44 protein-coding genes and 2 tRNA genes are annotated in these 48,152 nt (G+C 61.1%); 17 read left to right on the top strand and 29 right to left on the bottom strand.

Going from position 1 to position 48,152, the window contains the following annotated elements; translation table 11 throughout:
• Positions 1-1,484: 1,484 nt before the first annotated feature.
• Both HY556_08575 and HY556_08570 read left to right on the top strand, forming a co-directional pair.
• Positions 1,485-1,670, top strand: coding sequence for a hypothetical protein (locus HY556_08575; GenBank protein MBI4393831.1), 186 nt, complete (start codon positions 1,485-1,487; stop codon positions 1,668-1,670).
• Positions 1,667-2,008: a hypothetical protein gene (locus HY556_08570; protein MBI4393830.1), complete on the top strand. Its 342-nt coding sequence runs from the start codon at positions 1,667-1,669 to the stop codon at positions 2,006-2,008. The genes HY556_08575 and HY556_08570 overlap by 4 nt, the downstream gene beginning before the upstream one ends.
• Positions 2,009-2,045: 37 nt before the next feature.
• On the opposite strand, the gene HY556_08565 is transcribed toward HY556_08570, so the two are convergent.
• From HY556_08565 to HY556_08555, 3 genes are all read right to left on the bottom strand, one after another.
• Positions 2,046-2,816 (bottom strand): TraB/GumN family protein, encoded by a 771-nt coding sequence (locus HY556_08565; protein MBI4393829.1) that lies wholly within the window; start codon positions 2,814-2,816, stop codon positions 2,046-2,048.
• Positions 2,817-2,823: 7 nt separating this feature from the next.
• The gene (locus tag HY556_08560) at positions 2,824-4,482 is read right to left on the bottom strand and encodes a radical SAM protein (GenBank protein ID MBI4393828.1); all 1,659 of its coding nucleotides are present in this window, start codon (positions 4,480-4,482) and stop codon (positions 2,824-2,826) included.
• Positions 4,483-4,578: 96 nt separating this feature from the next.
• Positions 4,579-5,598 (bottom strand): sodium:calcium antiporter, encoded by a 1,020-nt coding sequence (locus HY556_08555; protein ID MBI4393827.1) that lies wholly within the window; start codon positions 5,596-5,598, stop codon positions 4,579-4,581.
• Positions 5,599-5,708: 110 nt separating this feature from the next.
• Here HY556_08555 and HY556_08550 point away from each other — a divergent pair, with 110 nt between their 5' ends.
• Together HY556_08550 and HY556_08545 are read left to right on the top strand one after the other, a co-directional pair.
• Positions 5,709-6,440: an FHA domain-containing protein gene (locus HY556_08550; GenBank protein ID MBI4393826.1), complete on the top strand. Its 732-nt coding sequence runs from the start codon at positions 5,709-5,711 to the stop codon at positions 6,438-6,440.
• 2 nt (positions 6,441-6,442) lie between these two features.
• The gene (locus HY556_08545) at positions 6,443-8,446 is read left to right on the top strand and encodes a serine/threonine protein kinase (protein ID MBI4393825.1); all 2,004 of its coding nucleotides are present in this window, start codon (positions 6,443-6,445) and stop codon (positions 8,444-8,446) included.
• 20 nt (positions 8,447-8,466) lie between these two features.
• Here the strand turns inward: HY556_08545 and HY556_08540 are convergent, their stop codons facing one another.
• The 3 genes from HY556_08540 to xseA all read right to left on the bottom strand — a co-directional run bounded on the left by HY556_08540 (position 8,467) and on the right by xseA (position 10,732).
• Positions 8,467-8,853, bottom strand: a complete 387-nt coding sequence (locus tag HY556_08540; GenBank protein MBI4393824.1) for a VOC family protein — start codon at positions 8,851-8,853, stop codon at positions 8,467-8,469.
• Positions 8,854-9,176: 323 nt separating this feature from the next.
• Entirely contained in the window at positions 9,177-9,401 is a 225-nt protein-coding gene (locus HY556_08535) for an exodeoxyribonuclease VII small subunit (protein ID MBI4393823.1), read from the bottom strand.
• Complete coding sequence (gene xseA / locus HY556_08530) at positions 9,398-10,732, bottom strand: exodeoxyribonuclease VII large subunit (GenBank protein ID MBI4393822.1); 1,335 nt, start codon at positions 10,730-10,732, stop codon at positions 9,398-9,400. The genes HY556_08535 and xseA overlap by 4 nt, the downstream gene beginning before the upstream one ends.
• A 124-nt stretch (positions 10,733-10,856) precedes the next feature.
• On the opposite strand from xseA, the gene HY556_08525 reads away from it, so the two are divergent.
• Entirely contained in the window at positions 10,857-11,426 is a 570-nt protein-coding gene (locus HY556_08525; GenBank protein MBI4393821.1) for a hypothetical protein, read from the top strand.
• Between the two features lie 83 nt (positions 11,427-11,509).
• On the opposite strand, the gene HY556_08520 is transcribed toward HY556_08525, so the two are convergent.
• From HY556_08520 to HY556_08500, 5 genes are all read right to left on the bottom strand, one after another.
• Entirely contained in the window at positions 11,510-12,244 is a 735-nt protein-coding gene (locus HY556_08520; GenBank protein ID MBI4393820.1) for a hypothetical protein, read from the bottom strand.
• 171 nt (positions 12,245-12,415) lie between these two features.
• A complete protein-coding gene (locus tag HY556_08515) occupies positions 12,416-12,856 on the bottom strand; it encodes a HEPN domain-containing protein (GenBank protein MBI4393819.1) in 441 nt (146 codons plus the stop codon).
• On the bottom strand, positions 12,853-13,446 hold the full coding sequence (locus HY556_08510; protein MBI4393818.1) for a nucleotidyltransferase domain-containing protein: 594 nt from the start codon (positions 13,444-13,446) through the stop codon (positions 12,853-12,855). The genes HY556_08515 and HY556_08510 overlap by 4 nt, the downstream gene beginning before the upstream one ends.
• 100 nt (positions 13,447-13,546) lie before the next feature.
• Positions 13,547-14,611 carry an mRNA surveillance protein pelota gene (locus HY556_08505; GenBank protein ID MBI4393817.1) on the bottom strand — a complete coding sequence of 355 codons (1,065 nt, stop codon included), beginning with the start codon at positions 14,609-14,611 and terminating at the stop codon, positions 13,547-13,549.
• Entirely contained in the window at positions 14,608-16,731 is a 2,124-nt protein-coding gene (locus HY556_08500) for an NFACT family protein (protein ID MBI4393816.1), read from the bottom strand. The genes HY556_08505 and HY556_08500 overlap by 4 nt, the downstream gene beginning before the upstream one ends.
• Positions 16,732-17,118: 387 nt before the next feature.
• On the opposite strand from HY556_08500, the gene HY556_08495 reads away from it, so the two are divergent.
• From HY556_08495 to HY556_08485, 3 genes are all read left to right on the top strand, one after another.
• Positions 17,119-18,060 (top strand): hypothetical protein, encoded by a 942-nt coding sequence (locus tag HY556_08495; protein ID MBI4393815.1) that lies wholly within the window; start codon positions 17,119-17,121, stop codon positions 18,058-18,060.
• Between the two features lie 184 nt (positions 18,061-18,244).
• On the top strand, positions 18,245-18,454 hold the full coding sequence (locus HY556_08490) for a hypothetical protein (GenBank protein MBI4393814.1): 210 nt from the start codon (positions 18,245-18,247) through the stop codon (positions 18,452-18,454).
• A 59-nt stretch (positions 18,455-18,513) separates the two neighbouring features.
• The gene (locus HY556_08485) at positions 18,514-18,720 is read left to right on the top strand and encodes a type II toxin-antitoxin system RelE/ParE family toxin (GenBank protein MBI4393813.1); all 207 of its coding nucleotides are present in this window, start codon (positions 18,514-18,516) and stop codon (positions 18,718-18,720) included.
• Positions 18,721-18,723: 3 nt separating this feature from the next.
• On the opposite strand, the gene HY556_08480 is transcribed toward HY556_08485, so the two are convergent.
• Positions 18,724-19,161: a hypothetical protein gene (locus HY556_08480; GenBank protein ID MBI4393812.1), complete on the bottom strand. Its 438-nt coding sequence runs from the start codon at positions 19,159-19,161 to the stop codon at positions 18,724-18,726.
• 83 nt (positions 19,162-19,244) lie between these two features.
• Positions 19,245-20,942, bottom strand: a complete 1,698-nt coding sequence (locus tag HY556_08475) for a protein kinase (protein MBI4393811.1) — start codon at positions 20,940-20,942, stop codon at positions 19,245-19,247.
• Positions 20,943-21,163: 221 nt separating this feature from the next.
• On the opposite strand from HY556_08475, the gene HY556_08470 reads away from it, so the two are divergent.
• Both HY556_08470 and HY556_08465 read left to right on the top strand, forming a co-directional pair.
• Positions 21,164-22,390 carry a hypothetical protein gene (locus HY556_08470; protein ID MBI4393810.1) on the top strand — a complete coding sequence of 409 codons (1,227 nt, stop codon included), beginning with the start codon at positions 21,164-21,166 and terminating at the stop codon, positions 22,388-22,390.
• Between the two features lie 15 nt (positions 22,391-22,405).
• Entirely contained in the window at positions 22,406-23,299 is an 894-nt protein-coding gene (locus HY556_08465; GenBank protein MBI4393809.1) for a hypothetical protein, read from the top strand.
• Positions 23,300-23,321: 22 nt separating this feature from the next.
• Here the strand turns inward: HY556_08465 and HY556_08460 are convergent, their stop codons facing one another.
• The 3 genes from HY556_08460 to HY556_08450 are packed head-to-tail and all read right to left on the bottom strand — an operon-like array spanning position 23,322 to position 25,692.
• The gene (locus HY556_08460) at positions 23,322-24,578 is read right to left on the bottom strand and encodes a hypothetical protein (protein ID MBI4393808.1); all 1,257 of its coding nucleotides are present in this window, start codon (positions 24,576-24,578) and stop codon (positions 23,322-23,324) included.
• A gap of 53 nt (positions 24,579-24,631) precedes the next feature.
• Complete coding sequence (locus tag HY556_08455) at positions 24,632-25,060, bottom strand: hypothetical protein (protein MBI4393807.1); 429 nt, start codon at positions 25,058-25,060, stop codon at positions 24,632-24,634.
• 44 nt (positions 25,061-25,104) lie between these two features.
• A complete protein-coding gene (locus HY556_08450; GenBank protein MBI4393806.1) occupies positions 25,105-25,692 on the bottom strand; it encodes a 50S ribosomal protein L15e in 588 nt (195 codons plus the stop codon).
• A gap of 612 nt (positions 25,693-26,304) precedes the next feature.
• On the opposite strand from HY556_08450, the gene HY556_08445 reads away from it, so the two are divergent.
• Entirely contained in the window at positions 26,305-26,931 is a 627-nt protein-coding gene (locus HY556_08445) for a hypothetical protein (GenBank protein ID MBI4393805.1), read from the top strand.
• Between the two features lie 5 nt (positions 26,932-26,936).
• Here HY556_08445 and HY556_08440 read toward each other — a convergent pair whose 3' ends face one another.
• The 5 genes from HY556_08440 to HY556_08420 form a co-directional block, all read right to left on the bottom strand.
• Positions 26,937-27,797 (bottom strand): CBS domain-containing protein, encoded by an 861-nt coding sequence (locus HY556_08440; protein MBI4393804.1) that lies wholly within the window; start codon positions 27,795-27,797, stop codon positions 26,937-26,939.
• Positions 27,798-27,914: 117 nt separating this feature from the next.
• Positions 27,915-28,175, bottom strand: coding sequence for a DUF504 domain-containing protein (locus HY556_08435; GenBank protein MBI4393803.1), 261 nt, complete (start codon positions 28,173-28,175; stop codon positions 27,915-27,917).
• 12 nt (positions 28,176-28,187) lie between these two features.
• Positions 28,188-28,835, bottom strand: coding sequence for an HAD family phosphatase (locus tag HY556_08430; protein MBI4393802.1), 648 nt, complete (start codon positions 28,833-28,835; stop codon positions 28,188-28,190).
• A 2-nt stretch (positions 28,836-28,837) separates the two neighbouring features.
• Positions 28,838-29,974 carry an aminotransferase class V-fold PLP-dependent enzyme gene (locus HY556_08425; GenBank protein MBI4393801.1) on the bottom strand — a complete coding sequence of 379 codons (1,137 nt, stop codon included), beginning with the start codon at positions 29,972-29,974 and terminating at the stop codon, positions 28,838-28,840.
• On the bottom strand, positions 29,964-30,893 hold the full coding sequence (locus HY556_08420) for a transcriptional regulator (GenBank protein ID MBI4393800.1): 930 nt from the start codon (positions 30,891-30,893) through the stop codon (positions 29,964-29,966). The genes HY556_08425 and HY556_08420 overlap by 11 nt, the downstream gene beginning before the upstream one ends.
• A 114-nt stretch (positions 30,894-31,007) precedes the next feature.
• Between HY556_08420 and HY556_08415 the strand changes: the two genes are divergently transcribed.
• A complete protein-coding gene (locus HY556_08415) occupies positions 31,008-32,168 on the top strand; it encodes a radical SAM protein (protein MBI4393799.1) in 1,161 nt (386 codons plus the stop codon).
• A 298-nt stretch (positions 32,169-32,466) separates the two neighbouring features.
• On the opposite strand, the gene HY556_08410 is transcribed toward HY556_08415, so the two are convergent.
• The 5 genes from HY556_08410 to HY556_08390 form a co-directional block, all read right to left on the bottom strand.
• Positions 32,467-35,622 (bottom strand): type I restriction endonuclease subunit R, encoded by a 3,156-nt coding sequence (locus tag HY556_08410; GenBank protein ID MBI4393798.1) that lies wholly within the window; start codon positions 35,620-35,622, stop codon positions 32,467-32,469.
• A gap of 11 nt (positions 35,623-35,633) precedes the next feature.
• Complete coding sequence (locus HY556_08405) at positions 35,634-36,677, bottom strand: hypothetical protein (protein MBI4393797.1); 1,044 nt, start codon at positions 36,675-36,677, stop codon at positions 35,634-35,636.
• Positions 36,674-37,906: a restriction endonuclease subunit S gene (locus HY556_08400; protein MBI4393796.1), complete on the bottom strand. Its 1,233-nt coding sequence runs from the start codon at positions 37,904-37,906 to the stop codon at positions 36,674-36,676. The genes HY556_08405 and HY556_08400 overlap by 4 nt, the downstream gene beginning before the upstream one ends.
• The gene (locus HY556_08395; GenBank protein MBI4393795.1) at positions 37,896-39,440 is read right to left on the bottom strand and encodes an SAM-dependent DNA methyltransferase; all 1,545 of its coding nucleotides are present in this window, start codon (positions 39,438-39,440) and stop codon (positions 37,896-37,898) included. The genes HY556_08400 and HY556_08395 overlap by 11 nt, the downstream gene beginning before the upstream one ends.
• A gap of 321 nt (positions 39,441-39,761) precedes the next feature.
• Positions 39,762-40,151 (bottom strand): hypothetical protein, encoded by a 390-nt coding sequence (locus HY556_08390; protein ID MBI4393794.1) that lies wholly within the window; start codon positions 40,149-40,151, stop codon positions 39,762-39,764.
• Between the two features lie 775 nt (positions 40,152-40,926).
• Between HY556_08390 and HY556_08385 the strand changes: the two genes are divergently transcribed.
• Complete coding sequence (locus HY556_08385; GenBank protein ID MBI4393793.1) at positions 40,927-41,553, top strand: hypothetical protein; 627 nt, start codon at positions 40,927-40,929, stop codon at positions 41,551-41,553.
• Positions 41,554-41,557: 4 nt separating this feature from the next.
• A complete protein-coding gene (locus HY556_08380) occupies positions 41,558-41,914 on the top strand; it encodes a transcriptional regulator (GenBank protein MBI4393792.1) in 357 nt (118 codons plus the stop codon).
• Here HY556_08380 and HY556_08375 read toward each other — a convergent pair.
• A complete protein-coding gene (locus HY556_08375; GenBank protein MBI4393791.1) occupies positions 41,907-43,106 on the bottom strand; it encodes an NAD(P)/FAD-dependent oxidoreductase in 1,200 nt (399 codons plus the stop codon). The two genes, HY556_08380 and HY556_08375, sit on opposite strands and share 8 nt — an antisense overlap.
• Positions 43,107-43,220: 114 nt before the next feature.
• On the opposite strand from HY556_08375, the gene HY556_08370 reads away from it, so the two are divergent.
• Positions 43,221-43,305, top strand: a tRNA-Leu gene (locus HY556_08370).
• Between the two features lie 264 nt (positions 43,306-43,569).
• Here HY556_08370 and HY556_08365 read toward each other — a convergent pair.
• Positions 43,570-44,415 carry a hypothetical protein gene (locus tag HY556_08365; GenBank protein ID MBI4393790.1) on the bottom strand — a complete coding sequence of 282 codons (846 nt, stop codon included), beginning with the start codon at positions 44,413-44,415 and terminating at the stop codon, positions 43,570-43,572.
• A 126-nt stretch (positions 44,416-44,541) separates the two neighbouring features.
• Here HY556_08365 and HY556_08360 point away from each other — a divergent pair.
• A tRNA-Gly gene (locus tag HY556_08360) sits at positions 44,542-44,616 on the top strand.
• A gap of 16 nt (positions 44,617-44,632) precedes the next feature.
• Here HY556_08360 and HY556_08355 read toward each other — a convergent pair.
• Complete coding sequence (locus HY556_08355; protein MBI4393789.1) at positions 44,633-45,814, bottom strand: FtsX-like permease family protein; 1,182 nt, start codon at positions 45,812-45,814, stop codon at positions 44,633-44,635.
• Between the two features lie 203 nt (positions 45,815-46,017).
• Here HY556_08355 and HY556_08350 point away from each other — a divergent pair, with 203 nt between their 5' ends.
• The gene (locus HY556_08350) at positions 46,018-48,078 is read left to right on the top strand and encodes a hypothetical protein (protein ID MBI4393788.1); all 2,061 of its coding nucleotides are present in this window, start codon (positions 46,018-46,020) and stop codon (positions 48,076-48,078) included.
• The last annotated feature ends 74 nt before the right edge of the window (positions 48,079-48,152 follow it).

Here is a 48,152-nt window from a genome sequence, read left to right as displayed (position 1 = left end):
CAAGGGAGACAGCTACCGATTGAAGCAGAAGAGGCGGGCCGGAATCATGATTCCCGGCGCGCCGGGTGACAGGAAAACGTAATATGGGACTGGGCACTTTTCAAATGGCGATTCTGGGCACTTTTGGGCCGGCGCTTACACTCCAACACATCGTAGTTCTACACGACGCTTTCCGCACCGCCAATTGCGGAATTTTGCGACCTCCACATTCCCCCGATTGAGTCTTCATTGTTACCCAAGGGCATTGCAGATCTTTCCACCTTGATCTCTTTTCTTGCCCCTTCGTCGATCAATTGCTCCATGCCTACCGGTGTCTCCGAGGGCAGAAAGAAATGCCATGTCGGGCGAGCAAACAAGGCGAAATGCGTCTATTCCGCCAATTATTCAAGACCCGCAGGTCAATCGGCACGTGCATTTGGTGTTGCATGGCTTCAGTTACTCGATGCCCGCGCGTCGTCGGAATACGACAACTGGCCGACAAACTTTCTTCCGTGAGTCGTTTTCCGGCATTTAGCGGCACGGCCCTCTCCGAGGCCCTGTCCGGCCTTTGCCCCAAACCTCTTTCCGGAAGGACGCGAAGAAGGGTCCAACCGCCCCCCACGAACACTTGATGCGCCCAAATCCGCACATGCCTCAGCTTGAGCTTTGGTATGCTGAGGCCGTGGTTGTAAAGGTCAGCTTACGAAATTCCTTATCCGGATTCTCACCAAGGGTCCGGCATGAAAACAGTACATTCCTCGTTGAACCACACCAGGCACAGCCTGCTTCCGCACACGCCCACCGGACAGTTTTCCCCGACACTACATGCGGCATCCACCAAACCCGAGCACCAACCAAAGGGTCCCGCTTGTACCTGACCTTCCGCGGCGGCGGTTGGCAACGACCCCATCACGAGTGCCAGCATAATCAGTCCAATCCAGGTGTTATTCATAGTTTCAAAATCCTGCCCATGGCTATTCAGGGCGGTGGGGCATGCGTTCGCGGCCATATAGGCTTTGGTACCTAAAGGCTCGACCATTGTACGGAATCAGTGCGCGATTCGAAGAGTGAATGGTGGCGTTGAGCGTTATGAGGAGAGCCGTCCGCGCCGTACCCGTTGCGACGTGATTGATCATCATACTGGCCCGCGCGTCATGACTCTTTAGGGACGCCACAAGGCCAGTCGGTACGCGATTTTAGGGGGAATCCCAAATCACCGGGCACTTCGTAATAGAACTGGACGCCCACGATATGATTTCGAAAAGCTCAATTGGAGGAAACGCTGAGACCGCTCATGTGCAAATTTCTTCGAGCATGAAAGGCATTTGTAACCACCGATTGTGAGACGGCCTATGAACACGAAAAACAATCATCCGCGGTTTCGGATTTGTTGTGAATCACGTCTTACTCAGCCTAGGTCCCCGCCCACTTTCACGCAAGCCCCCGAGGACCGCCTTCTCAAACGTGCCTTCACCAAACACCGTGCCCGAGGCGTTCCGGGCCTTATGAACATCGCGACGTCGATTCTGGTCGTCCATGAGGACGCATCGCAAAAGGGGCACAGCGCGAACAAGGACAGCGTCATGTACTGGGCAGTCGACTCGACGAACGTCCTCGCGGCGTTCGGTCTCGACGACATCCCGGACGATTTCGACCTTGAGGACAAGAACGACCTGAGGGCGATACGATGATCGAGACCCCCAAGAAGATCGCGGCAAGGTTGAAAAGTCAAGAGGCCGCGGCAAACGAAGCCGATGAGCCGGCATTCGAGGTCGTCAAGGACGCTCAGACACTTGATATCAAGCAGCCGCCCCGCGGCGATGCGCCGCCCCCTAGGACCCTCCCTTCGCCCCACGAGAAGCTGTTCGACGACGCGCTTTCGATGACCGTGAACAGGAACCTCGACGACGTCGCGACGCTACTCCAATGGGCAAGGGAAGCGGCGACGCCGGTGGAGAAGTTGAAGCACGTGAAGAGGGCGAATGAACTGCTTACGGATGTGAAGGATAGTCTGGAAGAACTGCGGTGAGTGCCCTATATTGTACGTCGCTTCGCATGATTCGGCGTCATTTCTCCCAATTCTTCGCGCCAACGGAATAGCTCACCGTCACCGTCCCTCCCGCGGGCCGTCTCAACTGCTTAAGCCTCACCACGTCCGCCGTCAATCCCTCGCGTTCGAGTTCCGCCTTGAGGCCCGCGACGTGGCCGTCGCCCACCACGGCGACTATGCGTTCGTACTCCATCGAGAGCTTCCGTAGCGCGTGGGCCATGTGACGGTTCCTGTCGTCGATGAGGACGCGCTTCACCGTCGGGAACTCCTTCCCCACCTCTTCGATGACACCCTCGGCATCGTCTTCCAGTTGTTCTACTTGCGATTCCACCTGTTTTCGCGTCGTGAATATCCCGGCGAAGATAGAGAAGAAGAGGCGCATGCGTTCCATGAAACCCATCGACTTCCACAAGCGTTGGAACACGACCTGCGCATCGGCGTCGATGAGCGCGACGGCCGCGCCGATCGTTTTCGCGGTCTCGGCGGCGGCGACCATCTCGCCCCCGACGGTCGTTCCGAACCCCTTCGCGAGCCTCTCCTGGAAGTCCGCCAGCAGGCGGTACGTGAGGGGTGCGTCGCGCTTCGATACCTCGTCCTTCTTCGAGGTGAGCGCTTCGAAACGACGCTGGTCGAGTTCGAGAGCCACGAGGTGCGGCTGTCGGATGCTGATCTCGTAGGTGAGCCGGTCCTTGAGATCGAAGACGTGGCCCGTGCCGATTATCGTGATTGACGGTCGTCGGGCGTCGTCACCGGTCCTTGAAAGCGCTTGCTCGTCTATCGTTCCCATTCTGCACCTAATCGAGGCTCAAGTATCTCTCCACGGGTCGAAGCGCTTCCGGTTCGTCGAGCGCCGAGTACATCTCCTGGAGCGAGCCGAACGGGCGCTTCACCACGAGACGCGTCGCGCGTTTCTTACCGACCCCGGGAAGCGCCGACAATTCGCGTATGGACGCCTTGTTCACGGCGACGGGGATCGAGATGCCCGTTATGGACCGCTGTCCGTGGTCGGTCACCAATATGTCCGTGAACCGGTTCAACTCGACGGGGTATTCGAGACCGACGAGGAGTGGATAGGTGCCGATCTGCCGGCCGAACGTGTACCCGCCGTCGCGCACCTCCATGAAGACGTCCTTGAGCACGGTCCCGACCGGGACGACGCGCTTCAACATCTCGTGGTCGATCTCATCGCGGACACGGGCCTTGAAGGCATGGTACTCGCGGTCGTGCGTGTCCGCTTCGCCGGTGAACGTCAAGACCTTGCGGATGTTGATGCGGCGCACGACGAGTCCGTCTTTCATGAGGGACTTCAGGAAACCAAGGTTCAATTCGAAGGTCTTCGGCGTCTCGCCGGCAAGCCCGGCAAGGAAATTGATGCCGGGGAGGAACTTCGGCATACCGTTGGCACCACGCTCTCCCGAGGCCTCGTTGAGGATACGGATGGCGGTCATCACTTCCTCGACGCTGGCGTTCAGATTGTTCGCTTCCTTCACGGCCGGGTCCGCGGTCTCAAGGCCGAAGGCCGCGATGTTCCCGGCGGTGCAATACTCGCCTACGACCTTCGCTATCTCGAACGCCTCCTTCGGATGCGCGGCCATGATGGCGGGGTCCACGTTGTCGATGCAGAGGACTTGGAGACGTGGGCAACGCTCACGGATGCCAGCGAGGAGTTCCCTGATTGCGCCGGGGTTCAACTTCGGCGTCTGCGTCTTTCCGACGCCTTCGGAGTGATACGAGAAGAAACATGCTTGGCCGCCGATGCGCAGGTTCACGACACCGGCATCATGGAGCGCCCCGCATTCGTCGATGACGTCGATTATCGGGCGAAAGAGGGGCTTGCCTTCCTTCGGTTCCATGCAAAAAGAGCAGCCGCCGCTGATGTAACGGACGCAACCCTTGTAGGTGTCTATCTCGGCGATGAGCGGGTTCGGATAGTCGGGCGCCTGCCTTGCGATGGGAGCGCCGAGTATCGACCATCGCCGCCATTCTTCGTGCGTCCGGCGTCGTTGCGTCGCGTGGCCGGAGTCCAAAAGATCGTAGAGTAGCGCGTCCGCGTCCAACCGGGCGACGTGGGTGAAGACGCTCTTCAACACCTCCTTGCCGACGGTCTCTTTCCCGCCCCCGCGGCCGAAACCGTAAAGCGCCGACGCGCCGGCGAGGATGACGTCGCCCCGGAAGTGCGAAGCAACGTCGGTCGCTTCCCGGTACGACATCGGCGTCGCGCGAAGGTACTTCCCCGGCACCATGGCGCCAGAGACCATCACCATGAGGTCGGCCTTGTCGATGAGTTCCCGGCGTGGGCTACGCTGCCGCCATTCGTCGATGGTGATGTAATCGCAATCGTGGCCGAGCTCCTTGGCGACGCCGTTCACGTAACGGGCGTGTGGAGAGAGGTACGGCGGGACCCCTAGGCAGGCGGGTTCATCGACATAACCGTCAAACACCAGGATCCGCATCGGAGGTTCACGAGTTTCACCGCCACCATCTTGGCGGAGCCGTCGCGAGTAGACGCCCTTCGCCTTTAACCTTTGGTCAAGTTCCGGCCCGTCCACTTAAAAGAAGTGGGGAAAATAGGTTGAATACACGTAATCGACGACGAGGTAGACGAAGAAGAGGGAAACGAGCACAGTACCCTCCCGCCTCGACACCTTCGCGCCCGTTATCATGAACCAGACGAGAAGGATCGTCGAAAGCACCATGAATGCCAGCGCCGGCACGAGCCGCGTGAGGTCGTAACTCGACGGATACACCACTCCCATGAGGCCGAGGTTGAGGATGATGCTGAAGATGTTCGCCCCGATTCCGAGACCCAGCGCCATGTCAGCGTGGCCGCGCGTGGTCGAATGGTACACGGCGGCCATGTCGGGAAGGCTCGTACCGATCGCGAAGAGGGTCGCGCCGATGAACCATGGCGAAATCCCGAGGAGGGTCGCGGTCGTGACTCCTCCACGGATCACGACCTCCGCGCCTATGAACGCGAGTGCCAGGCCAACGACGAACCACTGGGGCCCGACCCGTAGCGTTATGCGGCGGTCAAAGAGCCTGCCCATCACCTTCAACTCCACTTCGATATCGCGAAGCGTCAACCGCAGTTCCTCCGCTGGCACCGTCTGCCTGGCGGTGAGCAGGTTGACCACGTATGGAACGAACATCACAAGGAGAACTATGCCGTCGAACCTGGTCAGATCGCCGTCTAGTAGCAACGCCGTCGCGATGAAGGTGAATGTGAGAAGGAAAACGGCGTCGCGCAAGATCACCTCGCGACTCACACGCAAGGGCGACAACACCGCCGAAACGCCCACGAGGAAACTGATGGTCACTATGTTGCTCACCAAGGCGTTTGCCATCGCCAAATCGTTGTTTCCGTCCCGCAGGGCCAAGAGGGAGACAAGGATCTCTGGAAGAACGGACAAGCCAGAGACTAGGAACATCCCGACGATGAACATGGATTGCCCGGTCTTCTTCGAGAAGAGCGTCGCGTAATCCGTGATGAATTTGGCGCCCTCATTGAGAAGCAAGAGGCCCACGGCCGAAATGCCGAGCCAGAAGACGACGTCCGTGAAGACGGCCACGCTTGGCGCAGCTTGCCGGGCACCATTACCTTTTCGCATTTAAGGCGCGGCTTTGTTGTAACCAGGGTTCAAGCGCAACCATTTTCAGATAGAGGAGGAATCCGAACCCGATGCAAGGGGAAGAGGCGGGGCGGGCACAGGACTTTCCACAGGGGCAGGAGGCCGATGCACGACCCGCGCGACCGACCGGCTACGAGGACCTTGCGCGAGCCCTCGAAGCGCTCTCCAACCCTGTCCGGATAGGGCTCCTTCACAAGCTCGGCACGCCGTCGTTCATGCCGGACCTTGCGACCGAATTCGGGATGACGAGACAGGCCTTGAAAAAGCACCTCGACGAGCTCGAGGAGATGGGACTCGTGCTCGCGAGGCAATCGCGGCGAGGCGTCTTACGCGCCACCGAATACTGTGCCAATCCTGCCGGCCTTTTCGCCTTGAAAGAGAGCATCCTTTCCTTGGCCGTCACGACCGACCCCGCAAGCCTTCCGCCCGCGGCGACGCTGCCTAGTGTTGCCCGCAAACCGTCGACACTCGCCTCCGGGCCCGGGCTCCTCCTTATCCACGGTGACACACCGGGCCGATGGTTCGGCCTCGGCGGGAAAGTGAGCTTCATCCTCGGCCGCGACGCGAAGGCCGACGTCTCGCTCGCCTACGACGCGTTCGCAAGCGCTCGGCATGCGATGCTGCGGAAGGGGTCGAACGGGTGGACGCTCACGGACCTACGCTCGACGAATGGCACACGAGTCAACTTCCAGCCCGTCCCCACGGGCGAGACGGTTGGCATTGCGCACGGCGACCTTTTGACCGTGGGCAAGAGCCACCTCTTGATCCGGGACGGGATCTGAGTTTGGCAATCCCCGGGCTGGGTTTCGCTGCGAACGTCGCGCTCGGCGGCTTCCTGGTGATCCTCGGTGCAATGGTGTTGAGAAAGAGCCCGGATCGCGCGGGCCGCACACCTCTCGGTCTCTACTTGGGATTGGTTGGGGTGAACTACCTTCTCGACGGCGCGGCCCATACGCCGTTCTTCGACAAGCCGACGGCAGACCTCATCCGCTTCGCAGGCTTGGTCCCGGTCTTCATCGACCCGCCGATGCTGCTTCTGTTCGCTCTGGCGCTACGCCCCGGCGGCTACAAGACGAAGGAGGCGGCGGCGATATTCGCGTTCCCCGTGGCGATGCTCGGCCTTTTCGCGCTTCTTCCGCCGTCCTCCGCCTACATGGCGGCGTGGGATTGGCGTTGGCTCTACACCATGGAACTCGGTGCGTATTATATCGGGGCCTTCGTCCTCCTCGTCTCATCCTACCTCTGGGAGCGTCGTACCTTGCAGCGCGACCGTCTTGGCGCTCTCGTCGTCGCGTTCGGTGTGGTCGTCCTCCCCCGCATCCCGCTCTTGACCGTGGATTTCTCGGGAACGCCTGCCACCACCGCCCGCCTCCCGGAAGCGAATTCCATCCCGTTCCTCATCGGCGGACTCGTGGTCGTCGCGCTGGTTGCTTGGGGCTTCGCGAGATCGCGCGTATTGCCGGCCAACCGGCTGCACTTCGAGGAGACGACGCGCTCGCTCGGCGAGTTGCTCGTGGTCGTGATGGGTGCCTGGGCATTGTTCCTCGTGCCCCCGTTCCAGGAAGCCGCATTCACGCTCCTCTACTCGGGCCGCTGGTTCCTCTTCGTGCCAGTGCTCGCTTCCGCGATACGGCGATACGATCTTCTCGACATGCCGGAAGGGGCGGCAAGGAATCTTGGCGGCGCGTTCCAGTTGGCCATCCTCGCGCTCGCGGTAGCGCTCATCGCCGTCCTCCTCTCCGACATCCAGGGTGCCACATTGGAGACGTCGCTTCTTGGCAGCGTCGCGGTGGTCGCCGTCTGTGGTGCCGTGTATTCGGCGCTCCACCGGAGCTCCCCTTCCGGCGCTTCGGAAGTCGGGTGGAGAAAACAGACCATCTACAGGGCGCATGTGGAACTCGGGAAGGACGACGCGGAGCTAGAGGACCTTCGTTTACGGCTCGGCGTCTCCGAGAGACAAGCGAAGAATATCCGGGCATTGGTCGAGATGGAGCGGGCCGCGGCGGACCGCGGCCAGTCGAGCACCATCATCGAGGGGGCGACTTTCCTCGGCAGGTTCGAGATCCAACAGTTCCTCGGAGCCGGTGCCTTCGGTCGGACGTTCACCGCCTTCGACCGCGTCTCCGGCGAGCACGTCGTCGTGAAGGAGCTACTCGCCGAATGGCGTAGCGACCCGGAGGCGCTCGAACGGTTCCGTCGCGAGGCCGAGACGCTTCTCACGGTGGAACACCCGAACCTCGTCGCCTTCAAGGGGCTTGAGAGGACGCCGTCAGGCCATATCCTCGTCCTTGGATACGTGAAGGGGGAGACGCTGCGGACGCGGTTCAAACGAGGGCGGCTCACGTCGGCGGAGACGACGCGACTGGGAACGGATCTTCTCGCCGGACTCGACGCCCTCCACAGGCACGGGATCTTCCACCGCGACGTCAAACCCGACAACGTGATGCTGACGCCCGAGGGTAATGCGGTGTTGCTCGACTTCGGGACGGTCACCCGCCGCTCCGAGGGGACCCGCCTCGCCGGCGATACCCAACCGGGAACACTCAAGTACATGAGCCCGGAGCAGGCCGCGGGGGAGAACGTCGATGCACGTAGCGACGTCTATTCCGCGGCCGTCACCCTTTGGGAAGCCTTATCCGGCGCCGTGCCCCCGAACGGGAACGTTCCAGAAGAATGGCAGGCGACACTTAAGCGCGCCTTGGAACCCGACCCCCAAGGCCGCTACGCGAGCGCAGAAGATTTCGCGAGGGCTATCATCCTGACCACGCGGCCGCGTAGCGCCAAGTGACGACGCCGTCGGATGCGGTCTCATTCCTGGAGAAACGTGATGGTGTACCCGTCGGGATCGTTCATGGTGAACGCCGTCCCGTACGACCGTTTCTCCAGCGGCGCCTCGATGGTCGCCCCGATCTTCTTCGCGAGGTGGTGATGCTTCTCGGCGTCCGGGACGGAGAAGTAAACGACGACGCCGGCCCCGAGCGGGGTCGCCACCCACTCGCGGAAGGACCTCTCGTCGTTTGACGGTATGTGGCCGAGGGAGAGTTCCGCGCCGTCGAGCTCGAGATCCGCATAGGCCGTGTACTTCCCATTGCGGCTCGGATGCTTCTTCACCGTCGTGAACCCGAGGCCTTCATAGAAACGGATGGATCGATCTATGTCAATGACGTTCAGGAAGACGCTGGTCTTCGAAGACATGCGTTCGGCAGGCTCATCCTTGAGCTTAAAGGTGTCCGCCGTCAAGACGCCGCATCCCCAACGATGAGAGCCGGGTCGACGCGTGAGACCAGCACAATGAAACCGTTCCGACACCGTGACGGCGCCTCGCAACCACCACGTTGCAACCCGGATTGGGTCGCTGACATACCGATAAACATCATGCCGGCCACTCGTGTACCATCTTGCGACGGGGGCTTCCACCTAACGCTTCAAGCCTCCAAGACTACGTAGTGGGAGACGGACCCACAACCGTCTTTCTGCAGCCTTCCGGGAGGCGGCCCCCGCGCAAGTCATCTTGGGCCCTATCGCTCGACGCCTTCCGCGTCCACGACATCGCCGTTGTCCAAGAGTTCCTTCAACCTCGTCTCCGCCTCGTCGAGGCGCAGACGGCAGGCCTTCGCCATCGAGACGCCCTCCTCGTACTTGGACAACGACTGTTCGAGCGTGAGTTCACCGGCCTCCAACTCGTCCACAATCGCCTCCAAGCGCTTGATCGCTTCCTCGAACGTCACTTCGCTTTTCTTCATGCCAAACGCCTCTTCTTCGTCACCTTCGTCGCGATCTCCCCATCCTTCACGCGGACGGTGAGCGGTTCCCCTTCCGCCACACCCGCGATGCTAGCTACGGCCGCGCCGCGTCCGTCGAACGCAAGAGCGTAACCGCGCGCCAGGGTCTTCAACGGCGAGAGCGATTCAAGCACACCGCTCGCCTTCGCGAGACGACCCGCTGCGACCTCGTGACGCACACGTCCCGAATACGAGAGCCGCCCCCAGAACTCGTCCACGCGTTGCCTGGCCTCCATGATGATGCGTTCGGGATTGCGAAGCACCGGACGCATGAGAAGCCCGTCGAGCCGCTCCCGGGAGACGCCGATCGCCTTCGAGAGTGCCCGTGAAAGATGGAGCTCGGCGCCCCGTGTCCGACGGAGGAGCTCGACGTTGTCCGGAACGGCCAATTGCGCCGCACCCGTAGGCGTCGGCGCCCGCACGTCCGCGACGAAATCCGCGATCGTGAAATCGCTCTCGTGACCGACGGCCGAGATCACGGGGATACTGGAGGCCGCGATCGCCCTCGCGACGATCTCCTCGTTGAACGCCCAAAGGTCCTCGATGGATCCACCGCCACGGCCCACGATGAGCACGTCCACGGGTCGCTTTTCATTGAATAACCGGATCGCGTCCGCGACTTCCCTCGCGGCGCCCTCGCCCTGTACGCGCACGGATTTGAGGATCACCTGCGTCTGCGGCCGCCGCTTCGAGATGGTCTTCAACATGTCCTGTATGGCGGCGCCCTTCTTCGCCGTGACGATGCCGACCGTCGCGGGAATCTCCGGCAACGGTTTTTTCCTCTCCTGGGCGAAGAGCCCCTCCGCCTCCAACTTCGCGTGCAACTGCTTGAATCGGAGGAAAAGCTCACCGAGCCCCTCGGGCCGCATCTCGATGACGTTCACCTGGTACTTGCCGCCGCTCTCGTACACGACCACGGCGCCCCGAACGAGCACGGATTGGCCGTCCTTGGGGTCGAACTTCAAGGAACGGACCTGGCCGCGCCACATCACGGCCGGCACCTGCGAAGACGTGTCTTTCAACGTGAAGTACGCGTGACCGCTCGGGTAGAGTCTGAAGTTCGATATCTCGCCCTTGACCCAGATGTCGCGTAGATGCGGTGCCTTCTCCACGAGTTCCTTCAGGCGTTGGTTGAGGCCGGTGACGGTGAAGAACTCTGGTGAGCGCTCTTCCTTGGCGCCGAAGCTTGAGAGGCGTCGTTGCGATGCGTCGCGCCAACCGGGGCCCGGCCCATTCTCGGCGTCGTCGCCATTCGCGGGCGATCTGGGATCCCCGGATTCCTCGTCTCTCACGTCTCGCTAGAATGCTTATAGGCTATTTGGGGTTTCTTCGGGGACGGGTGGGCGAATCAAGCCTCCCATCGCGCCCGATCCGGGACGTACATGTGGGCGCATCGGTCGATCGGAGAAGGGACCCTTGGAGACGACGGCGGACCATCTTGGGGAAAAAACGGTCGCTCGGGAGTCTACGCGCGCGTGGACCTACATCGTCTGGGGCATGGCACTTTCACTCATCCACCTCTCATACGCGCTGTCGACTGTGACCGGCCCCGACCCCTTTCCACTTCCCTTCCTTTGGGCACCGGCCTTCATCGTCGCGACACTTCTCTCTTTCGGCCTCGAGCTCGGCCGCCAAGGACGGCCCCAAATGAGACGCCCCTCCTCCGTCAAGATGGGGCTCATTGCGGGAACGACCGCCGGCCTCGCCTTCATCCTCCTCGGATACGCCGTGGGCTTCCAGACATTCGGTGCCATCCCCACCGCGATCGTCGCGGGGTTCCTCATCGGTGTCGACAGAAGCGCTCCCGACGCGGGGCGGAGTTGGTATGCGAAAGGGAACCTGGCCACCGCAGCGTCGTTGCTCGCTTTGCGCGTGGATCCCCTCTACGCGGGCGCCGTGATGGCGCTCACGAGCGGAATAGGACTCTTGATGCTCGGAGCGTACAAGTTGAACCTCAATGTAGCGGCCGAAGGGGAGCCCCCATGAATCGGTGCTGACACGTGGCAACGCCGATACCTAAGAAGATGACTCCCAACGTGGCAGTAAATCCTACGCCGGCGATCCTCAAGTCATTTTCTCGAACGGAGCCTGCTCACGGTCCCCACGGAAAGGAACGTGACCAGCAACCCCATCGACGCTAGAGGCCACGGGAAACCTGGATCCACCGCCCCCGCCGGGCCCGAGAGATGGACGCTACGCATGACGGACGCCCTGTAATGGTGGACCGTCACCGTGAGGCTCCAATCGTTCCCCTTGTCGACCGTGTTGTCGGAGCTTCCGGTGGCAACGAGCGTCAATCGGGCCTTCCACGTGCCTGACCCCACCGTCGACGAACGAGCCTTGAGCTCCGCTTCAAATGCCGCGCCTTCTGAATCAGTCTCGAAGTCGTCAGGGACGCGAGACATCGTGGGACTGTTCCTGAAGATCAACCCGTCGTGGGATTCACGCGCCTCCATCATGCGGCCATCGGCCATCACCGGCTGGAGACGGAAAGTGTCGAGCGCAGTGACGCCTAGCTCGTCGTCCGTCTCGCCCCAAGTGAGGAGGAAGTCCACGCGAGTGACGTTGTTCTCGTCGATCCGGAACGGGACATCGCGGGACTCGCCCCCATTGAGGTGACCATTGAGCTTGATGACACGAGTCTCCTTCACGAAACTGACGACATAAGACTCCTGCGACAGGATCGAGATCGGGTCGCCGGCCCTGCTGTCTTCCGGTTGTGCGGCGGCGACAAACGTGGAAAACAGCAGGGCCAGGACCGAAAACATCGGGAACCACAGGACGAAGAACCGCCGCGAGACCACGCACCAACCTTGGAGCGGCGACTACATGACCTCTCGCGGGGGGAAACAGGGAGATGGGGGTGAAGGGGACATGGGGACCTCTCAGACCAAGTTTTATGGGAAAACGGGAGCACTCTATTCGACCCGTGGCTCACCTCAGCGAACCCCCTCGGCCGGCCCCTGAGTCCGTCGTCAATCCACGACGGCCCATCCGAGTCTTTCCGCGAGTCCTTTGATCGCCGCGCTCGCCCTTTCCATCTGCTCCACGGCCCGCTCAGCCTCGGTTCTTGTGAGGAGTCTCGCCTCGTATTGTGAGAGGCTTTTCATCCCGAGGAGATTCTCAAGATGGCGGGCGATTCCGTCCCGCGCTTTCACGTCCATCTCGGTGACGGTCGCGAGGAGCGTCAATGCTTCGTGATGGCTCTCGCTGGCGCTACGGACGCCGAGGTAGTGCACACATACGGCATCGGTCATGTTCACGACGGCATTGATGGCGTTCGATGCCGCTGGGTCGTACTCGCCCGATTCGAGGCATTGTCGCGCGCCACGGGCGAAGCGAGCGCCCTTTTTCCAGTACGTGATGGCGTGGTGGCGGCCTTCGGAGCGGGTGCGGCCGCCCGCTCTCGGGTTCAGAAGAGGTCCTCCAGATCGGCGTGAGAGAGCCTTCGTCCTTCGCGACGCACGTTCTCAAGGAGCGATGAACGGCTCTTTTCCTTTGCCTCCCTGGCACCGAGGGCTATGATATCGATCTTGGAGGGAATGATCTTCGAAACCGCCTCGCGCACACGGTGCATCGCCTCGTCCGCTTCACCTTGCGTCTGGGCCACGATCAGGAGGTCGATGTCACTCTGGCGTTTGGCGTCTGATCGCGCGGTGCTCCCGAAGAGATAGCAGACCACGCCTTTGGGCAGGGCCTCGGCAACGCAGCGCGAAACTGAGCGCAGGGTCTCGCGCTCACCGTCGAAGAATGCGACAAGCGTTTTAGTCACGGTGAGGTCGGAGCGCATGCGGATCGCGTTGGCGCCTCCAAGCCGCCGGAACTCCAAGATGCCTTCATCGCGCAACGCCTTCAGCGCCAGATTCACCGTGTTCGGGCTCATGTCCAAAGCGCGCGCTATCTCACCGCCGGTCCTCGCGGTCGCGATATCGCTTGCAAGGAGCCGAAGTATCCGCACTTTGGCTCGGGTGCCGAGAAGCGCCTCAGACCATGTAATAGGATGCATGTCCTACTATTAGGATGAACATCCTACTATTTATGGTGGTCGATGGTGGCCAACGAGCCAGCCATGGGAACTGCGCTCTCACCGGTCTCGATGCAAACGATCACGATTCTGCGCGTCCCTGCAACCTGTACCTCAAGAAAGCCCCGCATCCTCCCAAGCTCCCGAACTTCCTCCCGCTCTCGTGTTCGCTGCTGATGATCTTCACGTCCGCTCCCGACTGTTTCGCGAGTAGCATGAGTCCTTCGCCTTGGTGCTCTCTCACGAACTTGTCCGATATGAGGAGTGTTTCAACCGCTCCCGCTTGAAGCGCGATACGCGTCTCGGCCTCCCCGTAGGCGGCGGGTCCTGCGACGGCGATCGCTTCGAGGAGCTTTTCCACAAGTTGCGTTTCAAACGCGACGCGATTGTCCTTCTGGACACGAGCGACCACGCCGCGCTTTATCGACTCCTGTACACCGGTCATGCCGGCGTGGCCGGTGTTCTCGATGATCGCGCCGGAGAAGAGGGCGGGCTCTTTTTCCTTGCCGAACTTCATGAATTCCTCTTTCGCGAAACCGGGCCCGATGAGGATGAGCGGTGTCTCCGGCGATTTGAGGTCTCGCACCCATTGGAGGACTTCGAGGAAGAACTTCTCCTTCTCAGCCTCGCGCCCGGGGTGCTGCTTGCCGCCGACGCGGCCCGAGAGGCTGTTCACTTCGCGGACCCCGTACTGGCGCATGACGGCGAGCGTCGCCTCCCCATCCTCCATCGCGAGGAACACGACGGACGGGCGTTTCGCGCTTGTCACCGCCTCTTTCACGCGCATGAGCTGATGCTCCTTCCAGCCCGCGGGCTTCACGATGGTGATTTCGTCGTTCTCCTCCACGTTGAACGTGTGGAAGGCGCCGTGATCCTGCGGGCCTTCGACGATGGCCCCAGTGACACGTAGGCGGTTGGCGAATTCGTGGAACTCCACGGTCTCGGCCGTGAGGGTCAAGAGCATGCGCTTCTTCTCCGCCCTCTCGGCGCGAGCACTCTCATCCGCCGTGAGCTCGATACGCCTGAAGGTGAGCATCTTCACATGGTCGCCTTTCTCGATTATCTGGAATAGGTGCCAAAGGTCGTCGAGGCTGTCGACCTTGACCTTGAGTTCTTCATTCCTAGCGTCCTGATGGATGACCTTCATTCATCCGCCCCAGGATCGATGCCCACGTGGCCGTCGCCACCCTTCCTCTTCCCGTCGTCGCCGCGCCGTGCCGCACGTTCGTCCTCGCCATCCTCGTGGCCTTCATCGTCGGCCTCGCCGCGCTTATCGTTCTCGTCGTCTGCGCCGCGCTCCAACCCCACACGTTCCACGATGCGCACGGGACCGGGTGGAAGCGCCGCTTGGACCTCCTCGACGGGGACATTGAAGACGTCGCCGAGTTCCGACGCAAGCTTTCCGAGGTTCTCCTCGCCCGGTTCCATTACGACGTACTTCGTCGACCGGAAAGCGACGGCGGAGACGGGACCGCCCATGACTTTGCGGGTCCCCTCCACTTCCACTTCACCGATCGCGCACTTCATCGGGCATTGGACGTAATTCCGTTTTCCACGGATGATGAACGCACCGCGTCCCACGTATTCCCCAGGGGCCGGCGTCTTCGACACCTGCTCGGGCGTCACCCAATAAGCATCCGTCGAACCGACGCGCTGTGCCCATGCCTTTGAATTGATGGCGGCGAATCGGCATGCCTCGGCGAGCGTCGGTTCCGGGACCGAATCCTCGCCATCCTTCCTCTTGACGACGACGGACGAAGCGCCTTGAACGTCCGCATGCGCGTACCGATCCCCCTCGACGAGGTGCTTCTTGACGAGCTTCTCGTTCGAACCAGCGTCGCGCCCCGCCAACACGAGGTTCCCGTCGCTTGAGACGAACCACTTGTACGTGTCGAACCAGAGTTTCTTCGTGGGCTTCGGTCTTCCTTTTTTTCGTGCGATGGAGTCGGCGAGTTTGATGCCCTGTTTCTCCAGCTTCGAAAGAGCCGCCTTCGCCTCGGAAAGCGGCACCTGTGCGCCCGCTTCCTTCTCCTTCATCGTCTTTGCCTTGGCGTAATAGTCCTGCGAATTCTCCGCCAACGTCTTCGAGACGTCGACTTTCACCTTGACGGATCTACCAGACGGATCCGGGAGAAGGAGGAAGGCACTCCCGGTCGAGCCGTCGAGTGCCCCGATTTGGGTCGCGAGGGCATCCCCGTCCTCGCGCTGTTTGGCGAGCACCGCCTCATACTCCCGCCAGCCCACGTCGCGCGTCCCTTGCTTGAGTCTTTTCAAAAGCGCCTCGACAAGCTCATAGTTCGCGAAGAAAAGGTCTCCAGACTCTCTCGCCTCGACACCCTCGCGTTTGAACCCGAGGACCGACTCCTCCGTGATCCTGATCTGTCGTTCTAACCGCTCCTTTTCCGCCTTCAGCTCAAGCTCTCGTGGGTCGAGCTCCGGTTTCGGCTCAAATATCTTCTCAAGCGCCGCCGAGAGCGACGTCACGGGTTCTTTCTCGAATTGTGCGTGGACCATGAGGTCCAATGGGGCGACTTCCACGATGCGGCCGTCCTTGTGGTAGGTGTGTGGGCTCAAGTCTGAGGTCTTTAGTCGACTAAGGATCTCTAACAGGGCGTCGACGAAACGCGACCGCTCTTCGGGGGAGAGTTCCGACACTGCCATCCCCTTCGTAATACCCGCCCGCTTGCAGATCTCTTCACCGTACAGTCCGCCGAGATTGAGATCGAGCGCGGCGGCGCGCACGACGTCATGTTTCGACGCGTCCAAACGGATCATGATCTCCTCGCGCTTCGCAGTGAGGAGGTTGAACCGTGGGGGCGGGAATTCGTACTTCTCCCCGGAACGGATCTCGCGCGCCGCCCATGAACGCGTGGACAGTGGCTGGATGATGATGTCGCCTTTCACGAGGACGACGTTTCCGTCCCGGAACAGCTCGGCAACGACGCGGTACCGGTCATCGCCCTTCGTGAAACTCAATTCGATGACTCGGTCGAAGCCGCGCTGCGACGCGCCCGAAAGGCGCGAGCCCGATAGATGTGACCGTATGGTCGCGGCGAAACGTGACGGTTCGGTCGGCATCTCCCGGTCTGTCGCCGAAAAGAAAATCGCTTTGCCCGGCTGGATGACGATGTCTTTCTTGCCTTGTCCCCTCATACGGAGGATTATCTCCGACGTCGTCTGGTAGGCCTTGTCGAACCATGCGCCGTTCAAGGCATCGAGTTCGAGCGCCACGGCGGCGACGTCGAAGGAGGTCATTTCCTTCTTCATGGATGCGGCGACATGGGGTCGGGGAGCATTAAAGATGCACGCTTCGCCGCACCTGGACGAACGCAAACCTCTATCATGCCTGCCAATGATCGATTCCTCGTGACCGCCAAGGTATGCGCCGTTGTTTCGTGGCTCCTGCTGGCGACGGGGGCGGGCTGCTTGACGGCCGTCCTGCCGGGGTGTGATTCGGGCGATGGGTCGGCCCAACGAATTCTCGTAACTGTGTCATCCGGGCTACGTGCGCCTCATCCCATGACATTTCGTGGAGAGGTAAGATGCGCAGTCTCTGTCGACGGCACAATTGAGGCCCAGGGGGAGTCGGTTTCTTTTTTGCGCCACCCGCTCGGCCATGTACGCCCCAGGCATTATGAGCCACACGTCGTTTTCGTGGGCGCGACGGGTACGTTCGTCGGCCCCGATGGCGTGCGAACCAGCTTCGTCAACTCGAACCTCTCGTCCGACGTAGACCATACCTGGGCCTTTGGTTTTGAACTGATTCTCGAAGGCGCACAAGTCCAATTCCGCACATCCGAAAACGGGTTCAGTTCCTCGGCTTATAGCGACGGCGCCCGGAATCCGAATGTCTTCAAGTTCAGGCTCTTGGAACCAACAGAAATCGACCGTGTTCGACTGAATTCGACCGGAGATATTGGGACGGCGATGGTAGAGACCGTCCAAGGGCTGGTGTGGCTGGATGGCGATCTTAAGGTCGCCACGGACTACGCGTTCTTGTCGACGTTTTCGACGATTTCCACCTGGGGGGCTAAAGACGGTTGGAGTCTCCGTGATCAACCAGTGTCGGGTGACCTATATGTTGAAGGGCGCGGCACCGGCTGGATTAACGCATCGAAAGTGACGTTGGACGTGGCCGCGGTGCAGGTAGGCGGAGATACCCTTCCATCGTTCGAAATCTCTGCTGAACTTCTGCTGGTGAACGCCACGTCACCGCTCGTCCTTCAAGGCTGTTCGGTGAATACTTTCTGGGTCACGTTACGGGAAACGTCGGGGGCTGGTGGGCAAACGGTTGAACTTCGCGGACCGGCGGTTCCCGAACAAGTGACGATGTCGCTGGGCCCGTGGTACAACGAATCGTTAGCACTTTCTCGTTCGCCCGAACCCGTAATCGACGCGGGAAGCGCCGTGTCCAAATATGGCCTAGCGTACGTGCGGCTGGAGCCAAGCCAGGAAAGGTACGGAGTATTCCAGGTTTTTCATCGTTTCCACCCTGGGAATTACAGCTTCAACTTCACCGTGCACCCGAGACTAGGCGCGGAATTTGATTTTCGATTGCCCTTTCAATCGACAGAGGGAACTTGCGAGTGGAATTAGCACGGTCCCGCATCATGAATCGTCGGATCCCCGCCATTGGATACACATGACCGGCGCATTGGACGACACATGGAAGACAGGATCATAGGATTCGGGCATGCGTACCGCCGACTTGACACCGTCCGCCAGTTTCGGCGACCTGGCCACGACATGACTTGTCCCATGGCCGACACCCTTATGGGCCATGAAAGCCATGGAATCCATGGGGTCCATGGACACGACGATCTCGGTGAAGCCCACGACGCGCGACATGCTGAAAAGATTCGGCTCCAAAGGAGAGTCGTACGACGACATCATCCGCCGCCTCATCCAGGACGCGGGTTGGAAAAAGCTTGACGCCCGTTGGAACAAGATCCTCGAAGAGGACGAATTCATCCCTCTCGAGGACCTTTGATGTACCGCGTCCTCGTGTCGCGAACCTTCGAAAAACAGTTTGGTCGGCTGCCCGCAATCGTGCAACGAAACATCCGCAAGGCTCTCGTCCAACTCGCCGACGACCCGTTGACATCGCGCCCCGGTGTCGATGTCAAGCGGTTGCAAGCGACAAAACCACCAAAGAACCGCCTACGCGCGGGCCGCTATCGCGTCGTTTATGTCGTCGCGGGAAAGGAAGTCAGGGTACTCGAAGTGTTCGCAAGGGAAAAAGGTTACACGGAATGATGGTCAGCGGTCATCCTCGTGGATGGGCGCATCATCGTCGTCGAACTTCACATCCTTGTGCGCCTGACTTCCCCGCCACTCCTCGCCGCGCGCTGCGGCGCCCACCCAATCGATCGTGTTCAACGGGACGAGGTCGTCACCCTCATGCTTCAATGCCCCCGCTGAAACCGCCCAAACCTTGTCTGCTTTCTCGATGATGATCATCTCGCCGTCGATCTTCACGGTCTCACCCACCTCGTTGCCGTTCTCGTCGAGGACCCGACGATCTATGAGGTCGAGATGTTCCGGAGGAGTCACCGCCGGAGCGCCGCTCATGATGGCTGAGCCCGCGCCTCCAGACGTTTGCGTCCAATCCTTGCGGACGGTCAAGACAACGTACGCCGTCAGGAGAATCGCCGACAGGACGTAGAACCCCACGAAGAGCGTCAGGTCGTCGGCCACGTTTCCCCAATCGATTGCCCATTACTTAACCGTTGGTCGACGCTTCCCCGGACCGTCCCCTCAAACCGCGCCAGCACACGGCATCAGCCTTTGGCCGCCGCCATCAGCGCCTCGCGCATGGCCGCAGCGGTCTGGAACCGTTCTCCCGGCGACTTTGCAAGCGCCGTCCTGATGACGCCCTCGTACTGCCAAGGGATGCCGTCCGCGGGGAGTCTTGGCAGCGCTTCCTGTATCAACTGGCGCGCCTTGAAATCCGACTGCCCTTCGAGGGCGAGATAGTGGTCGCCTGTTAGGGCCCGGTACAGGATGGCACCCACCGCGTAGATATCCGTCCGGGCGTCCACGGGATCGCCCCGGGCCTGTTCCGGGCTCATGTATAGGATGGTGCCCGAGAACGCCATCGTGCCGGCTGTCACCGTTGAGCCCTGGCCGCTCGCTTCTATCCGGGCGATGCCAAAATCGGAGACTTTTGCGACACCGTTCGGCGTGAGAAGGATGTTCGCCGGCTTGAGATCACGGTGGACGATTCCGGCCGCGTGGATAGCGCCGAGTCCGGCGAGGACATCCGCCACGATGCGGACGGATTCCTCCGGCGTGAGCCGGTTGCGGGTCTCCAAGACGTCGTCAAGACTTCCTCCCTGGACGTACTCCATCAAGAGCACGGGGGGCTCTTCTTCCGTGATTATCTCATGGACGGCGACGACGTTCGGGTGCTGGACGCGGGCGGCAAGCCTTGCCTCGCGCATGAACCGAGAGTTCACGGCGTCCGAGGCGGAAAGCCAACCCACCACAGGCTGTTTCAGCACGACGAGGCGATCGAGCGCCACGTCGCGGGCGAGAAACGCCTTCCCCGACCCGCCGGCACCGAGTTCGCGTTCTATCCTGAAACGGTCGCGATACGACGTCTTGGACGACGTCTCCGGGGCGGGCCGCACTGGCCACGCACCAGGGGCCGCCGCCGGCGGGTCCGATCTTACCGATTCGTGGCGTCGTTCATGGGTTTGAGGCGCCTCCGCTACCAATGCCGAGTATACGGAGACTGTCAGCACGCCCGCCGCCGGGTAGATCGCCATTGCCGGGACAAAGGCGCTGATGAGTTGCGGCAACAAACCGTTCGGCGATGATAGGAGCGCTGCAAACACGATGGAAGGAATGCTGACCAAACCCATGGCCAAGAAAACACTCCACCAACTTCCGCGCATGAGTTGTTGGCTTCTGGGTATTGCGCGGTTTCCTGACGCGTCTTCGGACAAGATGACGGCATCCGCGAGCATCCAACGCACGCCCAGGTACACCGTGACCAAGAAGAGGGCGAAGCCGGCGATGAACGCCGCTCCGCCCGATAGTCCTGAAACGAAGGTCGGAATGAAATCGACAAAGAGGTTGAGGGCGACCAACGTCCCGCATGCTTCACGTGCCTTGGAGAGCCGGGGGCCGACGAACGCGAGGGTTTCCTTGACCGATGGATGCTCGCCCCTTCTGATGGCCAACGCGTAGGCGGTGGCCATGATGGCCGCAAAGAAGAGAAGACACGCCTTTATCAAAACGAATGCCAGATCGACTATCGTAAGCTGAGCGTCCGGGTCGGAGTCGACGGTGCCCGAAGCGGCGGCACCCGCTGGGTTCCATGGCCGCGCGCTGCCAAGACCGGGATCCATGGTGGAGGCGACGAGCGCGTACAGTATGAGTGTCGGTCCCACGTGCTCGGCGAAGCCCACAAAATGCGAAGCAGCCGTCGAGAGCGCGTTCATTCCCACGGAAACGGATCGTATCCTCCCCACGCGCCAAGACCGCCGAGCGACAATAGTAGGTAAGGCACAAAAGTCTTGCCGAGGAAGGCGCGCCGCGGATTCGATAGGATCCGACGACACTGACATAGTCCACCGGCGCGCGCCGTAGGGAATCCAAGTGGACTATGCGCCACAGCGCGCCATGTGCCCTTCCAGCGCACAATACGCTTTTTAACCCCAACCCCCTAGGGGCCTCACTCGTTGGTGATTCCATGAGGGAGAACCTGCAGATGAAGAAATCCGTCGAAGTGTCCACCGGATCGTTCGATCGCACGGGCGGCCTCAACAATTTCGTGACCGCGAGTCAGGGCCGCGTCGATTCGACGAAGAACCTGAGCCCCAAAGAACTCGACGCGCTTCTCGACCGCGTCATGCCGATGCTCAGGCACGACAGCCGGTACGAGTGGGACGCGAACATCAACGGCATCATTGTGAGACTCATTACTAACAGTTTCCACCAGCACGACTTCTGGGTGGATAACTGGACGCCGGGCCCGAGGGATGGGAGCATACAGCCGCACGCGTTCATCGTGAGCGTCGGCGGCGTGCCGAACATGGCTGCGCACGCATACTACTGCCCCGACCGTAACTTCGCCGTGTTCGTGAACACGGAGTACTACGGCCAGTGCAAATCGTGGGCGCTCGGCATCGCAGCCAAGATCCTGGAGGAGAATTTCAACACGCACTCCATCCACGGCGCGTGCGCGGAGATCGACGGCAAGGGCGTCGTCATCATCGCCCCGACTGGGACCGGGAAGACGACCCAGGTGAACAAGCTCTTCCAGCACGAGAAGGGCAAGGTCGTGGGCGACGACTGGATCTACATCCGTCACCCCGTGAACGTGGACGACATCAAGAAACCGACATTCGTCGTGAACCAACCCGAGCGCCGTCTCTACGTGCGAACGGAGAACGCCCGCGAAGAGGAGTGGCTGAGGCCCATATTCGACCGGTGCAAACTTGAGAACGTCCTCACCGATGCGTCGAAGTGCCACCACGAAAAGGGCGAGAAATGCGCGATCAAGGACCTCGGCGACGACAAGTGCTACTGGGGATTCGGAAACTCCCGGGCGATGCTTCCGCGCGAGTGGATGAAGGGCCCTGACAAGGTCGGCGACAGCGCGAACATGCGCCTCATAGTGCTACTTCGACGCGATCATGAATCGCCCGCCGAACTCGAAGCGACGCCCGACCAGGCAATCAAGATCCTCCAAGAGGGGAAGACGATGATCCGTCCGGGCGCGGGCCCGAAGGAGAAGTGGGGGACCTACGGTTACGAGCCGTGGTACAACCCATACCTCCTCAAACCCGACCACGCGCGGCAGGAGAAATTCTTCCGCGACGAGATGCGCGCCGCGAAGTGCGTCGTCCTCAACACGAGCAAGGAAGGCATCCAGCAGACCTTCGAGAGGATCCAAAGGCACTTGGAAAAGGCGTGAGCCGGAGCCCTGCCCTTGGTCTCTGACCGAAACTTCGCCCGAGCCGTCGAGAACACGGAGTTCTTCAAGTTCCTCGTCATCGACGTGCTGGGCGCCGTCATTTTCGGCGTCATCGCATGGGTAGTCACGAGGGACACGATCTCATCATTCATAGTCTCGCTCGCGACCGCCACCATAATCATGATCGTGGAACTCCGGTTCCAGCTCGTCGCGGCGAAGGAGGACCTAGGCGTAGCGGTCGGTCTCCAGCGCGAATCCATGAAGGACAATTTCCTCCTCACGACGATGCCTCGCATCATCTCCGGCTATTCGGACGTCGCCCGTAGCGGCGACCAATTCTTCCTCGACAGGGCCCGAGACGCGATAAACAACTGCGCCGCGGAAGTGACGCGCCTCGAGGAGGGGCAGTTGGAGGCCGCCGCCAAAGACGTCTATGGCCATGTGAAGCGCAATTTCGCGGAGAGCAGGACCAGCGTCTTCGGGACCGTGTTCGTAGCACTATCCGATTTCTGGTTCTCAGGCGGCGGGAAGGAGTACCTCCAGGAGAATTTCGCGGCGACGAAACGCGGCGTCGAGGTCACGCGGGTCTTCATCCTCGACGACATCAAGGAGATAACGCCGGAAGCGCAGGAGCTCATAAGGGCTCAATTGGAAGGCGGTATCAACGTGAAGATCGCCCTCGCGCACAATCTCACGCCGGACCTGTTGCATGATATGGGGATCTACGACGACAAGTACGCCGTCTACGTGGATCACATCCCCGGGTCGAAGAAGCTGCGGGGCGCGCGCTTCTACCGGGACGAGGCGGCCCTTCGGCAGGCCCGCAACATCCGTGATAGGATACTGCGCGAAAGCGAAGATGCCAAGATCATCCTGGATCGGCTTCGGAGTCCGAAGGCGGCCGCGTGAACGGGACCGCGGCGCGCGCCCGTCAGTGACCCTGCCTCTTGGAGGGAAGCTTCCCCTTTTCCCTAAGGACACGGTCGACCCGATCGTCGACGGGTTCGCTCGACGACCGGCCTTTCCCGGCCGTGGCGTTCCGTTTGGAAAACGACGGGGGCGGACCCGATGGCACCGGTGACTTGGCCTGTTGCCTGTCATTCGCCGGCGCGGGGGCGTCCTTGGGAACGCCCGGCGGCAACCCGTGGTACTCCCGGACCTTGAGGATCTCGTCTATCCGAGTGTGTATCGCCTCGTAATCGTAGGTGCGTCTCGGCCGCGGTGGCGGCTCATCGACGCTCTCAATGGATGTCTCAAGGACCGACATCGTGGGTTCCACCGTCGCGGCGGCCGTGCTTTCAGCCGCGACTTCGGGAGTATCGAGGGTCTTTGTCTCCTCGACGACCGTCATGGATCCGGCCTGGTCCTTGGGGGCCTCGGTCTGATCGTCGGTAGACGCGTCCGGCGGCTGGGTGATCGGTCCGGGCGAGGGTGCCGCGGGCTCGGGCGTCGGCGCGGCTTCTTTTTTCTTGCCCAACTTGAACGGGAGCTTCATCGATGGAAGCTCCATCTTCTTGTTGGCCGGGACGGCACCCGAGGACGTGCCGGGTGTCTCTGCGTCCTCGCGCCGGGGCTCTCCGGGTATCACCATCGTGCGGGGTTCATCCGATGAGGAAGCCGGTCCCTTCTTGCCGAACCCGAGTTTAGGCTTCAATGACGGGAGCCGACGGGGCTGCTTCGCTTTCCTCTCGACCGGCGGAGCGTCCGATTCACTTGCCACGATAGCCTCTTCGCGCACTTTCTTCCCCTTGGCGCCGCCGAAGTGGATCTTCGGAAACTGCATCGCGCGCCGGGGAGGCGCTGGCTCTTCGATGGGGTCCTGTCCCTGCGTTTCCTCCCCTTCCGGGAGTTCTATGGTGATCTCTCTATCCGCCGTCTCATCGGCCTCGTCGATCAACGATTCCCCGGTGACGGCCGGTGTCTCCCCTAGGGGTTCGGGCGCGTCGGAGGGCGACGGGCCTGCTTCTCTCGTTGCGTCTCCCTGCACCTCGGGCCTTTCGGCGTCAAGTTCCATGAACTCGACTTCTTCCGTCTCGGCGGGCGGTGTGTCGGCGGTAGCCCTCTTTTTCCCGAATGCCGGAAGCAGGCTCTTCTTGGGCTTCGAAGCGACAGGTGAGGCGCCGGCCTTCGACCCGCCGAACTTCGGCAAGAACCCTTTCTTCTTCGGCAGAGCGGCTTCTTCGGCCAACTGTAGATCCTCACTATTCCAAGGAGAAACTGGTTATTAACTGATTTGGTGGATTAATCGCCGGCGAGGGCCGCTTTGAGGAGACGTTCCGCGTCCTCCCGATGGGCCGGGTACACCTTGACCTTGCCCCGGCATTGGATGGTGTCGTCGCCGTCGCCGAGCACCAAACGCCCTGCGAAGGCGGTCTGCTTGTCGAAGCGGACGTAGAAATTGAGTGAATCGTCGAGGCGCCTCTCGACCTCCGCCGCGAGTTTTTCGCGTACAGCCTCGTCGGAGAGAAGCCTCGTCCAGAACGGTCTTACTTGCGCCGTGTGTTCGAGGCGGACCTCCAATTGGACTATGGGGTTCCCGTGGTGTCCCTCCATTGTCGTCACCGACGGTTCCTCGTCTCCCGCGAGCGCGGAAAGCGCCGTCCTCACCGAGGCCATGCTCTCCGTCGCGTGGCAAAAGGTCCGGATGGTGAAATGGTGGAAGGCTTGCATGGAGAAAATGATCGAGGGGGGCGCGCTGCCCCCCGGATGTCCCGTTACTTGCCTTTTCCCGTCGCCCGGATGGACGGCCGCACGTGCTCGCCGCCCTTGCCGCGAACGCGTAGGCCCCTGCCCTTCTGGCCGGCCGACGTCTTTCCCCGCAATACGCGGTTGTGGCTCGAGGGGTCGCAGATCCAGTTGATCTTTGGGTCGTTGATGATGACGGGGTGCTGTGGGTCCACGAGTATGACCTCGTAGAACTTGTGGCGCCCGTCCTCTCCGACCCAATACGAGTTGAGGACCTCGAGGTTCGGGTACTTGCGCGAGACCCGCTCCTCGGCGATCCTTTGGATGGATTTCCCCATCGTGATCTTCAAGACACCGGCGTTCGAGGGTTTCCTGCCGCGCTGGTGGCGTTTCTTCCTGAGCGAGCCGCGGCGCACACGGGTGCGCACCATCACGTAGCCCTGCTTCGCCTTGTAACCGAGGGCCCGCGCCCGGTCGAGCCTTGTCGGCCGCTCGACACGGGTGACGACGGGCTGTCTTCGCCATTCGACGAGGCGTTCGAAGGTCAATGCGCGTAGCGTTCCGGCGCGGGGTTTGTGCCAGAGTTCGCCTATGTACGAGTAGAAGCTTTTCGACATTCTTTCACATCGCGCGTCGCGCCGGTTTCGGGTTCGGGCCTTGGCCTACATTCCCTGGCGGGCGGATCTTGTCCTTCCCCGCTGTCGCATCGCGCGGACCGCGCTACGTGCTTCCCTTATTTCTATTCATCGCGTCCGAAGGAAGGAAACATGGCCTCTCGTGTTCGGCATACGATTTCCGCAAGCCACAAATGAACACTTTGTCGGTGTTCCCCGGAAAGAAGCGGAAAGGTTTATTCATTCGCAAGCAGAACATGTACTTGCAACGGAGCGGGAGCGTGATATCCGGAGAAGTGACGGAAATAGAAAACGTTTCTGGAATCTGAAATTCTCGTGGGACGCCAAGACCGACGCCCTGGACGGGCGGGGGCTGGCAATACGCCAATCCGATTCGAGAAGAGCTGGCCCCGCGGCGATGGCTCGACATGCGCGGATTTCCCGCCTATGAGCCGGCAACAACCGCGGCCAAACGGCGTCCCACGGAATCGTACTCTTCTCCCCGGCGCGGACCTGGTTCGGGCCACTCTCCACTACGACCCGAAGGTCCCCGCCACTACGCTCGACGCGCAATCGACTAGTTCCGCTTATCGTCACCTGCGCCGTAGTACCCGCGTGGCCAGCCCCTTCAACGCCGCGGAGCGGCGGCTCATCAAGCGCCTATCGACGCCCCTGAAGATCCAGAGGTGGCTGCGGACGCTTTCGTACGATTATGGGGGCGATGCCGAGGCCATGCGCTCCTTTCGCCGCGTCGTCCGGGACGGGAACGCCGATTGCATCGAAGGCGCTCTCGCCGCAGCCGCCATCCTCGAATCACAAGGCCATGCGCCGCTCCTTCTCGATCTTCTTTCCGAGGACGATCTCAACCACGGCGTCGCCCTTTTCAAGACCGGCGGCAAGTGGGGCTCCGTCGGCCTCTCCCGAGACCCTGGCCTCGACGGGAGAAAACCCGTCTACGCGAGCGCCTACCATCTTGCGTGCAGCTACTACGCGCCGTACGTCGACGAGAAGAGCGCGCTCGTCGCGTGGGGCGTCTTCGATCTTCGAAAGACCGACATCGACTGGCGCTTCGCGGAGACCGACTTGTGGGGACTCGAAGACGTGCTTGACGGGATTCCCCACGCCCCTATGCGGAGGTCCCGCGAAAGCCTCCGTCGGCTACGCGCCAGGCACCGGCGGTGGAGCGAACTTCACCCCGGAAAGCACCCCGCGTATTATCGCAACAAGGCGTTTTGGTTGTAGGGAGGTCACCGGTTCTCCTTCTCGTCCTTGAGGAAGCGTGTCGTGATCTCGACCAGCGGGTGCTGCCCGAAATCGTTGATCTCCACATCCGCCATCGAATTGAGGCCGGATGAGCGCGCGTTCCTTTCAAGACCCAGTTCGATGTCCTCGTCGAACTCTAGGATGAAAGCATCGAGTCGTTTTATCCCGAGCCGCTGCGCGGCGACCACACGGTGGTGGCCATCGACGAGGATCGGTTGGGGCTTCTTCCAGATGAGAAGTATGGGCTCGGCCAACCCGCGCTTGAGTTCGCGCATCCGCCCTTCGAGTTCGTCGGCGAATATCCTCTTCTGGGTCGGCAGGAAGCCGTTTATCTCCACGACGCGCCGATTGATGCGGATGGTGATGTTGTAAAGGCTTTCGAGCGTCTCTTTCAGCTTTTCAAGTTTCGTGGGCGTCACGCGTTCGATGTGGCTCCGGATGATGTCGGTCGTCGAGATGATCCCGACGAGGAAACCTTCGTCGTCGACGACGGGAAGTTCCTTCACACCCACCCGGAAAAGTATCCGCGCGGCATCGGCAAGGTCCATGTCGGGGTGGGCGACCACTGTCCCGGGGGCGATGATGTCCCGCACCCGCTTGTCGAGGTGGGCCACGTTCCTCAAGATCTCCTTCGGTGTGACGAAGCCGATCAACTTCCGTCCATCGGCGACCGGAAGCCCGACATGGCCCTGTTGCACGATCAACGGGATCGCGTCCGAGATGGTGACATCTGGCGACATGCTCACGACGGCCTTCGTCATGTAGTCGCGGACGAGGGCCTTGCCCTTTCGCCCACCCACGACCTCTTCTTCGGCTTCGCCCTCGCGCCCGGGGATGTGCGTCATGGGGGCTCCACGAAAAGGATGACGCGCCCGTGACTTGCCGACATTGTCCGCATATCCGACCGGCTTCTATAAAAATCGTCCCATCGGCGGGTTCGCAGGCTGATGCAGGTGCATCCCTCACCGGGCCCGCCGAAGGAAGAGCAGGTGCCCGCCGTCGCGTATCTTCACGATACGGTGCATTGGGATGCGCGCTCCAGTCTTCAACTCCAGAAGTCCACGCTCAATGTCCACGACGTCTCGACCCTGCACCGTCTTCACGTCTCCCACGGCGCCACGATCCACGTAGGTTATCGTCAGGTTCTCGAAACCCTCCGGCGAATGTTTGGCGCGGAGAAGGATCGTCCGGGGGCTTCCCGGGACATTCCGTCCTTTCGTCAAGGCGAGCGCCCCTCAGTGCCTGGATCCGGCGGCGAGGTTCTTGATGATGACGTCCGTCGCCTGGCGTAGGTCGGTCATCGGGTCGATGGTGAAGGCGGCAGCCTTCGAGACGGCCGCCGAACTCGGGTTCGCGGCTATCCCGTATGCGACCCTGCCAAAGACGGCGGTGTCGTTCATGCCGTTCCCCACATGGACGATCTCTTTGAGGCCGACGCCTCTCTCGCGGGCCCAGGCGTCGAGGTTCGCCAGTTTGTCGAAGCGTGGTCGGATGTCACTGGTCACGACCCCATTCTTGATCGTCGCCTCCGAACAGACCGCCTCGTCGAACCCGAAACGAAGCGCGCACTCCGCGAGGAACCGGGGTTGATCGGTCAAGACGATCGTCTTCAGCCCCGCGGTCTTGAGGCGAGCGACCGCCTCACGGATGCCGGGTATCCACTTTCCGTCCCGCATCGCCGCCTGCACCGTCTCCAACGGGAGCCCGACCAAGTACCTGTATTCCAGGTGGAAGCATTCTTCGAGCGTTATCTTCCCGGCAAAGTAGTCGGTATCGTGTTTGAGGACGTGCTCGTGGAAGCCTGCCGCCCGCGAGACGGTCTCGAACACGGTGTCCTCCACGAGCGTCCCGTCGAGGTCGAAAGACGCTATCTTGACCATCACGTTCAACCATTCCCCGGCGGCGCGTGCCTCTTCAACGCGGCGACGAACCGATCGAGCTCCGCGTCCGTGTTGTAAAAGTACGGAGAGACGCGTAGCCTTCCGGGGCGTGAGTCCACGATTATCCCTTCCGCCGCGAGCCGCTTCACGGCGGTCGCCGGGTCTTTGAGGGCCACCATCACGATTCCCGCCCGCTCCTCCGATCGCCCCGGTGTTTTCAGGGAGTAACCGGCATCCACGAGTCTCTCGTACACCCCGTCGACGAGCCTCGCGGTCCGTTCCCTGATCCTTTCGGGGCCTATCTCAAGTATGATGTCTAGGCCGGCCGACGCCGCGTAAACGGCCGCCACGGGGGGGGTCCCCGCCTCGAACCGCCTTGCGTCGGGCTTGAATTCGAAGGCGTTCGCGTCGAATTCGAACTGACGCGCGGCGGCGAACCAGCCGGTGTGCTTGGGATCGAGTCCGAGGGCCAACTCATTCCGGACGTACATGTACGCGATGCCGGTCCCTCCCAAGAGCCATTTGAGGCCGCCCGCGATGTAGACGTCGGCGCCCAGTTCCCGGGGCGAGACGGGCAATTGACCGGCGGCCTGGTAACCGTCGATTATCGCCAAGGCCCCGTTCTCTCTTGCCGCGCGGCAGATCCGCGGAACGTCCTGGATGAAGCCGCTCGTGAAGTAGACGTGCGAGGTCGCAAGCGCTGCAACGGTCTTGTCCATGGCCTTCTCGAAACCGCTGGCGTCGACTTTCACCCCGTCGCCGTGCACCATGCGAAGGTGCAAGCTGCCCTTCACCATCCATTGGTAGGGAACGGTCGGGAAATCCATGTCCGCGCTCACGACGGCAGGCCGTCTTGTGTAGTCGAGCGAGGACGCGATCGAACCCAAGGCGACGCTCACCGATGGCTGTACCGACATCTCGCTCTTCTCGACGGAAAAAAGGCGCGCGAGTTTCTGTCGGAGCGCGTCCAACTCCCCCATCCACAATCCGTACCACGCGGAGGCGCCCAACTCTTCCCAAAGGTCGAGTTGCAAGTTCACGGCGGCGCGGACGCGTCTTGACAATGCGCCCAACGAGCATGAGTTGAGGTAGGTCTTGCGTTCGAGGCCGGGAAACTCCGCCCGCCAGGCCTCAAAGTCCACGGGACGCCTCCAAGTCGACGGCGATAGAGCGCACGAGTCTGGCGAGGCTCTCCGCGTCCTTGCCGAATACGTACGTGATGGGCTCGACGGCGAAGGCACCCCGATGGTAGACGACGTCGGGCGTCTTGCCGATTCGCGTCAATTCGGCGAGGAGGCTTTTTCGGTCCGATTCGTGGGCCGCTTTCACCTCTACGCACGAAAGGCGTCCTCCCTTCAACGCGGCCAGGACGCGGTCCTCCGTCCTCATGTTTATGGCCGCGGCCTTCTCAGGATCATAGGAATGGACCCCGAGGAGGACCTCCGCGACGTGGTGACTGGCCCCGAAGGCGGGCGCTCCATGTATGGTGACTGCGCCCTTTTGCGAATCGATGCGCCCGGGGACGCCTGCGACGTCCGGCAGGTCGCTTGCACCGGTCAGGGCCATGCAGACGTTCGCCCCCACGCTCGGGATCAAGTGCCCGAACGCCGGTGTATCCTCCAGGATGCGGATGGCGGATCGTAGGTTTGAGAGGACGCGTTGTTCTTGCATCAAGGTGCTCCCTCCCTCGACGACGCACAGATCGCAGCCTGACCCTCGAAGCGCCGGCATCTCACGTTCGTGGAGCTCGCATACGGGTCCACGGTTCGACAACTCACGCACCAGCGCCATCAAGTGCGCCATCGCCTCCGTTGGGCTCAAACGCTCCTCATGGAAGCCCTCGGCGATCAAAGCGACGGCCTCGGCGACGCGCGGGTCCTTTGCCACGACGGGCTCCAACCGCTGTCGCCCGGCGCGATGCTTGCTGACGGCCGCTTGGCTGATGCCGAGGCTTCTTGCAATCTCGTCTTGCGTCATGCCGAGTTTCGTCATCTCGGAGACGAGCATCGAACGCACCGTGGGAACGAACCGTTCTGCTACGATCTCCTGCGGAAGCCGCACGCGACTGACAATGGCCCGCCAATAAATATAACCGGGTAATGGCGGGGTGGGCCGTTCAGGGTCGTTGCCTCGGCGCATCCGGTTTATATGGTTGAATGGACTCGGCGCTTCCAGATGAGAAAGGTCTCCGACCGCCCCGCCGGGACACAAGCCCCGACGCGCGCGGCGCCTTCATGGGGGCAGGATGCCCCGGCCACGGGTGTTTCCACGTTGCCGGGCGGGTCGTTCACGACCGGACCCCTCCCGCTCGGCTGCACGCTTTGCGAGAAGGGCGGCAAGATGGTGCTGTTCATCACCGGTAACTGCCACTACCGGTGCCCCTACTGCCCCATCAGTTCCGAGCGGCGAAACGTCGACATGATCTGGGCAAATGAACGGAAACTGGACCCCGACGATGTCGACGGCGTCATCGCCGAGGCGAAGACCATGCGGGCCCTCGGCACCGGGATAGCGGGCGGCGACCCCATGTTCAAGCCCGAACGCGTCGTACAGTACGTCCGCGCCTTGAAAACCGCATTCGGCCCCGGGCACCACATCCACCTCTACACGCAGATAGACTTCGACCCCGCGTGGCTTACGAAGCTCGCCGAAGCTGGACTCGACGAGATCCGGTTCCACCCGCCCCCAGAGTACTGGTCGAGGATGGAGAAGGGACACCACCACCGGCTCATCCCGGCCGCGAAGGCAACGGGGATGACGGTTGGGATAGAGATCCCGGCGCTTCCGAACCGCGAGAAGGAGATGAGCGCCCTCATCGACTACGCGGAGGCGAACGGCCTTTCCTACATCAACCTCAACGAGTTGGAGTTCTCCGAGACGAACTTCCGCAACCTCCTCAACATGGGTTACGACATACGCGACCCGACGAGCGCCGGCGCCAAGGAGAGCGAAGCGGCTTCCATGCGCCTTCTCGCGTTGAAGAAGGGCGGAAAGACCGCCGTCCACTACTGCTCCGCGTGTTTCAAGGACGGGATACAGCTCAGGAACCGACTCATACGGATGGGTGAGACCGACGCCAAGACTTACGAGAAACGCACGGACGACGGAACCATCCTAAAAGGGATAGTCGAGGTCTCCGACCCGGCGCCTGTCGTCGAGATTCTTTCCAAGCGGTTCAAACTCCCTGAGACACTTTGGAAAGTCGAGACGGGCTTCGTGGAGGTCGCGCCGTGGGTGCTTGAGGAGATCGCACGCGACATCCCGTACCCGTGCTACGTGTCGGAAGTCTACCCGACCTCAAGCGCCCTCGAAGTCGAGAGAAGGCCGTTGAATTAGGGTCGGCGCCCGTGGTCCCGTGCCACTAAACATGTGGTCGCGATCGAGGATTCGGCTCGGTTTCGGAGACCACGGGGATAAATTCGGCTCACCCCCATCGACCAACCCCCATGTCAAATCCCGGCGTGGCAAATCACGAAATGGCGCAATCACTCATTCCCGGGATGTGCAATTGTGGGCGGCCGACGCTAGCGGGAACGGCGTACCAGATGGCCGAAACAGAGTACTGCGTTTTCGGGTTCTGCCCCGCCAATTGACGGGCCGCGATCCAGGAATTCATCGCGGCAGGCAGACGCGACTACAGAGGCACCCACTCGGCCGTCAAGACCTCAGCCTGTTCGAGCACCGTCGCCGTGGCCTTTTCCTGCAGGTCTGGCGGGTAGCCGTACTTTCTTAAGATTCGCTTGACGATTACGCGCAACTTCGCACGGACATTCTCGCGGACAGTCCAGTCGATTGTCACGTTCGTCCGGACAGCCTCGACGAGTTCCCGCGCAATCAACTTCAAAGTCGGCTCCCCGAGCACTTTGACGGCGCTGTCGTTTGTCTCCAACGCGTCGTAGAATGCGACCTCCTCGTTCGAAAGCCCTAGTTCTTCGCCCCTCGAATCCGCTTCCCGCAGGTCCTTGGCGAGTTGGATCAACTCTTCGATGACCTGAGCCGCCTCAATCGCCCGGTTCTGGTACGTGCGGATGGATTTCTCCAATAGCTCCGCAAAGGAGCGGGCTTGGACCACGTTCCGTTTCGACCGCGTCTTGATCTCCCCCGCCAAGAGCTTTCGGAGGAGCTCTACGGCCAAGTTACGTTGAGGCATTCCCCGGATTTCGGCGAGAAAGTCTTCAGAGAGAATCGAAATGTCCGGCTTCTTGAGCCCAGCGGCCGCAAACAGGTCCACCACCCTGTCGGAGACTATCGCCTCGGAGACAATCTGGCGGATCGCGTGGTCCAGTTCCTCATCCGTCCGCCGCTCCCCGGGCACGCCCTTGGCGAGCACTGCGCGCACCGCTTGGAAGAATGCGACGTCGTCACGGATTCGAATTGCCTCCTCGTGCGGCACGGAAAGGGCGAACGCCTGCGAGAGTTCTGTCACGAATCGCATGAGGCGTTCTCTGCCATCCTTCTGGGCGAGGACGTGCTCCTGGGCTGCTGGAAGCAGACCCAAGCGGTCTTGCGGTGTACCAGAAATCCAATCCCCCCAATCGAATCCATGGAAGATCCCGCGGCAGATATCGTACTTCTCGAGCATGACGGCGACCGCCTCCTCCTGGTCGAGTGCCGTCTTTCCCGTTCCTCCGCTCTCAGTGTAGGTCGCGAGCGCTTTCTTGAGTTCATCGGCGAGGCCCAAGTAATCCACTACGAGGCCGCCGGGTTTGTCCTTGAAGACGCGGTTGACACGCGCGATGGCTTGCATGAGGCCGTGTCCACGCATCGGTTTGTCCAGATACATGGTGTGAAGGCTGGGCGCGTCGAACCCAGTGAGCCACATGTCGCGTACGATTACAATTTGGAAAGGATCGTTCGGGTCCCGGAACCGCTTGGCAAGTGCCTCTCGTCGCGGCTTGTTCCGGATGTGAGGCTGCCATTCGAGGTGGTCCGTCGCGGAGCCAGTCATGACTACCTTAATCACGCCCTCAGTGTCACCGTCGCCACGCCAATCGGGACGCAGCGCCACAATCTCGTCATAGAGTTTCACACAGATCCGGCGGCTCATGCAAACAATCATGGCCTTCCCATCCATGGCGGCGAGGCGTTCTCCAAAGTGTGAAACGAGGTCGCTTGCGATGAGTTTCACCCTCTTGTCCGAACCGACGATCGCCTCTTGCTGCGCCCACCGGGTCTTAAGGCGCTCTTTTCGTTCCACCTCCTCGCCTTCTGTGACTTCCTCGAAGCGTGAATCAATGAGGGGTCGTTCCGTAGGTTTCAAGTCCAACTTTGCGAGGCGACTCTGATAGAAAATTGGGACGGTAGCGCGGTCAATGACCGCCCGCTGGATGTCATACACGCTGATGTAGTCGCCAAACACAGCCCGAGTGTTGGCGTCGGTTTTCTCAATCGGCGTTCCCGTGAACCCGATGAAGGATGCTTTTGGCAGGGCGTCACGCATGTGGCGGGCGAAACCGTCGATGAAATCGTATTGGCTCCTGTGCGCCTCGTCGGCAATCACGACTATGTTGCGCCGGTCCGAAAGAACCGGGTGGCGGTCCCCCTTCTCTTCTGGGAAGAATTTTTGGATTGTCGTGAAAACCACACCGCCGCCGGCGACGCGCAACTTCTCGCGAAGGTCGGTTCGATTCGCAGCTTGCGCGGGCGCTTGCCGAAGGAGATCGCGGCAGCGCGAAAACGTGCCGTACAACTGGTCGTCCAGATCGTTGCGGTCCGTGAGCACGACAATCGTGGGATTCTCCATGGCCGGATGCAAGATGACGCGGCCCGCGTAAAACGCCATGCTGAGGCTCTTTCCGGCGCCTTGCGTGTGCCAGACGACACCCACGCGCCGGTCACCGGGCTCACCCCCGCTTCGGCGACCGTCTACTGACGGACCGGGCCTAATGGCGCTGGACTGGCTGGCAGGTGGCCGCGCCGCACGCAACGTTTCCTCCACGGCGACGTTCATTGCGTGGAACTGGTGGTAGCCGGCCATTTTCTTGGTGAGCTTTCCGGCCCCTTCATCTTCGAAGACGATGAAGTGCCGAATAAGGTCGAGGAATCGCCGTTTGTCGAACACGCCTTCGAGAACAACCTGCAATTCGGACATGCCGGCCGGCGCGTCCCCGTCGCCGCCGATGGTCCGCCATGGCTTGAACCACTCGCGGCCTGCGCCAAGCGATCCAATGCGCGCCTGCACGCCGTCGGAAACAAGGAGCACTGCGTTGTATGCGAAAAGGGACGGAATCTGGGCCTGATAAGTCTGGAATTGCTGGAAGGCAGTCCAAATCGTGGCATTTTCGTCGGCCGCGTTCTTTAGCTCAACCACGGCGAGCGGGAGTCCATTCACGAAGAGTACCACGTCTGGCCGGCGAATGTGCTGCCCCTCCGCGACCGTAAATTGGTTGACGGCGAGCCAGTCGTTCTTATCCGGTGAATCGAAATCGAGCACGCGGGCCTGGGCGCCGGCGATCGAACCATCGGAACGGCGAAACTCGACCGCGACCCCATCGACGAGCATCCGATGGACAGCGCGGTTGCGCTCCAAAAGTGACGGGGCATCGACACGCGCCAACTTGCGGAACGCGTCTTCAAGCGCCTCCGCGGGTAACGTGGGGTTAAGGAGGGCGAGGGTCTTCCTCAGACGGTCTTGAAGAACGACGTCGCGATAGGCCGGATCGAATCGCTCGGCGGCGGGTTCGCCGACGGCGATGGCAGGTCCATGCATGACTGAATAACCTTGAGCCTCAAGCCAGGAGAGGCCGGCGTCTTCGACGATGGATTCGGTGAATCTTTGGTGAGAACGCATGTTCAACTACCTCATTCCGGCTCCAGACCGAAAATGCTTCGGAGCTCGTCGAGTTCAAGTTGGAACGTCGCACGAGCCTCATCTCGGCGAACCGCGTCCCCAACCACTTCATACTCAATGCGCCGATCTGGCGGGTCTCCGCGCGTCTTTCGAAATAAACACAATTTCGTGGATTGGCCGGCCTCATCCTGGCAGTAGTGTACCATTGGTCGTAGACTGAGGACAGGCCCCGTGGTAAGGACTAGCATTTGTCCCTGCTGGAAGTAGTGCTGAGACTCCCGTGCCTGGTCAGCCGTCATCGGGACGTCTCTTATCGTCCTTGTGGAACCATGCCCCTTGAATACCTCACAACGTAACGTAAGAGCGTTAGGTTGACTCAGATAACGCAAGATTTCCACGGTGGCCAAACCCTTCAACGCGCCCAAGACTTCAATAACGTCGGAATAACATTCGCCAATCCAGGTTTGGGCCTGAAGTTCGGATTGGGCGGCGCTATGCGAGAAAGCGTTGCGAGATTGGTTGAGCGCCCGCATCGTTCCCAGCATCGTCGGGGAAAAAATCTTGACCACGTCTAGCGCCACCCCCTCGGCCTGAGCATGGCTAACAATTCGTTCAATGTTGAGCAAGCGTTGTGCGACGCTTTCTGTCAGAAGGTCAGAGAAAGCCAAGGGCTCGTGCAGCCCTAGTTTCCTGAACCGACATTCGGAGATTACCAAGGCATGTAAGATGTCTACCGTCGCCTCCCATGTGTCACGAAGAAGGTGCAATCTTTGGAGCTCGTTCTCGTAACCGTTTTCGAACCTGTAGAAGTAGTATGCAATTGGTGATGGAAACTCGTAAGAAATTGTCTCCTTCAGTTGCTCATCGCGTTCCTGCAAGAAGTCAGCAAATGCGGCTTGATAGGTGTCCTGGCTCATCGTGAAAAGAACATGACTGGCCCTAGGTTGGAACCCCTGTATGTTCAGCTCAGGTCCAGCGTCAGAGTAGCTCTCATCCAACCAGTCATTATAGTCGGGGCAGGCGTTGTAGTTGTTGGGATCAATCCGCGGTTTCAATCTCCGTCCGCCCCTCGCTGAGCGCGAACTCGGACTTGGCCGGAAATAAGCTTGGGCAACAAAGTGTCCCGAACGTTCTCAAGGCCGCGCGCCTCCCGTTCGCAAAGCACGATGCGCTCGTACAAGGGACGCACATGAAAATCAAATGCCTTCATCAGGATCGCTGGAGGCGCGACTACGGGTATGGGCCGGAAGTTGGCCTTGCTGATTTCCAGGAAAGTCGATCCATTCGCACGACTCACAATCTCTTTGGCTGCGGTGCTAGCCCAGAAGAGCAGGAAGAGGTTGGATACGCCTTCCCTATGCTTCATCGCGATAAAGCCCTGGTTGATAGCCGTTGGCACTTCTGTTACAGCAAGATAGCCAATTGGCGCTCTCGACGACAGCAGAATGGTCCCCTTCTCCAGCAGACCGGATCCTATTTGGGCAAGACCCAGTTCGCTTATCGTGCGTTCAGTAGTGAGCAGGACTGGCACTGAGAGTCGAGAGAGATCCTTGGGCGTTACCCAGTGATACGTGCCACCGTTCCAATATGCAGGCTCCGTGGTACTCGGGGTACTGCCACCGACGATCTCCGCAAGATCGGTGATAGTCCTTTCGGCCCACCCCTTGGGAACCTCGCCAATCTCCGAGTTTTCAAAACCATCTGAAAACAGGGCTGCAAGCTCATTCGGGAGCCCAGTATCGCGTCCGTCCATCTTCGCCCTCACGGGGTCGAAGTCCACGAACCACGATTTGAACAGCGCCCGCGCCATTTCCTCCAGCGTCTCGTTCATCCGCCGGTTCAGCTCGATCTTGTCGTCCAGCGTGCCGAGGATGTGGGCGATGGCTCGTTGCTCGGGGACGTGAGTTGGGACCGAAAGTGGAAGCGGGTGAATATGATTGCGATTCAGCGTTGGCACTCCGCTGCCAGCGTTGAACTGTGCAAGATCTAACGACTTGATCAGGTAGTAGCAGAAACGGCGATCGTTTCCCTTGAAGTCCTTGACCCACAGAGTCGTGTTCAGCGGCCAAAAATCGCCCTCGATGTATTGGCCGCCTCCCAGACTGCCTGACCGACCAATCACTACGCCAGGCCCTTTGACCATCGCTTCCTGATGCGTCCCGACCGGACCTGTCGAGGCAATCACCGGATAGGCACCGGGTTTGCGCTGTGTCTCGGGGAGATCGAAACCACGCTGAAAAGTTAGTACCTCGCCCAATGTTGTATCTATCCACTCACCCGCCATACCCGAGCTCCTTCATGTTGGCGGCGATCGCAGCATCGAGCTTCGCGGCCTCGGCCTGCTGCTCGCGCCGCGTTGCGGTGAGCCGCTTCATCTTCTCCTCGAACGGCTCACCGTCGTCCTCCACCGCCTCGGGGCCGACGTAGCGGCCCGGCGTGAGCACGTGGCCGTGCTTGCGGATGTCGTCGAGCTTCGCGGCCATAGAGAAGCCGGGCACGTCAACGTAATCGCCCGCACCCGTGTCACCGCGCCATGCGTGGTAGGTTCCGGCGATCTTCGCGATGTCCTCGTCGGTCAGCTCGCGGTGCACGCGGTCCACCATCGAGCCCATCTTTCGCGCGTCGATGAAGAGCGTCTCGCCGCGCCGGTCGCGGAAACGCCCGTTTTTCTTGGTCTTGGTAAGGAACCACAGGCAGACGGGGATCTGCGTCGAATAGAATAGTTGGCCGGGAAGGGCCACCATGCAATCGACGAGGTCGGCCTCGATCATGGCCTTCCGGATTTCGCCTTCGCCCGATTGGTTCGAGGACATGGAGCCGTTGGCGAGAACGAAGCCGGCCATGCCGGTGGGTGCGAGGTGGTGGACGAAGTGTTCTACCCAAGCAAAATTGGCGTTGCCCGGCGGCGGCACGCCGTAGACCCATCGCTTATCTTCCTTGAGCAGCTCCCCGCGCCAGTCGCTGTCGTTAAAGGGCGGGTTGGCCAGCACGTAGTCCGCCTTGAGGTCAGGGTGGTGGTCGTTGTGGAATGAATCCCCGTGGGCTATCTGCGCGTCGATTCCGCGGATGGCGAGGTTCATCTTCGAGAGGCGCCATGTCGTATAGTTGGACTCTTGACCGTAGATTGAAATGTCGCCCAGTTTGCCGCTGTGAGCCTCGATGAATTTCTCGCTTGAAACGAACATGCCACCCGAGCCACAACAGGGATCGTAAACGCGGCCCTTGTAGGGCGCGAGTATCTCGACGAGCACGCGCACAACGCGAGAAGGCGTGTAGAACTGACCGCCCTTCTTCCCCTCGGAACTCGCAAACTGCGCCAGGAAATATTCGTACACGCGGCCCAGCGTGTCTTTGGCGCGGTCGGTCGGGTTGCCGAGGCCGATGTCGCTTACGAGGTTGATGAGCTGTCCGAGGCGTTGCTTGTCGAGGCCGGGACGAGCGTAATCCTTTGGAAGCACGCTCTTGAGTGTCGGATTGTCGCGCTCAATCGCCGCCATGGCGTCGTCGACAAGCTTCCCGATCTCGGGTTGTGGCGCCTTGGACTTCAGATGCGACCACCGGGCTTCCTTGGGCACCCAGAAGATGCTCACGGCGCGGTACTCGTCCGGATCCTCAGGATCGGCGCCCTCCATTTTGTGGGCTTCGAGCTCGGCGTGCTTGGATTCGAACGCGTCGGAGATGTATTTGAGGAAGATGAGGCCGAGGACGACGTGCTTGTACTCGGCTGCATCCATGTTGTTTCGGAGCGCGTCAGCGGCTTGCCAGAGCTTAGCCTCAAAGCCTAACGTTGCGGCGGTCTCACGGTGGACGTCGGCCAATCAGCCAACACCTCGCTGAGAATTGTGGGCAACACGTGACTGGCGAGCGAATGGGACGGGGGCCCCGTTTGCCCTTTGGTGTTCTATGACCATACGAAATCTTTCACCTGTGGGTTCCGGGAGCCACGACCACACGTCCGTTTGGCGTCGGGCGCTGCCCCTCCCGCCGTGGAAACGGTCGAAGCCGATATAAGAATGCGCCGCACATCGCGGCGCAACGCGTAATTTGGCCCCGGGCCATGGTTTGTCGGCGCCACGAGCGCGAAAGCGGGACGCTGATAGAATTGTGCGGGAGAGACGGTAGCAGGCGATGGCGTTCAGTCAGGCGGTCGTGTGTTCCAACTCGTCCGAAGCGGTCGCATGGCGAGCCGCGCTCATGGCACGGTCACGACTGTCTTCATCCATGAACACGTCCAGCCAGAAAACGACGGGATGGTCGCGGTTTAGCTGATAAATCGCCACTCGACCGACCTTCTTTTCAGAGACTATCTTAAGCTCACGGAAACTCAAGAGGACTCGCTCTAGAGTGACCGGTGACACGGTGGCACCGCTAGCGATTTCTGCTCTTGAGAACGCAAAGTTCGGAGGTGCGGAAAGCATTTCCACGAGAACCCTCAGTTCCGCCGGATCGCCTAGAGCGCCATTAAACGGATCTTTTGGTTTTTCGCTATGACCATTAGAACTCACCGCTGCGCCGCCAGTGTTGCTCATTGTTCTTCCTCCTTGATTCGCATCCCATCCTGCCACCTAAGAGGTTGGCGTGGTCTAGTGAAGAGTGAAACTCCGTTGTAGTCTATGCCACGCATGGGCTAATACACACGGCGTCTCAGTAGATAAAACTTCTTCGAGGTTCTATATGTTTCGAAATTAAGAGAATTAGATGTCTATATATATGAGAATAGACTAAGTTAACGATGTTGTAACTGAAGAGAGTTACAATGAAACAGCAAGGCAGGAGAAGGAGGCATGTTTACGTTGAATTTCAATGGCGCGGCGAGCGCGGGATAACTCACGAAACCTTTGGGGGCCCAGTCAATTGCCCGAAGAGCGTACTACCGAGGAAGAGCCGCCACATGTGGCCTTTGTCCGGCGAGCTGTAAGTGTAGACTCCCTCCCTCTCACGAGTGGGGATCTCGTGCTCGATGCCAGAATCACGGCGGACGTATTGCTGTACCGGCTAGACAAGCGCGGGGCGTACGGGGAGCAGAGGGGTTGGAACATGTCGCGCGTGGTGGCGGGGATTTTTTGTGATGTCCCCGACAGCGTCCTGATGGACGCCATCCGAATACTCGAAGACGCGGGATGCGCCCGCACACACGGGCGTTGGCGTCAGGGCTTTACGCTCCTTTTCTTGGAACCTAGTGCCAAGGATCGGATAAGGGGCCGTCTAAGAAAGAAATTTCCACGTGGGTAAGCGGAACCGGCCTTTGAAGCGCAAAGGATAACTGCCCTTTTTGACCACGATTCTCATTTCCCAACCGATCCAATGAACGCAGAGACCCTTATCCCGAGCGAGGCCAAGACCACCATCGAATCGCTTGGGAGCTTCGCAGCAGCTCTGCGTGGCCGCACCGAGGGTGTCACGTGGATGATCTGGGCTCTCGCCGGGACAGGGATCTCGCTTACCTATGCGCTTCTTTCGGTCCTCATGACGAGTGGTCTCTATGCCGTGCCTTGGTACGCGTTCGCCATCGCCTGGGCCCCTTGGGTGGTGGGCGGGTACATCGCTACTGGAGCCCTATGGAATTCGGTAGCGATCACGCTCAGCGTGAACGGCAAGCACGATTTTGCGCGCTACATCGTGGCCGGCGTGATCTGGGTCGCGGCGATACTCGTCTTGAACTTCGTGATGCGAAGAGGTGTTTTCATGTTGCCAAGCGCAACGTTCATGCTCGGCATATTCGGCGTTGCTTCCCTGTTCTTCGGTGGCATCGTTTCCTCGAACGAGGAAAGAGGCAAGCGTTACGCCATTGGCCTCGGCGGGTCCCTTCTCGCCGCCGCCTTGGTCGCTTACATACTGAACGTGGATGGCTGGACCGGGATGATGGGGGCTTCCGCCCTGGCCGCGATCTCCTACTTCGCGCTCGGGGCCATCCTGGCGTTTCGGAGATGACTCATTGGGGGCACCCGCTCTCGACCCGGTCATCCATCAGGCTACGCGGCTGAGGATAATAGTGGTCTTGTACAGGAACCGGCAGATTTCGTTCACGGAGCTACGAGACGGCCTCTCCCTTACCGACGGAAACCTCGCAAGTCACGCGGAGAAATTGATCGAAGCGGGTTACGTGGAGGTGCGGAGAACGATTTTACGCACTGGCTTCGAGGCCAGGTACTACATCACGGAGAAAGGCGCCGACGCGTTCTCGACGTACCTGGCCGCCCTCCAATCGCTCCTCTATCGCGAGGGCAGACCCAAGCCTTCGCCGAGCGAGAAGGCACCTAATCCGGCGTCGTGGGAAGAGTCCATCAGTTGAGGAAGAACGACTTGACAACACTCGGCGCGAACTTCAGTAATTGCGGTCGGCGCCTGAACATCTCGAAGATCACCTTCGATGGGTAGTCGATGTCGCCGAGGCTGTTCACGAGCATCAGCATCTCTTTTTCCGAGAGTATCGAGAAGAGTTCGTCCATCTGCTTGTCGTTGAGGCCCATGAAGGCCCGGCGGAACCACATTCCGAGCTTCAACTCGCGGCCCACGTCGCCCATCCAAAGGTCATGGTACCGTTTCAAGGCGGCGTTCGAACAATCGCCATCCTCGAGAGCCTCGACGGCGACATCCGCAAGGTGTCGCGCCGCCCGGAATCCCATGTAGACCCCGCCGCCGGTCGTCGGTTTCGCCTGTGCCGCCGCGTCGCCGACAAGCATCACATTGTCCGTCGTGCTGCGAGCGACCGGCCCGATCGGTATCACACCACTGATCGTCTGCCTCAACTTTGCGTTCTTGAGAAGACGCCCGGACTGTGGGTCGTCGAACATCCTCTGCCAATAGTGTATCGCGGGCAGGGGCGCGTTGAAGACGCCCACCTCGACCTTGCCGGCATTCTTCCCGTCGGGGACGATCCAATTGAAGAAATTCGGCGCCTGCATCTGGCCGGTCCACATCTCCACGGATTCAGGGTCCTCGACCTCCACGTCGTCCATGATGCCGCCATGGCAGGAGATGAGTTGCACCGCGCGAGGAAGACCGAACCACTTCGCGACGTTGGATTGTACGCCGTCCGCGCCGACGAGAAGCCGCGTTCGCACCCAGGTTTCCCCGCCCTTGCCTTTCACTAGGACCTTCACGCCGCCGTTTTCGCGCTGCGCCGCGACGGCCTTGGCGCCCATCGTGATCGTCGCTCCGGCGTCCACCGCCTCCTTGACACAGGCCCGGTCGAAGGCGGCGCGGTCGCATGCGATCGCCTGGACCTCCCGTGCCCGGACATCGAGCCTCACGCCGGACGGACTGTAGATGTGGGCGCCCCGGATCCGGTTCAGCTGTACGGCCTGCACGGATTTCGGGACCATGTCGAAAACGGCGGGCGTGAAGAGCCCCGAGCATTGGACCGGCATCCCGATCTCATCGTGCTCTTCCAACATCGTGACCTTGACGCCTGAGATCGCGAAGTGGCGGGCGACTTGGGCCCCCACGGGACCCGCGCCGACGATGAGGACGTCAGTCTCCACGGCCCCTCGAAGCAGGACGGGCGATAAATCATTTCCTTGGCGATAAGGCACGTTCTTTAACCGGGAACAGGTTTTTGATGCGGTCCGTTTCGTCGCCTCGACGAGAAAAGGGACGCAAGGGTAGCCAAGCCTGGCCAAAGGCAGCAGACTTAAAATCTGCCCTCTTAGGAGTCCGTCGGTTCAAATCCGACCCCTTGCACTGGATGCCCGAATCGATGGAGACCGCTTCGGTGGTCGCGCGGCTTCGCCGCGGACTCGCACCTGCAAGCGACGGGGCCGCCCTCGCGACCGTCAAGCGCCTCATACCGACGGCGGTGCGACCCTAGGGGGTACGTGTCCCACGCCTCAACGCCCTCGCCAAGACGGTACGCGACGACCGGCTTGACGTCGCCGCCTCCCTCGCGAAGACGCCGCCGCAGGGATCAGGCGCACCGCCAAGCACCATCGGTCCGGGCCCATCCCGTCAGACGAGCGGTTCTTCGAACTCGAACCTTTCCCCAAGCTCGTTCGATCCCACGCCGGGGACGCTGAGGTGTGTATCGGTGAAAAGAGCCGCGGAATCGTCGGTCGTGCATGAGTACGCCTCGTCGTATCCCGCACACCGTCCGACGTGGCCACGTTCGTACCCCGCGTCGTAATCCAAGGACGAGCCGTCGAGGCCCGTCCCGGAAGGCGGCGCGACAAGGTGGCCGCGGGCCCCGGTGAGGCAATCGGTGGCGTTCCCGTAGTCGGCATGCGAGTAGGACGACTGCGTGTACTGGTCTCCGACGTGACTGCTCTGCGTGTGGTCGGAATCGCCACGCCAATCCGTCCTGTCGCATGACATGACGTCCACGCGGGAGTGGCTTCCCCCGACGCTCGCGTTCGCCGCCGTCCCGTTGTGGCGCGTCGTCGTCTCGTTCGTCTGCGAGTTCTGGTAAGAGGATCCGCACTCGACCGTCGGATCGTTCGGACATTGGTGACGCTCGGTGAAAAGCTCATAACGAGAATATTCGTCCTGGCCGTCGCGCCGTTCATCCGTGACAGTCGCATTTACTGTCTCGTTCGAGTCGTCGCGCACGGTGGCGCTTGCGATCGTGCCTGATCGGTCGCAGGATGAACGGGGGTTCGACCACGACGTCAGGTGATAATCCGCCTCTTCGGGCGTGTCGTTCGAGTTCTGCTGCGACCCGTAGAGATATTCGGACGAACACGAAGGGGGCGGCGTCTCCAAGAAGTGCATTTCGGCCGATGGCGTGGCGGCCACAGTGGGGCCCATCATCATCGTCAACAGTACCGCGCCGGCCGCGGCGACCGATCTCAAACTCAACCCCGTGTACCCGGCGCTTGAGCGCGGTCTCCGGTTAAGGCGTTTGCGACGCCAAGGACCGGAACGTCCCCTCGACCAAAACCGCCAAATACGCCAACCCCTCTTTGCGGTTGCCTTCCGGTTTATACGGGCGTAGTATAGCCTGGTCTAGTACATGGCGTTGCCAACGCTATAGCGCGGGTTCAAATCCCGCCGCCCGTACTTCCGCCGTCCTACCTCACGGTTCGCTTAGGATCTCGGCGACGTTCTTCCTTTTGAGGGTCCGGGCCTCGAGCCCGGCCGCAAGCATGCTCGAAAGCGCAACGGCGAAGAACAGCAACGCCGCCGTCTCCCAACCGAGCCGGACGCGGACCGGCAGATCCCCGAGCGCCAGGGACCCGACGCGTAGGTCGTTCACGAGGAACGCTACCATCCAACCGACGAGAAGCCCCGTCACGGCGCCGAGCGTCCCGATGACACCCCCCGTCAACACGTAGGTCGCCGCCACATCCCTCGAATCCATCCCGAGTGCCCGGACATAGCCTATGGTGCGTCGATCCTCGTAGACTATCGTCGATACCACGTGGGTCGCCCATGCTCCTCCTAAGAGGATGAGCATCCCGCCGATCACGCCGACGAAGACGCGTATCGCGGAGAAGACGGTCGCCAGGTTGCCTTCCGCGAACGCTCTTCCAGTGGTCGCGTTCAGCCCTGCGGCCGCGGCGGACGCCGCAACACCGTCCGGATCGGCGGTCTTTGCAAGGAACACGTTGGCCGTGTCATCGTCCGCGAAGCCCCCGTCGAGAGTGCGCGCGGCCCCGATGTCGACGAAGACGGCGCGTGAATCGATGACCTTGAGCCCCGTCGAATAGATGCCCGAGAGGACGAGGCGGACCGTTATAGGTGAGCCGGATGCGACGTTGCGTCCGGCGGTCGCGTTGATGACGTTCCCGCCCGCGATCGTCGCCTTCCCGTCCCACATCGTGACGTTCAAGGCGGTCACAAGCTCTCGACCCGCGACGACCGGGTAGTACGTGATGAGGTCCTGCGTCACGGGCCCTGGCGGCAGGTATTCACCGGCCACGATGCGTCCGCGTAGATCCGACACCTTTGCATCCTCCTGGGGGTCGATCCCGACCATGAACGCCGCCCGCCACTTCTCGATGTCCCCCTCGTGTTGGAGAAGGACCTGCAGTTCGAACCGTTGTGAAAAATGGGCCGAAGGGTTCTTGCGGGCCAGTTCACCGCGGATCAACGAGGCCCCGTCGATCACCGTCCCTTCCCCGAACTCGTAGGACCCGCTCGAGGACCGCACGTCCGCGGCCAGGGTGCCGCCAAGCTCGCCTCCAAGGCCCGAGATGAGACCGTTGGCGAGGCCGAGGACAAGGAGCAGTCCGGCGGTCGACGCGAGCACTATCACGTAAAGACGAAAATAGCGTCGGGGCCTACCCGAGATTTCCCTTGTCGCCCACCACCAGGAGAGACCGCGGACCAGGAAGCGCCACCGGCGCTTACAGAGCCTAGCGCGTATTAAAACGGCGTGCCGGAAAAACGTCGGCCGGTCAGGGCAAGACACACACCTTATTAGTCAAGGACCCGCCTCGCGAAACGAGGGACCTCCTTATGGTTTTCAAAGGACAGAAGAAATCGGCCATTGCGACCACGATGATCCTCCTCACCTCCGTTGCGGCGAGCGGCTGTCTTGAGACCGGACCCGAGCCGCCGAAGGACACCGGCATCTCGATCGCACGCATCATCGCCATTTCGATCGACCAGGACACTTACCAAAGGGACGCGGCGGGCTCTGACGACGACATCCTCGACCGGGTCATGACGACGAAATACGAGATCTCGGCCACCGGGTCCGCAATCGACGCCGCGACCCTCCAAGTCACCTACACGGACAAGACCGGGTCCATCATCACGAAGGGCCTGTCCGAATCCGGCTCCCTCACCCAACTCTCACCAGGCGCCCCCATCTCCATCACGGGCGTCGATTTCGCGGGCGGCATCATCGTCCGTTCCGGGGACAAGATCGTCGCCGAGCGCACGGGGGTCCCGCTCAAGAGCTGGGACATCGCGAACGTGCCTCTCGGGTTCCAGGCGGCTCCAGGATCCAAGCTGGCCTACTCCATCGCCGGGCACGGTGTCTTCGACATGTCGATCAACGACTACCAGATAGTGGACGAGGACGGTGGCGAATTGAGCATCGAGACCGCGCGCGAGAGTTTCGACATGCGGCAGACCGGCACCATCGAACTGGGCGTCGATTCGACGGCCCAGACGGTGCAGGCGGAGACCTCTCACAACGCCCACGCCGCGCCGTTCAAGTTCACGGGCCGCCTCGACCTGGAGGACTTCACGCTTGAGGCCAAGGGGACGCACAACCAGACGCCGTTCGACGCCGGGGTACAGGCCAAGAGCGGCTTCCTCTCGGGCGAGATGGGCGGCAGACTCTGGCTCGACGGGTCGAAGGTCGTGAAGGCGGAATCGAGCGGCGGAAAGCTCGCGGCCGACGCCGAGGTCATCGCGTGGCTCACGGGGATAACCGAAGAAGACGCGGGCACGTTCCAATGTTTTGGCAAGTTGAAAACGGACGACTGCAAACTCAACGAGGTGGAGGACAACCTGCCGATGGACGAGGCGTTCGAAGCCTCCTCTTTGGACCTCGACGGACCCGACGAGTCGCAGGATCAGGACTCCATCAACGACCTCAAGAAGCTCCTCCAGGCGGACATGGGCACTGGCGACGCGCTTCGCGTCTCGATAAAGGTGGACGCGACGAAGGACCAGGACGCCTCGGCGGACCTGCCGGAGACGTTGAGAGGCGAATTCTCCTATTCGATAGAGGTCGGGAAAGTGGTCGACGTGACGACGCCCGCGGGGACGATGAAGGCCTGGGAGGTCGTCGAGCACTCGAAGCTCACCATGGACATCTCCCGCTACGACAAGGACGACTTCCACTTCAAAGGCCTGAACATCGACCAGGAGCCGATGACCGTGAAGATCTACCTCGCAGAAAAGTCGTTCACGCCCGTGAAGGTCGTGTACGATCAACCCCTCGACATCAACCAAATGGTCCGCCAGGTGGTGGACGCAGTCGAGGATTCGACCTGGGAGGCGCTGCCGGGAAGCATCCCGAAGCCGAAGTCCTACGAGTTCAAGGTCGAGGGCGGCCAGACGATGACCCTCGACAAGCTCGAAGGCGACGTGGGCTTCCAGCCTTGGGCCGGTCTGGTCTACGCACACATGCTACAGACGATCTCTTACGGCGCGATGGCGGCGACCTTCGCAAGCGGCTACCAGGAACTCTTCCCGGCGTTCACCGGTGGGAGCTCCGACGAGGTGGACGAGACCATCGACTTTGTGGACGCAAACGTCTTGCCGAGCCAGTGGGACGCCGATGGAAACAACCTGACCGATACCCTGCAATTCACGTTGGACGCGCCCTCCGGCACCGTTTTCAGCTCGCACGAGACGAAGATCTACGTAAACGGTCTCCTTCTTGACCCGACGGCCGACATCTGGCTCGACCTAGACGGGATCGAGGCGTGGGGCTCGACGCCTTGGGTGGACGGTGAGTCGATCTTCGCGGCTTGCACGGCAGGAGACAACGACGTCATGGTGTTCATCCGCGGGGTGACCGTCCTCGTGGCTACACTCGAATGCCAAGAAGAACTCTAGACCGGCCCCGTTGGCCCGAGCCCCGACCGCGAAAACCCTTATCTTGGGGTCTTTCCCTGTCACGCCGGGGTCCA

This window comes from Euryarchaeota archaeon (assembly GCA_016207515.1).
In the GTDB taxonomy this organism is placed as follows: Archaea; Thermoplasmatota; SW-10-69-26; order JACQPN01; family JACQPN01; genus JACQPN01.
This window is presented reverse-complemented; position numbering and strand designations above follow the sequence as displayed.

Bases quoted from the DNA above. Each gene is read 5' to 3' on its own strand.
- HY556_08575 (MBI4393831.1), top strand. From the start codon at position 1,485: ATGAACATCGCGACGTCGATTCTGGTCGTCCATGAGGACGCATCGCAA.
- HY556_08570 (MBI4393830.1), top strand. From the start codon at position 1,667: ATGATCGAGACCCCCAAGAAGATCGCGGCAAGGTTGAAAAGTCAAGAG.
- HY556_08565 (MBI4393829.1), bottom strand. From the start codon at position 2,816: ATGGGAACGATAGACGAGCAAGCGCTTTCAAGGACCGGTGACGACGCC.
- HY556_08560 (MBI4393828.1), bottom strand. From the start codon at position 4,482: ATGCGGATCCTGGTGTTTGACGGTTATGTCGATGAACCCGCCTGCCTA.
- HY556_08550 (MBI4393826.1), top strand. From the start codon at position 5,709: ATGCAAGGGGAAGAGGCGGGGCGGGCACAGGACTTTCCACAGGGGCAG.
- HY556_08540 (MBI4393824.1), bottom strand. From the start codon at position 8,853: ATGTCTTCGAAGACCAGCGTCTTCCTGAACGTCATTGACATAGATCGA.
- HY556_08535 (MBI4393823.1), bottom strand. From the start codon at position 9,401: ATGAAGAAAAGCGAAGTGACGTTCGAGGAAGCGATCAAGCGCTTGGAG.
- HY556_08510 (MBI4393818.1), bottom strand. From the start codon at position 13,446: ATGCATCCTATTACATGGTCTGAGGCGCTTCTCGGCACCCGAGCCAAA.
- HY556_08505 (MBI4393817.1), bottom strand. From the start codon at position 14,611: ATGAAGGTCATCCATCAGGACGCTAGGAATGAAGAACTCAAGGTCAAG.
- HY556_08500 (MBI4393816.1), bottom strand. From the start codon at position 16,731: ATGAAGAAGGAAATGACCTCCTTCGACGTCGCCGCCGTGGCGCTCGAA.
- HY556_08490 (MBI4393814.1), top strand. From the start codon at position 18,245: ATGAAAGCCATGGAATCCATGGGGTCCATGGACACGACGATCTCGGTG.
- HY556_08470 (MBI4393810.1), top strand. From the start codon at position 21,164: ATGAGGGAGAACCTGCAGATGAAGAAATCCGTCGAAGTGTCCACCGGA.
- HY556_08455 (MBI4393807.1), bottom strand. From the start codon at position 25,060: ATGCAAGCCTTCCACCATTTCACCATCCGGACCTTTTGCCACGCGACG.
- HY556_08450 (MBI4393806.1), bottom strand. From the start codon at position 25,692: ATGTCGAAAAGCTTCTACTCGTACATAGGCGAACTCTGGCACAAACCC.
- HY556_08440 (MBI4393804.1), bottom strand. From the start codon at position 27,797: ATGACGCACATCCCCGGGCGCGAGGGCGAAGCCGAAGAAGAGGTCGTG.
- HY556_08415 (MBI4393799.1), top strand. From the start codon at position 31,008: ATGAGAAAGGTCTCCGACCGCCCCGCCGGGACACAAGCCCCGACGCGC.
- HY556_08410 (MBI4393798.1), bottom strand. From the start codon at position 35,622: ATGCGTTCTCACCAAAGATTCACCGAATCCATCGTCGAAGACGCCGGC.
- HY556_08400 (MBI4393796.1), bottom strand. From the start codon at position 37,906: ATGGCGGGTGAGTGGATAGATACAACATTGGGCGAGGTACTAACTTTT.
- HY556_08390 (MBI4393794.1), bottom strand. From the start codon at position 40,151: ATGAGCAACACTGGCGGCGCAGCGGTGAGTTCTAATGGTCATAGCGAA.
- HY556_08385 (MBI4393793.1), top strand. From the start codon at position 40,927: ATGAACGCAGAGACCCTTATCCCGAGCGAGGCCAAGACCACCATCGAA.
- HY556_08350 (MBI4393788.1), top strand. From the start codon at position 46,018: ATGGTTTTCAAAGGACAGAAGAAATCGGCCATTGCGACCACGATGATC.